A 52638-nucleotide genomic window follows, 5' to 3' on the forward strand; every position below is an offset into this window, starting at 1 on the left:
CCGCCGTCGGCGAAGAACACGCCCTGCACCAGCAGGACCACGGCCATGCACAGCACCCCTGTGTACGGCCCCACGAGTATCGCGGCCAGCGCGCCTCCGAGGAGGTGTCCGCTGGTGCCGGCGGCGACGGGGAAGTTGAGCATCTGCACGGCGAAGATGAACGCGGCCACGAGGCCGGCCATGGGCGCGGTCCTGTCGTCGAGCTCGCGCCGGGCGCCGCGCAGGCAGACCGCGACCCCCGCCGCCGCCACGGCCCCGGCCGACACGGACGTCGCTGCGTTGAAGAAGCCATCGGGAACGTGCACGGCACCCTCCTGAAGAGGACGGATCCAAAGCGGACAGACCAAACGGCCTCACTTTACGACATCATCTTGCACCTGCACATAATGGGCAATAGCGGAAGATTCCTCTGATCGGCCCTCGCTACCTGATGATTCTTCTGATCAGCATCTCGGCCGTGAGCCGGCGCACCACGGCGCTGAAGCGCCCCTTGCCCGACGTCGCGTACGGCCGCACGCTCCTCAGCAGCGGCGCTCCCCACCATCGGCGCGGCGCCGCGACCGTCTCGGCGTCGGTCTCGATCCTGAAGCGCGCGGGCGGCCCGCCCAGGTCGAGTTCGAGGTAGGCGTCCCAGGTGCCGGGGGCGAGCCGGCCCACGGCGGGCCTGGCCGCGAAGCCGCCCCCGGGCAGGGCCACCACCGCGTCGGTGCGCTCGCGCCCGGTGCGCCGCTCGCGCCAGACGATCCGCCTGATCGCCGAGGCCGCCGGCGCGGTGCCGACCACGGTGATCTCGCCGTCCACGATCAGCCGGTGCCCCAGCGCCCACCGGGCCCTGATCAGTCTGGCCAGGCCCGGCACCGCGACCGCGTGCCCGCCCATGTCGATGCTCAGGTTGCCGTTGTCCCTGGTGAAGTAGGGCACGGCCACCACGCCGCCGATCAGGCGGGGCTGAGGGCGGGCGATGTCGCTGTCACGGTCGGCGCCGAGCCGGCCGAGCCGGATCACGCCCTCGATCTCCACCGCCACCCGCAGGTCCCAGATGCCGGATGCGAGCGCGGCCACGTCCACCCGCGCGATGAACTCGCCGCCCTTGCGCTCAGCCGGCAGCACCAGCTCGACGTCCGGATCGTGGCGGGCGCGCAGCACCACCGACAGGCCGTCGTCCCTGGTGATGCCGTCGAGCCTGGCCGCGCCCGTCACCACCAGGCAGTCGCCGTCCCAGCGCAGCCCGGTCAGCCTCCTGCGCACGGTGGCGCTCTCGATGCGGGCCAGGCGCACCAGGCGGTCGATGTCGTCGAGCGCGCCCGCCCGCTGCCGGTCGATGGTGTTGAGCCGTTCGTGCACGCCGGGGGTGTACCAGTCGTCGCACAGGGCCGCGACCTCGCGCGCGATGTCCTTGCGCCGTACGTCGTCGCTCTCCAGGAACACGGTGCCGAGCTGGGTGAACACGTCGAGCCTGAAGTGCCTGCGGAGCAGGTGGTCGCGCAGTGGGCCCGGCTCGACGTGCCGGGCCATGACCTCGATCGGGCCCCTGATCATGGCCAGCCAGGCCAGCGGGTCCCTGCTGCCCGGCTGCTGCATGATGCTGCTGCCGTCGGACCTAGACACGAGGTGGTAGCAGTCGTAGTCGGCCACCACGGAGACCGCCTCGGCGTGGCAGTAGGCGTGGGCGGTGAACAGGAGGTCCTCCCCGACCAGCATGCCCTCGCCGAACCTGATGCGGTGGCGTTCGAGCAGCTCGCGCCGGAACAGCTTGAAGCAGCTCAGGCTGTTGTAGACGTTGCTGTCGCCGAGTCCCACCCGCTCCGCGCCCTGCTGGAACATCGACGCCGGTGCCCGCCTGCCGTGGCCCACGATCTTGCCCAGCACGATGTCGGTGCCGTTGCCGTCGGCGGCGGCGACCATCCGTTCCAGCGCCTCGGGGCCGAGGTGGTCGTCGGCGTCGCAGAAGAAGACGTACCGGCCGGTCGCGTGCTCGATCCCGACGTTGCGCGGCCGGCCCGCGCCGCCGCTGGCCTCGATGTGGATCACCCTGACGCTCTCGGGGTGATATTCGGCGTAGAGGTCGAGCAGCTCGCCGCTGCCGTCGGTGGAGCCGTCGTCGACGACGACGATCTCCTTGCGCACCCGCTGGACGAGCGCGGACGTGAGACACCGGTCGAGATAGGCCCGGCAGTTGTGTACGGGGATGACGACACTGACGTCCACCGCGTCGCCCTCGCTCCCTGTCGCCGCCATCGCCCACCACTCCAGAGTCACGTTGCGCTGTCGGTCCGTTTCAGTATGTGACCAACGCCGAGCCCGTGCGGGCAGATCGGACGTCTTCCTCCGGAGGCTTTTCCCCACACCGGCAAAACACGGCATTCTGCAGATAAGCGGAGCCATCGGCTGACAAATAGTTGAGACTTGCCGCACCGAACGAGTTTCAGGGGTGATGATTTTCTACCTGGGAGAAGAAACACAACCGCTGGGAGCGTTCAGTTCCTACTGCGAGCCGCCGGTGATCCGCGGGGCCGGGTTGCGCGTCTACAGTTAGGCAACCTTGACCAGGAGGTGGCGTGAAATGGGATCCGATCTCCGTGAGGAAACGGCCGACGGTCCGGCCGTGCGAAGCGCTGAGCTGATCATCGCGTCGGCGCGTCTGACGGAGTTGTGCGAGTGCGCCGCACTGCTACGCCGTACGAGAGCCAGGTCCGAAGAGATCGTGGACGAGGCTCGCGCCCTGCTGGAGGAGGCCAGGCGGGACGGCGACCTCGAACGGGTCGTCCTGCTGCGGGAGCAGTTTGAGCTGGCACGGGCGAAGTACGCCCAGGTGCTGGACGCGTACATGCGGATCCTGCAACGGATCACCGAGGAGCGGCAGGAGATCATCGAGGGCCAGATGGACCGCGGCCGGATCTCAGGCTTGTCAGGAGTGGCCTGACGAGGCTAGTGTCAGGGCATGCCTGACTGGAAGGACAACCTCCACTGCTCGTTCTGTCACAAGAACAGCGCGGATGTGAACAAACTCATCGCTGGGCCTGGTGTGCATATTTGTGACCAGTGCGTCGGCCTGTGTAGCGAAATCTTGGAACAGGAACGGCTCGCCGAATCGACCTCGCCGCGCCTTCCGGCCTGGGAGAGCATGACAGAAGAGCAAATTCTCGAACATCTACCGAAAATCGCCACCGTGCAAGCACAGGTGGACGACAATCTGCGCGACTGGGTGGCGCACCTTCGCACCCGTGATGTCAGCTGGGAGCGCATAGGAGCATCGCTGAACATGACGCGGCAGTCGGCGTGGGAGCGGTTCAGGAGCGAGGCGTGAACCTTTGTGACATGTGAGGCGTCTCCTCTTCAGGGAGGCCCCACATGCGCGTCCTGGAAGGTCTCGCGGCGCCCGAGCTCGACCGGCTCCACCTAGAGCTGGTCCTGATCCTGGCGCTGCACGAGGAGGCGGAACGGCTGGCCGCCGAATGAACGGGCTCCAGCTCCCCGAGCCTGCCCCGGGGAGCTGGAGCAGGGGGCCGGCCGGTAGATTGCGGCTCATGCTGCGCTGCGCCGTGCTCGACGACTACCAGGATGTGGCACTCGGACTCGCCGACTGGTCCCGGGTGCGGGCCAGAAGCCTGCGCGAGCACTTCGCCGGCGAGGACGACCTCGTCGCCGCCATCCACGACTGCGAGATCGTGGTCGCCATGCGCGAGCGCACGCCGTTCACCGCCGGGCTGTTCGCCCGCCTGCCCAACCTGCGCCTGCTCATCACCTCCGGCATGCGCAACGCCGCCATCGACCTGGCGGCCGCGCGCGAGCACGGCGTCACGGTCTGCGGCACGGGCGGCAGCGCGACGCCGACGGTCGAGCTGACCTGGGCGCTGATCCACGGCCTGACCCGCCACCTGCCGACCGAGGCCGGCGCCCTGCGCTCCGGCGGCCCGTGGCAGAGCACGCTCGGCGCCGACCTGCACGGCCGCACGCTCGGGCTGCTCGGCCTGGGCCGGATCGGGTCCCGCGTGGCGGCGGTCGGGCGGGCTTTCGGCATGGACGTCGTGGCCTGGAGCCAGAACCTGACCCGGGAACGGGCCGAGTCGGCCGGCGCCCGCCTGGCCCCCGGCCTCGACGCGGTGCTGTCCGCCGCCGACGTCGTCTCCATCCACCTCGTGCTCGGCGACCGGACGCGGGGGCTGGTCGGGGCGCGGGAGCTGGCGCTGATGAAGCCGGCGGCCTACCTGGTCAACACCTCGCGGGCGGCCATCGTCGATCAGGACGCGCTGGCGTCCGCACTGCGGGAGGGGCGGATCGCCGGTGCCGGGCTGGACGTGTTCGAGGTGGAGCCGCTGCCGGACGGGCACGAGTTCCGCCGGCTGCCGAACGTGCTGGCCACGCCGCATCTGGGCTATGTGACGGAGGCGAACTACACGACGTACTTCCGCGAGGCCGTCGAGGACATCGACGCCTTCGTCGCCGGCACCCCGATCCGGCTGCTCACCTGACCTCAGCCGGTTTTGGTCCTGGCGCGGAAGACGGCCGTCTTCACCCTGTCTTCGCCCCGGCCCTGAACGCGGCCGTCTTCACCCTGTCTTTGTCCTGGCCCTGAACGCGGCCGTCTTCACCCTGTCTTTGTCCTGGCCCTGAACGCGGCCGTCTTCACCCGGTTCTGGCAGGCGGTGGAGCAGAAGCGGCGGGTGCCGTTGCGTGAGACGTCCACGTAGACGCGGTCGCAGTGGGGCGCCGTGCAGACGCCGAGCCGGTCGCCGAACTCGCTGCCCAGCACGATCGCCAGACCCGTGGCGCAACTGGCCGCCCACTCGCCCGCCCTGGTACCGCCGCTGCCGTGGAAGTGCAGGTGCCACGGCTCGCCGTCGTGCCGGTCGAGCCTCGGCCTGGCGTGGAACTCCTCCAGCAACGCGTTCACCTGCCTGGCCGCACTGTCGACATCGTCGTTCGCGACCGCGGTGAAGACGGCGCGCAGCCGGGCGGCGACCGCGGCCAGCTCGTCGCCGTCCTCCGCGCCGAGCTCGCGGTATTCGGGATAGACGGTACGCAGGCCGGCGGTGGCCGCGACGCCGGTGTCGGCCGGCTCGGGGAAGGGCCGCCCGCGTCGCTCGCCCGGGGTCAGCGCGTTGACGAGCGCCACCGCGACCCGGACCACCGCATCCGTGTGACTGTTGTAATCCAATTGACCGGTTACACCTTCGTGTCGTAGCTTTGTAACTGCCCAAAGCTTAGACGACAGTTACAAGGAGACGTTCTCGTGCTCACTCACGATGCCGCAGTCGAGTGGATGGCGCGCTGGGACCGCCAGCAGGAGGGCTACCTGCCCGACCGCGAAGAGCGCTTCACCGCCCTGATCGACGCCGTGGAGGCGCTGGGCAGGCCCGACCCGCTGGTGCTCGACCTCGGCTGCGGCCCAGGATCGCTGGCGGCCAGGCTGGTCGAGCGACTGCCCGGGGCCGAGGTCGTCTGCGTGGACGCCGATCCGCTGCTGCTCGGGCTCGGGCGGGCCGCGTACCCGTACCTGAGGTTCGTCTCCGCCGACCTGCGTACCGGCGGATGGACGGGGTGCCTGGGGCTGGAACGGCCGGTGGACGCGGCGGTGAGCACGACGGCGCTGCACTGGATCTCCGAGCAGGACCTCAAGGCCGTGTACGCAGAGCTCGCGACGGTACTGCGGCCCGGCGGGCTGCTGCTCAACGGCGACCACATGGACACCGAGGAGATCACCCCCGTGCTCTCACGGCTGGAGCACGCGGTGCACGAGCGTCAGGCCGAGCGGCAGTTCGGCGCCGATCGGCCGGAGGACTGGCGGACCTGGTGGGACGCGGTCGAGGCCGACCCGGCCTTCGCCGACCTCAGCCGCGAGCGCACCACGGCCGGGGCCGACCACCACGGCTCCGAGTCCCACCTGCTGTCGCACCACGTGGGGGCGCTGCGGGAGGCGGGGTTCGCGGAGATCGGCACGCTGTGGCAGCGGGGAAACAACCGGCTGCTGTGCGGCGTGCGCTGACGGTCGTCCTGGAGGGCGCATTCGGGCTCTTCACGCCTTCGGCATGGGGAGCAGGGCTGAGAACGCGCTCTCTCGGAGATTGGACACGGCCTTCTCCATGACCGATGGGCCCCGTTTCGTCCGCACGGAGCCCATCGGCGATCACAGTGGGGGTGTCAGGAGCGAGCCCACCGCTGGTTGTCGCTGCCCGCGCAGTCCCAGATCTGCAGCCGGGTGCCGTTGGCCGAGCTCGGCCCGGTCGCGTCGAGGCATCTGCCGGACTGCGGGTTGACGATCTGGCCGGTGCCGGAGTTGAAGGTCCAGCGTTGCGCGCCGGTGCCGTTGCAGTCGTACAGCTGGATGGGGGTGCCGTTGGCGGTGCCGGCGGCGGTCACGTCCATGCACTTGCCCAGGGCCCGCACGGAGCCGTCGGAGTTCCAGGACCAGCTCTGCGCGCCGCTGCCGTTGCAGTCCCAGAGCTGGATGGGAGTGCCGTTGGCGGTGGCGGCGCCGGCGACGTCCACGCACTTGCCGCCGTACCCGCTGATCCGGCCTCCGCCGCCGGTGGTGGGCGGGGCGTAGACGCGGACGTAGTCGACGGTCAGGGTCTGCGGGAACGTGGTGCTGCCGTCGGGGTAGCCGGGCCAGTTGCCGCCGACGGCCAGGTTCATGATCATGAAGAACGAGTGGTCGAAGACCCAGCGGTTGCCGCCCAGGTCGGCCGGGGTGCGGCGCTGGTACTCGTTGCCGTCCACGTACCAGATGATCAGGTTGGGCGACCAGTCGACGGCGAACGTGTGGAAGGCGTCGGCGAACGGGGTGCCGATCGTGTAGCCGGCGCCGATGCCGCCGCCCCCGCTGTAGCCGGGGCCGTGAATGGTGCCGTGGACGGTGTTCGGCTCGCGGCCGATGTTCTCCATGATGTCGATCTCGCCGTTGTCGGGCCAGGTCGGGCCGCCCAGCATCCAGAAGGCCGGCCAGATGCCCTGCCCGCGCGGCAGCTTCATGCGCGCCTCGAACCGACCGTACGCGCGGGTGAAGGTGTCACGGGTGAGCAGGCGGGCGGAGGTGTACTGACAGGTGCCGTACCAGCACTGGAAATTGGCCGGGTTCTCACGGCGGGCGGTGATCACCAGGTTGCCGTTGCCGTCTTTGGCGGCGTTGCGGGTGGTGTCGGTGTAGTACTGGTGCTCGTTGTTGCCCCAGCCGCCACCGCCGGTGTCGAAGCGCCACTTCGACTGGTCGACCGCGCTGCCGGCGGCTCCGTCGAACTCGTCGGACCAGACCAGGGGGCCGGGGGCGGGTGCGGCGCTGGCGGTGCCGGTCATGGGCGCGACCAGCGCGACGACCGCGGCGAGAGCGGCGCCGATGGCTAACAACGTTCTGGAACGGGGGGTGCGTGCCATGGGGGGTTACCTCATCGGATCCACGGGTGTGAGTTTACGGAAACCTTGCGGCACGTCGAGTGGTGCTGTCAAGAGAGCGCTCTCTCGAATTTCGCGGGCATTTCTCCGATCCTGCTGCCCTGGTTGCCGCCCCGCCGGTTCAGCCCTGGCGCCTCTAGCTTCGACCCGTCAGCTCGATCCTGGTGCTCTGGCTTCGACCCACCGGCTCAGCCCTGCTCCGTCGGCCTCTGCCCCTCCGGCTCAGCCCTGCTTCTCGGCGGAAGCCCCCACGCCGGCTTTCACCTTCTCAGCTTCGGAAGCCTCGGCCGACTGGGACGGCTCGGCCGGTTTGGCGTCCACCGGCGGAACTTCGGCGACCTCACCGGCACCGGCGACCGGGCGAGCCCTGACCGCCCCGACCTCCACCGGTCGTGCACCCGTCACCTCGGCCTCCACCGGGACGGAACCGAACACCGTCCCGTCGCCCTCCCGCGGCCCCAGCTCCCGCCGCACCTGCCCCCGCAGTTGCTCGCCCAGAATGACCATGGTCGCGTAGTCGCCGTTCTCCGCCGCCACCCGCCAGCTCTCAGCCAGCTCGCGCAGGCCGGCGCTGCCGAAGACCTGCACCCCGACGACCGCCTCGACGCCCATCCGGGCGCGCTGCTTCTCGGGCCAGGTCTGCTCCAACTCGGCCAGCTTCCGATCCTCGCCGTCCCGCGCGTATCGCTGACGCCGCAGCTCCAGCTCGACGACCTTCAGGACCTCCAGGTACGCGTCCCGCCGCTCCTTGAGCCGCCAGACCCGCGCCTCCTCGTCCTTGGCCGCACCGACCATCCGCTCCGCGTGCGCCCGCCCCTGCGCACCCGCGAACCAGGTGAAGAACACGCCGACCGCACCGGCCCCGCCCACGATGACGGGTGCCACCCATTCCCAAGCCACGACAGCGATTGTCTCGCGCTCACGCCCTCCGGCGCCGGAAAACGATCACTATCGCCCCCGATGCCGCCGCAACACCGCCCTGGCCAGCTCAGCCGGGGTCCCCGTACTGGTGTCGACCGTCATGTCATAGCGGGCGCCGTGACCGTGCACCGTACGCAGGTGCCCCCGTCCGAGCCCCTTCACCCCGCGCGGCCGGGTCGCCTCCCGCTCCTCGACCACCGCCAGCGGGCACATCACGCCGACCCACAGCACGTCCAGCCCGTCCAACGCCTTCCTCCACACCGGCAGCAGGTCGGGGGTCAGCAACATCTCGTCGATGACCACGTCGTCACCTCCACGGGCGAAGGCGGCGGCCGCGACACACCCCGATTCCAGCATCCGCCGCCCGACCGGCCCATGACGCACCACCACGAACGGCGTGCCGTCCTCGTCCGTGCCGGTGCGGTCGTACCAGAACCCCACCCGGCTGAGCGGCCCGTCCATCCCACCACCCCACTTGGGCGGCACGAGCTGAAACAGGGTGTCGATGCCCCAATAGACGAACGGGGTGTCACTCTCCTCCTGAATCGCCTGAGCCAGCGAGGTCTTACCCGCACTCGACGTCCCGTTCAAGAAGACGACCCGCCCGTAACCGCCGCTCTTTTCCATCACGCCATTGAACATGCCCTCACCGATCCGCCGGGGAGGGCCCGTACGTCATCCCGGCGTCCTCGCCCAGGCGCCGTACAGGCACGGCCCGACCACCACCCCATGCTCGGCGTGGACCTCGGCGAGGAGGCGTTCGGTCAGGGTGTCCGGGTCGACCTCGGCCGCGGTGGCGATGCCGGCGCGTTCCATCAGGGGCAGGGCGACGCGTGCGATGTTGGCCCAGCCGAAGGCCGGTGCGTGCTCGCCCCCGCCGACCGCCGCCTCCATGCGCATCTCCGGGTCCGGCAGCCCGGCGGCGCGGAACGTGGCGAACAGCGACGGGCCCATCCGCGGGTCGGCGCCGATGCCCTGCAACACGCCGACGATCCAGGACCTGAGCTGCCGCCACGTGGGCCCGTCCACGGTCGACCACATGTAGGTCAGGTCGGCTTCGTGCATGCAGATCAGGCCGCCTGGGCGCAACAGCGACGCCGCGTTCCGCAGCGCGCCCGCCGGGTCGGCGAGGTACATGAGCACCAGGCGCCCGACCACCGCGTCGAACTCGCCGTCGAGGCCGGTCAGCGCCTCGATGTCGCCCACGCGGAACTCGACGGTGCCCTGCCCGCCGGCCGCGGCCAGCCGGGCCGCGCGGCGCACCGCGTCCGGATCACGGTCGACGCCGACGACACTGCCCTCCGGCCCGACGAACTCGGCGGCGAGGCGCGACACGTTCCCCACTCCGCTGCCGAGATCGAGCACCCGCATCCCCCGGGCCAGCCCCGCCGCGGCGAACACCCGCCGGGTCAGCGGATCGAACACCTCGCCCTGCGCCAGCAGCCGCTCCTCCTCGGCCTGCTGGTATTCCGTGAAGTATTCACGTCGTCCCATGCGACTCCCCCCGAGTTTCGCTGGACGAGCACGTCGTACGACGTCGACAGCGGTTTGCCATCGACACCGAACTCTCTGTCACTACCCATGCAACCCTGTTACAACGGCAGCAGGTGCTCCATCGTGACGTGGTGCCGTTCGACCAGCCGTTGGGCGATCAGCGAGCGGTGGCACGCCTCGGGGTCGCGTTCGACACAGAGCAGCGCCGCGCTCCCGCCGCCCGGCGGCGCCGCCACGATCGGCGTGAGGTCGGCGCGGTCGAGGATCTCCGCGGTGTAGCGGCGGGTGTACGCGACGGCCAGCTCGCGGCGCGAACGCTTGCCGACCCCTTGGCGGTCGTCCTCGGCGTACTGGAGCCGGCGTAACTCGGTGGTCGGGGCCAGCTCGAAATGGTGTTCGTACGCGATCCGCGCCTCGGCCAGGGCCGACTGCAGCCGGCGCGCGTTCGCCCAGGCGTACTCGGGCCCGCGAACGCCCCGCCGCTGCCGTACGTCGAGCAGCAGCCGCACGTCCGCGTGCCGCAGTCGTTCGAGGAAGGACTCGACGGCGAAGCCGTAGACGCCGATCGTCACCATCCTGAGCACCGTCGCATCACCTACCTTGTCATCATTGACGCTGCCGCAAGAGCGCGTCAGGCGACGGCGGTGCCCTCAAGCTCCACCATCAGGTCGGGGACCGCCAGCCGCCTCACCCCGAGCATCGTGGTGGCCGGCGCCACCCCGGCGGCCCCCAGCCGCGCCACCAGCACGCCGTAGTGCTGGATGAGCCGGTCGACGTCGGTGGCGTAGACCTTGAGCCGGACCAGGTTCGCGAGCGACATGCCCGCCTCCCCCAGCACGGCCTCCAGGTTGTCGAGACTCAGCGCCAGCTGCGCCGCCATGTCGCCGGCGTGCTCGGGCTTGCCGTCGCCGCTCATCGCGGTCTGCCCGGCGCAGTACAACGTCCGGGTATGCCCCGAGACGAGCTCCCCCTGGTTGTACCCCAGCTCCGTCGACCACGCCCACGGGTTGACCGCTGTCCGCTCCATCAGCTGCTCCATTCGATCATGGGTCCGGTACGTCTCCGGCCCGCGTTGATCAGCCTCCCGGAGAATCACGACATCCTTTGTCGTGTATGCGAATAGAGTTTCCGTATGCGCGCCGACCGGCTGGTCTCGCTGGTCCTGCTGCTGCGGCAGCACGGCCGACTGTCCGCGGCGACGCTGGCCCGCGAGCTCGAAGTGTCCACGCGCACGGTGCTGCGTGACATCGAGGCGTTGTCCGCGGCCGGCGTCCCGGTCTACGCCGAACGCGGACGGCACGGCGGGTTCGCGTTGCTGCCCGGCTTCCGTACCGAGCTCACCGGCCTGAACCACGACGAGGCCCTCGCCCTGCTGGTCGCCGGGTCGCGGCGCGGCGCGCAGGCGTTCGGCCTCGGCTCGGCGCTCGCGTCGGCGATGCTCAAGGTGGTCGACGCGCTGCCCGACAGCTACCGCGACACTGCGGCCGGCGCGGCCGAGCGGCTGCTCATCGACCCGGAGACCGACCTGCTGTCGCGCCGGCTGGTCTCCGAGGACGCGCCCGGCGCCATCGCGGCCGAAGTCCTGCGCGCGGTGCTGGCCGGACAGAAGCTGCGCATCCACTACGCGGCCGTGGACCAGGCTCCTCAGTGGCGCACGGTCGACCCGATCGGCCTGGTCACCGTACGCGATCGAAGTTATTTGCTGGCCATGAGGTCGGGCGCGGACCGTACCTACCGGCTGTCCCGGATCCTGGACGCCGAAGCACTCCCCGAGCCCGCGCAACGCCCGGACCGGGTCAACCTGGACCAGGCGTGGCAGGAACGCAGCACCCGCTTCCGCGCCGGCGGCGACCAGGTCACCGTAGGGGTGCGGCTGCATCCGGCGCGGCGGGAGGACCTGGTGGGCACCGCGCTGGCCGTACTCGCGGAAGAACCCGAACCGGACGGATGGCTGCGGCTGGAGGTCACCTTCCAGGATCCGAGGCACGCCGAGTGGGCGTTGTGGCAGCTCGGGATGAGTGCGGAAGCGCTGTCCCCGCAGTGGTTACGCGACTCCCTGCACAAACGAGCCACCGCCATCGCCACCCGCTACGGACCGCCGACGTGATCATCCACACCTGTGCATACTGAAATCCGGGAAGGGGCGTTCATGACCGCCAGACATATGAGGCGGCCGTACCGTGTCGCCGTCATCGGCGTGGGTGTCATCGGAGCCTGCGTGGGCCGGCACCTGTCCCGGCACGGCGCCCAGGTGATCCTCATCGATGCCGGCCACCCCGGCGAAGGCGTCACCGACTGGTCCTTCTCGTGGGTCAACGCCAGTAACAAGACCGCGCGCAGGTCGTACTTCGACCTGAACATCGCCGGCATGGCGGCCTACCGCGACCTCGCCACCACCATCGGCCCCGACTCGTGGTGGTACCCAAGCGGCCACCTGCGCTGGTCGGACGATGTCGCGGCGCAAGCGGAACTCCTGAGCACCGCCGAACGGCTGACCGACCTGGGCTACCGAGTCGAGATGTACCAGGGCTCCGAGGCCCGCCACCGCCTCGAACCCGCACTCACGATCCCCGACGAGGCCCCGGTCGTCTTCTACCCCGACGAGGCCTGGGTGCACGGCCGCCACCTCGTCAGCCGCCTGGTCAGCAACACCGACGCGGAACACCGCTTCGGCACCGCTGTCTCCGCCATCGGCACCGCATCGGACGGAAGCATCCGTACCATCACTCTCTCGGACGGAACCCGCCTCGACGTCGACATCATCGTGAACGCGGCCGGCCCCAGCGCCTCCCACATAGCCGGCCTCCTCGGACGCCACCTCCCCATGCGCCACGAACCCGGCCTCGTCCTCCGCATCAGCAGCTCCCGGACCCCGATCCACCGGGTCGTCCACGCCCCGCACCTCGCCCTCCGCCCCGACGGCGACACGACGATGGTCCTCCACAGCGTGGAGCTGGACGCCCTCCTCGACACCGGCGAAGACCCGGCGGCTCTCGCCCGGCAGCTCCACGAAGCGGCGCGGCACGTCGTACCCGACCTCGGCGACTCCCGCATCACGGGGTCACGCGTGGCCGAACGCCCCATCCCCGCCGACGGCTACCCCTCGGTCGGAGCGGTGCCGTCCGTGCCGGGCTACTACGAGGCCGTCTCCCACAGCGGCATCACCCTCGGCCCGATCATCGGCCGCCTGCTCGCCACGGAGATCCTCGACGGTGAGCGAGCCGAGTCACTCGCGGACTTCCGCCCAGAACGCTTCCCCCTGTAACCGCCTGGACCAGCTCATACTCCAAGGGTCACGCACAAGCGAGGCTGCCGACCGGCGTAACCGTCACGGCGACTGGATAATCTAAGCGGCCGACCACGAACAGGGAACGCGTACATGAGACTGGACGATCACAGTGTCGTCATCACCGCGGCCGGACGCGACTTCGGACGGGCCCTGGCCATCACCCTGGCCGGCCTCGGCGCCACCGTCTTCCTCTCCGCCCGGACGTTCGCCGCCGCCGAACGCACCCGCGACGACATCCGCGCCCGAGGCGACGGAAAGGCGTACGCGTTCGCCTGCGACCTGACCGACCCGGCCTCCATCCGCGACTTCGCCCACCAGGTCGCCGCGCATACCGACCACATCGACGTCCTGGTCAACAACGGGGCCCGTTACCTCGAAGGCGAAGATCTGCTGGCCGTCTCCGACGAGGACGTCGCCGACACCCTGGCCTCCGGCGCCACCGGCACCGTCCTGGTCACCAAGAACTTCCTGCCCCTGCTAAGCCACGAGGCTCCGAGAACCCGCTCACCAGCGAGTCTCTGATCAACTGCATCGTCTTCGCGATCAACCAACCGCGTGACTGCTTCATCAAGGCTTTCCACTTTGAAGAACCCAGCTGACACGGCCCGCGCTCTGCGCGCCGTCGCACCCGAACCCGTTCGCGACCAGCCGACACCGATGGTCGAACGATCGGAAAGACGGCGGACGCTCTCGTTCGCCGTCATCATCGCCGACGAACCCGACAGCGTTCAGCGGACATCCTGCGAGATTGCCTCCCCGCGATATTCAGTAGACAGCGTCACGTCCGCTGAGTAGCTTCTGCGGGTCCCGTTTCACGCCCGTCCCAGAAGCCTGAATCGTGGCAGCGACCCTGCCTCGCGCCTCAAGCCAGGAGCGGCACCCCTTTTCGAGGAAGATGGTCCGTGACCGGCATTGTCCCGCTGCGCAGGAACGCGCGATTTCAGCTGTTGTGGATCGGCGGCGCGGCGTCGAGGCTGGGGTCGGAATTCACCAGACTGGCCATGCCGCTGCTGGTGCTCGCGCTCACCGGCTCGCCCGGCCTGGCGGGCGTCGTCGCCGGGGCCCGCATGGTCGCTCTCCTGCTGGTCCAGATGCCGGCCGGCGTCTGGGTGGATCGGTGGGACCGCCGCCGTACGCTGATGATCTCCCAGAGCCTCCAAGCGGCCGTCTCAGCGCTGCTGGCGCTCCTGATCCTCACCGGCCAGGCGCAGATCTGGCACTTCGTCACGCTGGCGGTACTCGACGCGTTGTGCGCCGCGTTCATCGAGCCTGTCCGGGACACGGCCATCCGCGGCATCGTCCCCGCGAGTCAGTTGCACAGCGCCTACGCCCAGGAGGAGTCCCGTACGCATGCCGCCGGCCTGATCGGCCCTCCGCTCGGCGGCCTGCTGTACACCCTCGGGCATGCCGTGCCCTTCCTCGCCGAGGCCGTCACCTTGGTCGCCGCCGCGGTCTTCTACGCCCTGGCGAAGGTGCCGCGCCGTCCCGCGAACCAGCCACAAACATCGGGACGAGAGACACGAGAGGACAGCGAGGAGCGGCGCCCTATCCGGCGTGGTGTGCGCCGGGAGGCGGCTGAGGCCGTCACCTGGCTGTGGCGTCGCCGGGGCCTGCGGGAGGTCACCGCGGCGATGATGGTCCTCAACCTCCTGGGCGGAGCCTTCCTGATACCTCTCATCGTGCTGGTCGGCGAACGCGGCGGCGGCGCGCTCACCACCGGCACGGTCCTGGCCGCCCTCGGCATCGGCGGCCTGGCCGGAGCCCTGCTGTCGGGCCGCATCAGCAGGCTGCTGCCGCCCGGCCCCCTGCTGCTCGCCGTCTTGACGATCTTCGGCGCCGCGCTGGCGGCCACCGCGCTGCCGTGGGGGGCGTGGTGGCCGATGGTCCCCCTGGTGTTCATCACGCTGTCGACTCCCTCGCTCAATGTAGTGCTGAACGTGGTGATCGCACGGATGGTGCCGGACGAGATGCTCGGCCGGATGGGCGCGGTGCTGAGCATGGGCGGAATGGCGCTCAAGCCCTTCGGCCCGGTCCTCGGCGGGACACTGACGGCGGCCCTGGGCGGCGCGGCGGCGCTCGTCGTCCTGGGCGGGCTGCTCGGCGCGACCGCCGCCGCGGCAGCGGCCAGCCGGGAGTTGCGCCGCTTCACCGGGGAGATCGCCCCGGCCTGAGGCGACGCTGTACGACCCGATCGGTCGTTCGTGTTCAGGTCGTGAGTTGCCGTCGCATCTCGGCGGAGTCGTGCAGGTTCGTCATCTGAACGAAGCGCCCGTCCTTGACCTTGTAGATGGCGTACTCGACGATCTTGAACGAGGCGCCGGACGGCGGGACGCCGAGCCAGTCCTTGGCGGGTGTGCCGGTGTTGATCGCGCGGACCGCGATTCCGTCACGGTCGAGCAGCAGCTCCTCGATCTCCCAGTGGATGTCGGGAACGGCGCCGACGATCCCCTTCAGGGTGTCGACGACGTCGTCACGGGTCCCGGGCACGCCGCCTAGCAGAACCTCGTCGTTGATGAACTCGTCCATGCCGTCGAACTCGTGGGCGTTCAGCGCCGCTGCGTATCGCATGTACCAGTTGCGCAGGTCGTCGTCGGTCACAGGATCGTCCTCTCTGGTCGTACCACCGGCTTCGCGAAGGCCTTGCGCCCGTAGCGACGCAACTTCCGTACCGATCGGTCTACAAGTCGACTCTAGCACTTCCGTACCGATCGGTTGCAAACTATGCCGCCCCGGTCGAGGCGACCGGGTACGGATATTTCTGGCACCGCCCTCACCTGGGCTCTTTCCGACCGGCTGAGACAGGCAGGAAGAACAAGACTGTTGTCCGCGAATCTTCTCGTGCACGGTTGTCGGCGTCCGGACCCCACGCGTCCGGACCCCACCACCCACCGACAGGAGTCCCCACATGTCCGAAACGGTGCCGCTGCATCTCGCGGGCAACAACGCGCCGGTCGCCGACGAGGTGTCCCTGGAGCCGTCCAAGGTCGTCGGCGAGATCCCGGCCGAGCTGAACGGGCAGTTCTTCCGCAACGGACCCAACCCGCGTACCGGCTGGTCACCGCACTCCTTCGCGGGCGACGGCATGATCCACACCATCGCGCTCGACGGCGGCAGGGCTCGCTGGTACCGCAACCGCTACGTACGCACGCCCCTGTACGAGCACCCCGGCGAGTCCCGCTTCGCCCTCGCCTTCGACGCACAAAGCGGACGGATCGACTACCGGGTCACCACGGCCAACACCCACCTGATCGCGCACGCGGGCCGGCTCTTCGCCCTGGAGGAGGGCGGCTTCCCGTACGAGGTGACGCCGGACCTGGCCACGATCGGGCCGTACACCTTCGACGGAGCCCTGCGGACCCCGATGACCGCGCACCCGAAGACCTGCCCGAGCACGGGTGAGCTGCTGTTCTTCGGCTACCAGCTGCGCCCGCCGTACCTGACCTACTACCGCGCCTCGGCCACCGGCGAGGTGGTGCAGACGCGCACCGTGGACGTGCCGCGGGCGACGATGATGCATGACTTCGCCATCACCCGCCACCACGTGATCTTCATGGACCTCCCGGTCGTCTTCGACGCCGCCCAGGCCGCGGCGGGCGGGCCGCCGTGGCGCTGGGACGACGCGCACGGCGCCCGGTTCGGCGTGCTGACGCGCACGGCCGGCGACGACGCGCCCGTACACTGGTTCGACGTCGAACCGTGCTACGTGTGGCACACCATGAACGCGTTCGAGGACCCAGCCGCCGGCACGATCACCGTCACCGGCACCCGCGTCCCCACGCTGTGGCGCGGCGGCGCCGACGACCTGGAGGGCGGGCTCCCGGTCGCGTACCGCTGGACGCTGCACCTACGCTCGGGCACCGTCACCGAGGAGCCGCTCGACGACGCGCCCAGCGAATATCCCCGGGTGGCCGACGCGACGCTCGGCCTCCCGCACCGGTACGGCTACACGACGAGCTTCTCCCTGGACGCCGAGCCGGAGCGCTCGGAAATCTACGCCTACGACCTCACCGGCGGCGCCGAACGGGCGGTGCACCGCTTCCCGCCGGGCCACACCTGCGGCGAGGCCGTCTTCGTCCCCCGGGCCGCCGGGCCGGGTGAGAACACCGGCTATTTACTGACATTCGCCCACAACCGCACCACCGGCACGAGCTACCTGGCCATCCTGGACGCCACCGACCTCGCCGCACCACCACTCGCCGAAATACACGTCCCGGTACGCATCCCCGCCGGCTTCCACGGCAATTGGCTCCCGTCCTGAGCACCAGGGCGATGCCAGCCGAGTATGCCGCCTGAGGACAAGCAGGACATGGGCGATCAGGCCGACATTCTCGTACCCATCAGACACACGGCCTGACAAGCCCCAATTCCGAGGGCTACGGCACGGCTGTGATGCCGGCTCCCAGCGGTACGACCGCGTGACTGCTCCAGCGATATACCCACTCCGGCTCAAGAACCCGGTTCTGGACGATCAACGTGACGCGATCGACGTTCACCCGAACCGGCTCCGCATCGACGCCACTCAGCGCCTCCACGTAGGGCTCAGCCGGTCCTGACATGTTGATGTAGGTCAGACTCACGTGCGGATGCAGCCCTCCGGCCTGCTCGGCCGCCATCGGCGCTTCGCCTGCCACCTCGGCGATGCCGTTCCTGATCTCGCGCCAGATCTCGCGCAACGGCTCCGCCGGTGTGGCTTCCCATGCGACACTTTCGCTTCTGACAGCCGGCCGGTCGAAGGTGACTTCCACCGGCGCGAGCCTGCCCAGCCGTACGGCCACAGCCTGGGTGACCTGCTCAAGTCTCTCGTCGGAGACCTCGTCCACCCAGCCCACGCTCTGCACGGTGAGGTGCAGCCACTGGACCGGCACCGGGTCGTGTCCGCCGACCGCCGTCAGCGCCTGCTGATACCGCTCGGCGAGGCGATGCAGTTGCGGCGCGCCCTCGAAGGTCAGATGCCAGGTGTAGACCAGCCGCCCCGGCCACCACCCCTCCCGTGGCCACCAGTGGGAGCGAACCTCGTCACGTATGGTCATCGGCCTGCCTCAGCTCTGGGAGGGCGACGTTCGCCTCTCTGGTGGATCAAGCACTCATCAATGATCGTTACCCGCTCTGCGAACGTGCTGCCACTCGCCAGCTCCTGCCTCTCCTCCACCTGAAGTACGGCGCCTCAGCGATCACCTAAAGCAAGGCCTCTGCCCTCGCCGCTGAACCGGCCGAAAGTATTGTCCCGGGCGCTGCGGACCCTGCTTTCGACCGGTGCCGTCCACCAGAGTGACCTTGCAGGATAGGGCCCCATGCCACACGAAGAACTCCCCCAGGAATCACCTCCTGGGGAGCGGTCCGGCCAATCCCAGCCCGCCACACCCTCCCCCGGTCGGCCTCGAATCATCGCGCTCGACGTACTGCGTGGATTCGCGCTGTGCGAGATCCTGCTAGCCAACATCCAGCTCATGGCCACCGGCACCTCCGCCGTCGCCGTACAACCCATGGGCGACTGGGACCCCTGGCTCGGATTGCCGATCTTCTCCCTGCTGTTCGGCATCGGCTTCGCACTGCTGCTGGACTCCGCCACGCGCCGCGTCCCCCGGCCCCGGCTGGTCCTGCTACGCCGACTCGGGGCACTGCTCGCGATCGGCCTCGTCCACATGCTGCTCTGGCCGGGCGAGATCCTGACCCACTACGCCGTCGTCGGCATGCTGGTACTGCTGCCCTCGACCTGGCTACCACGGTGGGCCATGGCCGCCCTCTCCGCCGCACTCATCCCGACAGCGCTGATCTTCGGCCTGGGCGGCCCCCTACTGATCGCCGGACTGTTCCTGCTGGGCTCCGCACTGGTCCGTTACGGGGTGATCGAGCGGATCGAACGATCCACCCGAGTCCCGATCCTGCTGGGCCTGCTCTTCGCGACGGGACTGGCCGCTGCCCTGTGGGCCAAGGCCGGCATGCGAGCCGTCGGTGCCACGACATACCTGCCTTCCATGTCCAGCCTCGCCGACCTGCTGCTCGCCGGCGTGTACGTGTGCGTCGTGCTTGTCCTGCTCAGAACGCCGCTTCGACCGGCACTGCGCTTCCTCTTCGCGCCACTGGGCCGGATGGCGCTGACCAACTACCTGACCTCCACACTCCTGGTGCTGGCGGCCGGTCACCTCCTCGGCGTGCCGATCGGACAGTCCTTGACGACGGCGTACTGGACCGCGGCAACCATCCTCACGGCCCAGTGGCTGTTCTGCACCCTTTGGCTGCGCCATTACCGCCAGGGCCCGATCGAGTGGCTCTGGCGCTGGGCCACCTGGACCCACCGCCCACCCCTCAGCCGAGCCAAGCCGTCCTGAGCGCCGCCGTTCCGACAACTCTCGGCACCCCCCGCGACATAAGGCCTCTCCTGCTCAAGCCACTCCAAACTCAACCTGGCCCCCGTGGTGAGCTCCGATTCGGTGACCGCGCTGAACTGTCCCACCATCACAGCCCAGGTCCTCTCATCGGAGTAATCGTCCTCGAAACGGGCCGCCTCATAAACTTCGTGGCTCGCGCCCCACTCACCCGCTCGGCGACCTCGGTAAGCGTGAGCGCCTTTCCGTCGTCAGAAACGACAACGGTCCAGCAAATGCCCGCTGCCAGCCCGTGATCCTGAGTAAGCGCTGGTAGTAGCGATACACATCGATCAACAGGCCCGCTGAACCACAGGTACAAACCCGCCCCGGGCCTTCTCATCAGCGGCCAGCTCCGCCCAGTCACCCACCGGCCCATGCGAGTCGACAACCAGCACCGGAACGGCACCACCGAGATAACCGATCTCAGCGCGAGAAATGTAGAGCGGCACCCGGCGAGTATCCCACCGCCCTGCCCTTCACGATCATCACACCGCTGCATGCGGACCGTTCGTACATGGGCCGGCTGGGCAGACAAAAGCAACCGATTCCCGCGGCTGCACCGCGCCCCGAACCGGCAGACCTGCCGATCCGCAGCGGCAGGTGACGCGGAGATGGGACGCTTCCTCAATGGATGTTGCGGAATTCGCCGCAACGAAGCGGCGGGTCATGGGCAAGCGTCGCAACGTGCCGAACGGTGCCGGGGTGTTCGATGGCGGAACTCGCAACGGAGCTCGAACGGATCTGGTTGCGGGATCTCAGATACTCATACTTCGAAGCTCACGTGATCACTGTCGGCGAGCAGCGCGTTCACCTGGATGCAGTGACCCAGATCGCCCCGGACGACTTCTACGTAACGGCCTCCATCATCGCTGAGCCGCCCCAGTCGGCTAACACTACAGCCGCACTTCCCCGGAGTTGGCGTGCCTGGGCAGATCCCGAGTGAGCAAGGAATGGCCACCGGTAGCGATCGCCGCCGAAGCGGAAGCAGGCGCGCCCACCCATTGGCCGACGTGCTCGGTGAATATCCAGGCGCCCTCGTTGTAGGTGAGCCCCCGGGCGAACTTGTCACGGAGACCCTGGCTCAGGCTGGGAACGGCGGGCGGCAGATCGACGCTTGCCAGCGGTCGAAGCGCGGATGCCGCCGCCTCGTTCATCCGGATAGTGAGCACCCGGGCACGGTACCGACCGCGATGTCAGGCCACCAAAATGAAAGATGGGAAGATCATCCGCATATACCGAGCCTCCTGCCAGCCACCCAGACCAGACTTCCACCGGCAGGCGACGACGAGCTTCCGAACTACAAGATCCACCGATACGTCACGGCGTCCCCTCCTGCTCTGCCGGGTGCACGAGAAATTCTCAGTCGCCGCCGGCAACATCGAGAAGCGTTAGCCTGCGAGAGTGATCGATGGCGTTGGCGGGCAAGTCCTTGACGGACGCTTCGAGCTGGTGGAGCGGCTGGGCAGCGGCGGGATGGGCACCGTGTGGCGGGCGCGTGACCTGGCGCTGCATCGCGAGGTCGCGGTCAAGCAGGTCAGCCCCCTGGCTCCTGAGTCCGTCCAGGACCCGGAGGCTTCCCGGGTGCTGCGGGAGCGGGTGCTGCGGGAGGCCCGCGCGCTGGCGCGCATCAGCGACCCGCACGTGGTGACCATTCATCACATCGTCGAGGAGGGTACGGGTTCCTACCCCTGGCTGGTGATGGAACTGGTGCCCGGCGGCAGCCTGGCGGACCGGCTGGAGGAAAGGACGCGGCTGGAGCCCCAGGAGGCCGCCCGCATCGGCCGCCAGGTCCTTTCCGCGCTGCGTACCGCACACGCCGCCGGCATCTGCCATCGTGACGTGAAGCCCGCCAACGTGCTGTTGCGCCCTGACGGCAGCGCGGTTCTCACCGACTTCGGCATCGCCGCCCTCCAGCGAACCGGCTCCGCCGACACCGCGGCCCGGTCCGTGCCGCTGACCGCGACCGGCGAGCTCATCGGCACGCCCGAGTATCTCGCCCCAGAACGCATCCGAGGCAGCGACGACGCCCCCGCCTCGGATCTGTGGTCCCTGGGCATCATGCTGTACGTCTGCGTAGAGGGCCACAGCCCGATGCGCCGGCCGACCGCACTGGCCACCATGGCGGCGGTCATCGACGGCGTGGTGCCACCGCCGGTCCGGGCCGGCGCTCTGGCCCCCGTACTGCGGGAACTCCTCGTAGCCGATCCGGCGGCGCGGCCCACGGCCGAGCGGCTCGACGCGATGCTGGCCGCCATCACAGACGGCAGCACGGCCCGGACTCGCTTACTACCTGAACCGGACCGGCCCACGCCACCCGCCATCACGAAACCGGAAGCTCACCCCCCGTCCGCACCTCCCCCCTCGCCCCGCCGCAAGCGCGCCTGGCTCGCCGCCGGAGCCGCAGCCCTGACCACGGCGCTGGTCGCGACCACGATCTACGTCGTGAACAATGCGCAGCAAGCATCGACCGGCGATCACAAACCCGCCGCTCAGAACAAGCTCGGCCTCTTGGAACCCGGCACCCTCAAAGTCGCTGTATACGATGGCACCGCCGTGGACCAGCCGGGAATCTATTCCTCTGACGACGGTTCCAACGGCGCCAACCCACGCGGCCTCGACCCGGACCTGGCCCTCGCCATCGGTGACCGGCTCGGCCTGAAGGTGGAGATCGAAAGCGTCTCGACGCCAAGCCAGATGATCGACGGGGTGCTGGAGACCGAGCAGTTCGATGTGGCCCTGCCGAGCACGAGCACATTTTCCGCCGGGCAAGACGAGAAACTCGCCCTCATCCACTACTTCGACATCGGATTCGCGGTCTACGCCACGTGGAAGACTGCTCGGCGCATCCGCTCCAAAGCCGACCTCTGCGGCATGAGCCTCTCGATGGGCAGCTATGAGGACCTGGTGGAGAAGACGAGTTACGAAAAGTGCGGCCCGAATCCCATCAAGCCGGCCATGAGAAACGGCAGGTTGGACGCATATGTCACCAGCCTTCCCTGGGCCGTCGACCGCGCGCGAGACTCCAAGGGCGAGCTCCATCTCTCGAAAGCCGATCTGACCGAGGACGACCCCCTCGTCATGGCCGTCGACAGCGCCAAACCCGCGCTACGCGACGCGATCGTGAAAGCGCTCAACACACTGATCAAGAACGGCGAGTACGGCGAGATGCTCGCCGATCGAGGTCTACAGGACGGCGCCGTCACCGCGGCCCGAATCATCCGCAGCACTCCCTAGGGCGCGGATCGAGTCGTGATCAAGGAGTGATTGTCGTGAGGTCTCGTTGATCCAGATCACCAAGGCGCGCAGGTGGAGCCCGCGAGGTAGCCATCCGGGGTCTTGTCAGCCCGGGGAATCGAACCCCTGACCTTCTGTTCGTAAAGGCAGGGCAGAAGGCCCATCTATGCGCTGCCGGCCGCTCAGAGAAGGTCGCCGCCCCAACTCTCTGCGGCCGCAGTCCCCGAATCGAACACGAACTCAGCTCCCACCCGCTCGGTGCCGTCCACTCCGCCGCCGCACCGCTCGACAACACGGATGAGTCGTTCACCGATGTGCCGTACGAAGGGAACGTCATCCGGGGCGGAGACCACATCGACGCGGCTGCCCAGCTCTTCCATCACGTAGCTCTGCCTTGGCTCGCCTGGCTCGATCTGAAACGACCAATCGGCGGCGACTTCGACGCCAATGATCACCGACTCCAAGCGAAGCCACACCTCGATGACTTCAGGGACGTTGGTTCCATGCACGAACTGGGCGACCACCACTTCGATCAGACGCTTGGTCGCCAGACTCGCAAGATCCATGAAATCGGCTACCCTGCTCTGATCTCATTCCCGGGAGCGGTCTCCGCCAGGATACGCGCACCCGAACGAGGCACCCGGCGACCGGTGGACTGGTCACGGTTCGCGATTTACTCCGTCGCGTGCGGGCGACCGAAGGGAGCTCGCAGGCCCGAATCTTCGTCGCTCTTATCGCCGTCCCAGCCCAGGGCTTCGTCCCCATTCCTCATCTCTCCCAACTACGGCCGCCCCCGCGCTACGACGCAACCGCCGTCATCTGCGACGGGTTGGACTCGTCCGGCTTATGGCTGTCGCGCCGGCTTTCTGAGCACCTCGGTTAGGGCCGAGATGCTCTGATCGCCGTAGCCTGCCTCAGCTGCCCGCCTCACCAGGTCATGAAGCGGGGCGAGCCAGGCCGTGTCGACGTTCGTCTCCTTGGCCAGGTCCTCGTCGTGGGCCGTCCCCGCCGAGAAAAGGTTCACGGAGGAGGCGGCGTCGGTATAGTCGCCGCTGTCGATCTCCTTGGCGTAGATCGGCATCAGGGACTTGATCATGTCCAGCCACTTGCCGGCGAAGCGCACCATCGTGTTCACCTCCAATCCACGCGCCTGGATGGCGGCGGCACCCTGGAAGAAGCCGACGAGCGCCGGCAGCAGCATGGCACCCACCGCCATCTCGTACAGGGCGGCGAGGTCGCTTTCGTCGCCGAGGTGGACGGTGTCGCCGCCCAGCACCTTCAGGACCGTCTCGAACTCCTCAAAGACCGTCTTGTCGCCGCTGTAGTACAGCAGAGTGTCCGGCGCTCCCACGGCCGAGGGCACGTTCTTGACCGCTCCGGCCAGGAACCGGGCGCCGTGCTCGATGGCCCAGACCGCCGTCTCGCGGGCGCCGGCCGGGGAACCGCTGTTGAGGGTGACCAGGGCCCGCCCACGCAGCGGCGCGCCGACCGGCTGCAGTGCCAGCCGGGTGTCATCAAAGGTGGTCAGACAGGTGATGACCAGGGGACTTATCGCCACCGCGTCCTCGATGGCCTCCGCATGCCTGGCTCCCTTGGCGATGAGAGGCGCGGCTTTGGCGGGGGTCCTGTTCCAGACAGTGGTCGGGTGTCCGGCCTTGATGAAGGCCCCGGCCAGTGCCGTGCCCATCGAGCCCAGTCCGATGACGGTCACCGGTGTCATGTTCTTTGCAGTCATATGCATACTCCAGCCACAGAGGTATGGAGGCGAGCGCGCTGCCTTGGAGACCGTCGTGGTCTTGGCGCGGGCCTGATTCATGCTGGCTGGAGCACCTACATTCTCTCAAGTACCTACTTTTTTGCCGGGTACTGACATAAGTGTGAGTATGGGTCGGTGAAGGAGACGAAGAAGCGGACGTTCACCTGCGGTCTCGACGCAGCCATCGCCGTCATGGGAGGCAAATGGAAGGGACTGATCCTGTTCGCGCTCCAGGATGGTCCCCTGCGTTTCGGGGAGTTGCGGCGCGCGGTCCCCGGCATCAGCGAGCGGGTGCTGATCTTGCAGTTGCGGGAGATGGAGACCACCGGGCTGCTGCATCGTGAGGTCTATCATCAGGTTCCGCCGAAAGTGGAGTACTCGCTCACCGAGTTCGGCCATTCACTCAACACCGCGATGGCGCCGCTCGGAGAGTGGGGCGAGGAACACATCGAGCGCATCGAGGCCATCCCGTTTGACGTGGATCGCAAGATGACGTGATTTCGGGATGTCATTTGTCGTGGTCGAACCGGGCAGGCCGGCCGCCGGGCGCCACGAACGGGGCTGATCATCCGGACGTGTCCAGGGCACCGAACTCGGCGCGGGCGGCCTCGACGACCTCGGGGTATGCCTGGCGTTTGTCGTGTTCGGCGAGGGCGCGGTAGATGCTGGCCAGGCTGGGGTTGTGGCCCTTGCGCTTGCCGGTGGGGATGATCAGATCGGGCTGAATCGACTCCAGGGACTCGCCGACGGAGCGGCGGCGGAGCGCGGTGTACAGCATGTCGTCGGTGATGACGGGTGGGCGGCCGCCGTGCCTGCCTGCCATTGCGGGCGACCGCATCGAGGCCTTCGAGGGTGTCTTCGCGGACGTTTTCGTGTTCGGTTTCGGCCACCATGGCAGTCGAGCTGCGGCCGAACACCTACGGCCAGTGGGCGGACTTGGAGGACGACGCCAAGACAGCCACTTTGACGGCGCGGCTGAAGGAGTACAGGGTCAAGACGGACGACACCTGGGGGCACACGCAGAGCGGTAAGGGAGCCAACCGCAAGGGCTTCACCCGCGCCCACGTGGTCGACGCCTGGCGGAAGAGGAAGGGTTCGAACTAGGACCAAGTGCAACCTGGACCGCGTTCGCCTGCGGGCCATGCTGGAGGGCGTGAGTAGTCCACCGGCGAACTCGAGTACCTCGCCCGCCCCGGGAAGGCCGGCATACCGGCGCTATACCGGACGACGCTAGCTTCGAGGCTCATGAAGTTGACTTCCAAGCGCATCGCCGCGATTGCCGCCGGCGTGGTCGCGGCCGCCACGACCATCGCCCTCAATGCGGCGCCTGCCGCAGCCACCACCGTCACGGGCTGCAAGTCCACGCAGACCTTCTCCAAGAGCATCACCGGCGCCTCCGCCGAGGGGTATGTCAAGAGGGGATGCACCGTCAAGGGCAGTGGATGGCAGCGCTACAACCAGGACTACATCTGGTTCAGGACGAGGGACACCAAGTGCGACAAGTACGGCCCCAAGATCTGGATCGGTAACTGGGTGCAGAAGAACGACAACGGTTGCGGCGGCTCGAAGACCGGCTATAACTGGACTGCTTCCACCGGCACCGTCTACAAGTACATGTTGCGCACCTGTAACAGCGGCGGCTGCCTGAACAGCTCCGGCTGGATCACGATCAAGTAGGCAGTAGTGGAAGGGGCTTCTACGCCGCCGCCCTGCATGACTTCGGCCCGGTCCAGACGGCGAGAGCCGGCTCCGCGACCGATCTGAGCTCGGTGACATCGGCCCCGTCCCTGGCCCACTCGGACATGCCGCGCAGCACAGCCGCGAACTAGGCGGCCAACGCGTGCGGGTCGAAGCCGCGTGGAAGCTCCCCGTTCTTCCGTGCGGCTTCGAGCCGCTGCACGAACGTCCGGATTCCCGTCTCGCGGATTGAAGCGGCCCGGAGGTAGGCGGCGACGTCGGCGTGTCCTGGACCGTCACGTTGGCCGTCGCGCACATCACCAGGCAGCCCGCCGGATGGGCCGAACGCGGTGCTCGTAGACAGCCTGCTCCCCAACTCTCCGGTCCAAGGGTACGAAGGGGCGCCAGCGGGCTTTAGCTGGGGGTTTGGGGGCCGCGCCCCCGATGTCACAGCCCGAGCCCAATGCGCGAAGCGCCCCATGGGAGGACCACGCTTTGGGGCTGGGGGCTCGGGGGGCCGTGCCCCCGATGTCACGGCCTGAGCCCCCTTGCGCGTAGCGCTCCCCTGCGATGACCATGCGTTTCCCCGCCGAAAGCCGAAAGGCCCCTGAGCGCGGTTCAGGGGCCTTCTGGTGCAGAGCCGACGAGGGGAATCGAACCCCTGACCTTCTGTTTACAAGACAGATGCTCTGCCGATTGAGCTACGTCGGCACGGCCTACCAGTGTAGACGCTAGAGACGCCTGTGACGAGCGACTTCGTACAGCGCCACCCCCGCCGCCACCCCCGCGTTCAGTGACTCCGTGGCGGCATGGATCGGGATGCGGGTCACCACGTCGCAGTGTTCGCGGACCAGGCGGGACAAGCCCTTGCCTTCCGAGCCTACGACGACCACCAGGGGCTCGGTCAGGAGGTCGGCGTCGCCGATGTCGGTCTGGCCGGCGCCGTCGAGGCCGATGACGAAGAGGCCGGCTTCGCGGTATTCGCGCAGGGCCGCGGTCAAGTTGGCGGCGCGGGCGACGCGGAGGTTGGCCAGGGTGCCTGCGGAGGTCTTCCAGGCGCCGCCCGTGACCCCGGCCGAGCGGCGGGACGGGATGAGCAGGCCGTGGGCGCCGAAGGCGGTGGCGGAGCGGGCGATGGCGCCCAGGTTGCGGGGGTCGGTGACCGAGTCGAGGGCGACGATCAGGGGCACCTCGCCGGCGTCGTGGGCGAGCTCCACCAGCTCCGACGGGTGCGCGTAGTCGTAGGCCGGGATCTGCAGGGCCACGCCCTGGTGGACGGCGCCCTCGGTCAGGCGGTCGAGCTTGTCGCGAGTGATTTCGAGCAGGGCGATGCCGCGTTCGGCCGCGATCTTGATGGAGCCGCGTACGCGATCGTCGTTGTCGATGCGCTGCGCGACGTAGAGGGCGTTGCACGGCACCCCCGCCTGCAGCGCCTCCAGCACCGGGTTGCGGCCGCCGATGTATTCGGGGGCGTCGTCCGAGCGGCGCTGCTGCCTGGCGGGTGCGGGGCGGCGCGCGTCGCCGCCCCGGTCTTCGCGGGCGATGCGCTCGCCGCGGGCCTTGTCTTTGTACCAGTGACGCATCTCGGCAGGCGGAGTCGCGCCGCGGCCCTCAAGCGACCGGCGCTTCTGCCCACCGGTGCCCTTGGCCGGGCCCTTCTTCTTCGCGGGCCTGCCCGACGATCTACCCCCAGCTGCCATGGAACAAGGGTACTCGGGCCGCCGCCCACCTCGGCCCAGATGATCTAGCGGCTGAGCTCCCAGCGGGCGCCGTGGGGGGTGTCCTCGACGGTGATGCCCGCGGCCGACAGCTGGTCTCTGATCGCGTCGGCGGCGGCGTAGTCTTTGCGCTCCCTGGCCGCCTTGCGCTGCTCCAGCGCCACCGCCACCAGCGCGTCGACCACCGGCGTCAGGTCGGTGCCGGCGGCGCGCCACTGCGGCGAGCGCGGGTCGAGGCCGAGGACGTCGAGCATGTTCTGGGTCTCGGCCAGCAGTCGCGCCACGGCCTCCTTGTCGCCTCGCGCCAGCGCCACGTTGCCCTCGCGCACCACCTCGTGCACGACGGCGAGCGCCTGGGGCGTGCCCAGGTCGTCGTCGAGCGCGTCGGCGAACGCCTGCGGCAGCGGCGCGTCGGCGTCGACGTCGTGGATGACCTCGGCGGCGCGCGTCACGAAGCCCTCGATCCGCTGGTATGCGGCCGCGGCCTCCTGCAGCGCCTCCTCCGAGTAGTCGATCGAGGAACGGTAGTGGGGCGCCGCCAGGTAGTAGCGCAGCTCGACCGGGCGCACCTTCTGCACCATGTCGGGGATCAGCAGCGAGTTGCCGAGCGACTTGCTCATCTTCTCGGCGCCGATCTTCAGCATGCCGTTGTGCATCCAGTAGTGGGCGAAGCCGTCGCCGGCCGCCTGGGACTGGGCGATCTCGTTCTCGTGGTGCGGGAAGATCAGGTCGATCCCGCCGCCGTGGATGTCGAACGCCGGGCCGAGGTATTTCGTGGCCATCGCCGAGCATTCGAGGTGCCAGCCGGGACGCCCGGGGCCCCACGGGGTCGGCCAGGTCGGCTCGCCCGGCTTCTCGCCCTTCCACAGGGCGAAGTCGCGCGGGTCGCGCTTGCACGACTCGTCGTCGGTGTCGGCCGCGGCCCGCATGTTCTCCAGCTTCTGGTTCGACAGCGAGCCGTAGCGGTCGGCGTAGGAGCGTACGTCGAAGTAGACGTCGCCGCCCGAGGCGTAGGCGTGGCCGTGCTCGATCAGCCGCTCCATGAGCGTGATCATCTCGGGCACGTGGCCGGTGGCGCGCGGCTCGACGGTCGGCGGCAGGCAGCCCAGCGTGTCGTACGCCCACGTGAAGGCCCGCTGGTTGCGCTCGGCCACGACGAACCAGGGCACGCCCTCCTCGGCCGCCACCCTGATGATCTTGTCGTCGATGTCGGTGACGTTGCGGCAGAACGTCACCTCGTAGCCGGAACGCGCCATCCAGCGCCTGAGCACGTCGAAGTTGACGCCTGACCGGATATGTCCGATATGCGGAGGAGCCTGCACGGTCGCCCCACACAGGTAAATCGACGCCCGGCCGGCTTCGACCGGAACGAATTCACGGATGGCGCGTGTACTGGTGTCGTAGATGTGCAGGCTCACGAACGCAAGGCTAACGCCTCAGAGCTGTCATCACGCCGATAAATCAGCCTCGCAAGTAGACCCTGTCCGGCGAGATCCGTACGATGAGCCGCTCCGTGCCCGGCTTGTCCTCCCATGAGCTACCTCGGTACTTCTGCGACAGCTCCTCGATGAGCGCCCCCTCGGGGTCGGGCGTCACCGTCACCCGGCCGCGCACCTCCACGTAGCGGAGCGGGTTGTCCGGATCGATCACCAGCAGGCTCACCCGCGGGTCGCGCTCGAAGTTACGCGGCTTCTGGCGGCCCTTCACGGTCGAGAACAGCACGTCGTCGCCGTCCGTACGCACCCACACGACCGACGACTGCGGGCCGCCGTCGGGGTTGAGAGTCGTCACGGTCGCGTAATTCGGCGCGTCCAGGAGTTTGCGGACATCGGCTGACAGTGCGGCCATGTAATGCCTCCCATGAGTGATGCATTTGGTTGTTGATTGGTTGGGCGGGTGGGTGGTTGGTCGGTCCGTCCGTCGTGGAATCTCATCGAAGATACTCAGGGCCGCCCGGGTCTCGTCATTCGGTGGGGCGGCGCAGGGGTTCGCCGCTGCGGCAGGGCGGTGCGGGAGTCCTCTTCGGGCGCGGCCGACTCTCTCTCGCGCGGATGGGTCCCGATGGACCTCCCGATGAACGCGGTACGCCTCGCCGGGCGCGCCGGAAGGCCGGAATCCCGTGACTGGCCGAGGAATCGCCCGCCGCCATGAGCGGGGAAGAAGTCAATCTTCTGTAGGCTCGAACCGCCATGGACGTGACTCCCCCCTCTGTGCTCCGCCGACTCGGCCTCGCTCTGGCCGGTCTCGCGGTCGCCGCCCTCGCCGGGGCCGCCTGCGCGCTGTCCTTCGACGACCTGCGCGCGCTGGCCCTCACCGGTGAGGCCCGGCAGGACCTCGCCTTCCTCTATCCGGCCGCCTTCGACGCGCTGCTCCTGGTGGCGCTCATCGGCGTGCTGCTGCTGCGCCCGGCCAAGACGCTGGTACGCGTGCAGGCGGCGTTCGTGCTGGTGCTGCTCATCGTGGCGGCCTCGGCGGTGAACGTGGCCTCGGCGGTGCGGTTCGAGTTCGGCGTGCGGGAGGCGGCCGTCGGCGTGGCGCTGGCGCCGTGGGTGATGCTGGCCCTGGCGCTGTGGCTGTGGTTATTGCTGATCAAGCACATGCAGGGCCGTCGCGGGCAGGCCGCCGAGCAGGATCCGGAACGTACGGCGGAGCAGGACCTCGTGCCCTTCCATCGGCCTCATCCCCAGGCCGAGACCCCGCCCTCGCTCGCCACTGCGTCGACCGCGCCCGTTCTGGAGTCCACTCCGGTGGTCGGCCCCACCGCCGCTCCCGAGACGCCGCCGGTGTCGGCGCGGGTGAGCGAGTGGCCCGTGCAGGAGGAGGAGTCGCCTCAGCCCGCCACCGATGCTCCCGCCGTGCCCGCGCCACGTCCCGCCCCTGAGCCCGCGCCCGACAGCCCCGTTCATGAGGCCCCTCCCGCACCTCGGCCGGCCCCAGCGGACGAGACCCCGGCAGACGATGTACCAGACGCTGTACCAGCGGATGCAGCCCCCGCGGATGAGGCCGCCGACGAGCCGCGGCCGGCTCAGGCGTACGAAGCCGCTGACGAGCCCCAGGCCGCGCCCGAAGCGGAGCCCGCCCCTGAGCCCGAACCGGAGCCCGAGCCGGTGACGCGGCCCGTGCGCTGGGGGGATCGGGTCAAGCCTGCCGACGTCCTCGTCCACCCCCGTCCCAGCGCGGACGACAAGGACGCCGACACCCAGCCGCACCCCATCGTCGCGGACGACACGCCCGACCCGAAGCACGGCCCAGAGCTGGCCGACATGGAGGAGCGGAGGCAGGTCGCCCGCAGGACGGAGAACGCGGGCGAGATGGAGGACACCGCGCCCCATCCGGTGATCCACGACGACACCCCGGCCCCGGCCGAACGTCTGCGCAGCACCCCGCGCCCGCCCGAGGACTGAACACGCGGGACGGGCAGTCAACAGCATGAGGGGACCCGCCCGGGATCGCCTCCCGGGCGGGTCCATGTATCCCGCCTCGCCGGCGCGTCCGACGCTCCATCGCGTCGGACGCCGCGGCCTGAGCCCTGCGCCACGTCAGACGCTCCGTCGCGTCGCACGCCGCGTAAGCCGTCGCGTCGCCTCAGACGGGCGCGTCAGACGTTGCGACCGCGTCTGAGGCCCGCGACCAGGCCCACACCGACGATGGCGAGCACCACCTGCATCACCAGCTCGATCCAGTCGATGCCGGGGGTCGTCTCCACACCGAGTACCTGCGCGAGCAGCGTCCCCAGCAGCGCGGCCACGATGCCGACGACGATGGTGAGGATCCACCCGATGGCCTGCTTGCCGGGCAGCAGCAGACGACCGATTGCGCCGATCACGGCGCCGATCACGATGGCGCCAAGGATGGATTCGATGGTCATGACATGAAACCTCCCCGTGAGGGTGAGCGGTTCACTCTCACGGGAAGTGGGCTACCCGATCTACGGCATTTATGCGCCGAATTTACGAATGGGCAGGTCAGGTCGTTGTTCGGCCGCCTCGGCCGCCGCGTCCCATGCCCATCTTGGTCACGAGGAGCACGCCGGCGACGGCCAGAACGAGCTGCAGGATGTGTTCGATCCAGTCGATCCCTCGCGTGTCGGCCCATCCGAACGCCTGGGCGATCAGGGTACCGATCAGGGCCGCCACGATGCCGACGATCAGGGTCAGGCCGATGGACATGTTCTGCCGGCCGGGCACCAGCAGCCGGGCCAGCGCACCGACGATGGCGCCGATGACTACCGCGGATACGATCGCGCCGATCATGTGTAGCTCCCCCCGAGACGTTCACATGTCTTGGGACACATACCCTCTGATCAGACAAACTACGCATAGATGGGAAGGCGGCGGCCCGTACCGCGCCAGTGACGAACCGCCGCCTCCGCATTCAGCGGATCGGCCGGCGACCCGCCGGGACACCCTCACGTATCCCTACGTAAAGACGCCCGGCACTCAGGAAAGGTTGACCACGAGGGCCGTCGCGATGGCCGCGATGCCCTCACCGCGGCCGGTCAGACCCAAGCCGTCGGTGGTGGTGGCGGAGACGCTCACCGGCGCCCCCAGGGCCGCGCTGAGCGCCTTCTCGGCCTCCTCGCGGCGTGGCGCCAGCTTGGGCCGGTTGCCGATCACCTGGATCGCCACGTTGCCGATCTCGTAACCGGCGGCGCGCACCTGGCGCGCGGTCTCCTCCAGCAGGGCCGCGCCCGTGGCGCCGGCCCAGCGTGGGTCGGCCGTGCCGAACAGCCGCCCGAGGTCGCCCAGGCCGGCCGCCGACAGCAGCGCGTCGCACGCCGCGTGGGCGGCGGCGTCGCCGTCGGAGTGGCCGTCTAGGCCGATCTGGTCAGGCCAGGACAGCCCGGCGAGGTTGAGCTCGCGTCCTGAGTCATCCGATGCGAACGGGTGGACGTCGACTCCGACGCCCACCCGTGGAAGATGTGTGTTCAGGAGTTGAGAACCTCGTCGAGCAGGGCCTCAGCCTTGTCCTCATTGGTCTTCTCGGCAAGAGCCAGCTCGCTGACGAGAATCTGGCGAGCCTTGGCGAGCATGCGCTTCTCACCCGCCGACAGGCCACGCTCACGATCCCGGCGCCACAGGTCCCGAACCACCTCGGCGACCTTGTTCACATCGCCAGAGGCGAGCTTCTCCAGATTGGCCTTGTAACGACGAGACCAGTTGGTCGGCTCTTCCGTGTGCGGCATGCGAAGGACGTCGAAAACCCGCTCAAGGCCTTCCTGGCCGACAACATCGCGCACACCGACGAGTTCCGCGTTTTCAGCTGGCACCTGGACGGTAAGGTCGCCCTTGTCGACCTTGAGCACCAGGTAGGTCTTTTCCTCACCCTTGATGGATCGCTTCGTGATTGCTTCGATCCGAGCAGCCCCATGGTGGGGGTAGACGACAGTGTCGCCGACCTGGAAAGTCATGTGACAAGTACCCCTTCCGCTGTACTCCAGGGTACCACGCATCCACAGCCTCCCGGAACAGTGAAATCCTCATAACTGCAGGTCAACGCCGCATATTGGGGCTTGACAAGCGCTCAACAGTATGAATCGCATTTCCGGACATAGCGAATGACCTGCGGGGGTGCGGATATGACCTTGCATTGGGGTGGATATGGTGGGCGCTGCACATCACGCACGCGCGACACCTGCGCAAGACCAAGGAGAACCCGCCCGTGACCAGCCGTCGCTGGATTGTCGTAGCCGCCGCGTTCTTGGCCGCCCCCGTGCTGGCGGGCTGCGGGGCAGGATTCGACGCCACCACCAACAAGCCGTACGCGCCGAACGAGGCGCAAGTGTTGCTCGATAACGGCCAGTACGGCAGCAAGAGCGGCATTCACATCCCGCAGGCGTTCATCCTCGGCCCCGACTCAGGAGCGCAGCTCCCCTGGCGCGGCTCGGCCCCGATCTACCTGAACATCCTCAACACGGCCGGCGCCCCCGACACGCTGCAGTCCGTCTCGGCCGGGAACATGGGCACCGTCAAGGTCACCGCCCCGATCCAGCTCCCGGTCAACCAGCTCGTCAACACCGGCAAGCCCACCCCTCAGCTCATGCTGGAGGCGATCCCCAAGAGCCTCAGGGGCGGCGAGAGCATCAAGCTGGACCTCCAGTTCGCCCAGGCCGGTGTCGTGTCCATGAACGTGCCTGTGGTCACGCGCAGCCGTGAGTTCGCGCAGTATCCCCCGGCTCCCGGCGCCACCCCGGCGCCCACGCCCACCCCGACGGCCTCCGCCCCCGCGGAGGAGGCCCACTGACAGCGGGTGAGAGGGCCCCGGACACGGCCGTGCCGGGGTCCTTCACTCCTCGGTGGCGTCGAACTTGTAGCCCAGACCGCGCACGGTCAGGATGCACCGCGGGTTGGACGGATCCGCCTCGATCTTGGCGCGCAGCCGCTTGACGTGGACGTCGAGCGTCTTGGTGTCGCCCACGTAGTCGGCGCCCCAGACGCGGTCGATGAGCTGACCCCTGGTGAGCACCCGCCCGGCGTTGCGCAGCAGCACCTCCAGCAGCTCGAACTCCTTCAGCGGCAGCTGCACCTGCTGGCCGCGCACGGCGACGACGTGGCGGTCGACGTCCATCCGCACCGGGCCGACGGCCAGCACGGCCGTCTCCAGCTCCTCGACGAGGTCGCCCTGGCGGCGCAGGACCGCGCGGATGCGGGCGACCAGCTCGCGCGAGGAGAACGGCTTGGTGACGTAGTCGTCGGCGCCCAGTTCGAGGCCCACGACCTTGTCGATCTCGCTGTCCTTGGCCGTCAGCATGATGACCGGCACCTTGGAGCGCTGCCGCAGCGAGCGGCACACCTCCGTGCCGGGCAGCCCTGGCAGCATCAGGTCGAGCAGCACCAGGTCGGCGCCGTTGCGGTCGAACGTGTCGAGCGCTTCGGGCCCGGTCGCCGCGACCGACACCTCGAAGCCCTCCTTGCGCAGCATGTAGGACAGGGCGTCGGAAAAGGACTCCTCGTCCTCGACGACGAGAACACGGGTCATGGGGCTGCCTCCAGGGGAATCGAGGGTGGTACTGCCACCGCCGTGCCGCCGAAGGCGGGCAGGCGGAGCGTGAAGGTGGAGCCGGACCCTTCCTTGCTCCAGACGGACACCTCGCCCGCGTGCGCGGCGGCGACGTGTTTGACGATGGCCAGGCCGAGCCCGGTGCCGCCGGTGGCGCGCGACCGGGCCGCGTCGACGCGGAAGAAGCGCTCGAAGATGCGTTCCAGCGCCTCCTCGGGGATGCCGATCCCCTGGTCGCTGACGCTGATCTCGACCGAATCGCCCGCGGGCCGCACGCTGACGACGACCCTCGTGTGCTCGGGACTGTAGGCGACGGCGTTGTCGATCAGGTTGCGCAGGGCGGTGACGAGCAGTTCGACGTCGCCCCAGATGCGCAGGCCCTCGGTGCCGCCGGTGACGAGCGTGATGTCCTTGGCGGAGGCCCTGGTGTTGCAGTGGTCTATGGCATCGGACACGGCCTCGTCGATCACGACCTGGCCGGGGGTGGGGATCGGCTCGGCGCCCTGGATCCGGCTGAGCGTGATCAGGTCCTGGATCAGGTAGTTGAGCCGGGCCGCCTCCAGCTGCATGCGCCCGGCGAAGCGGCTGACCGCCTCGGGGTCGTCGGCGGCGTCCTGGATGGTCTCGGCCAGCAGGCTCATGGCGCCCACCGGGGTCTTCAGCTCGTGGCTGACGTTGGCGACGAAGTCGCGGCGTACGGCCTCGACCCTGCGCCGCTCGGTCTGGTCCTCCGCCAGCACCAGAACCTGGCCGTAGGAGCCGAGGGGGGCGACGCGGACGGCGAAGTTCGTGGTCTCCTGGCCGAACTTGTGGCCGGCGACGTCGATCTCGCTCTCGCGGATCTCGCCGTCGCGGCGTACCTGTCTCGCCAGGGCGAGCAGCTCCGCGGCCATCAGCCGGTCGCCCTTGACCAGCCCGAACGCCCGCGCCGCCGAGCTGGCGCGCAGCACGCGGTCGTGGGCGTCGAGGACCACGGCGGACGAGGGCAGCACGGCCAGCACGGACGCGACGCCCTGTGGCAGTGCGGCGCCTGTCTCGGCGCTGTCGGCGGCGGCGGTGCGGCTGGGGGCCTCGATCTGATTGCGGTAGAAAAGGACCGCCAGGGCGCCCACCACGAACCCGGCCAGGGCCGCGAAGCTCATGGCCATCTCACTCATGTCTCCGATGGTAGGCGGCGTTTTCGCAGGGACAGACCCCCTCATCAGGGGATGAACGCCCCTTTCCTGGAAAGTTCATCTGGCCGTAGGGGTTCGTTCATCGAGCGAGTCGTACGGTGACGGCATGCGTGACGCGTACCACGAAGAACTCGACGCACTGACCGACAAGCTGGTCGAGATGACCCGCCTTGTCCGCTCGGCGATCTCCCGTGCCACCACCTCCCTCCTCGACGCCGACCTCACCCTCGCGGAGAGCGTCATATCCCGCGACGAGGAGGTGAACGCGACCTTCGCCGACATCGAGACCTCGATCTTCGAGCTGATGGCCAGGCAGCAGCCGGTCGCGGTGGATCTGCGGATGGTCATCACGGCGCTGCGCATGGGCACGGACCTCGAACGGATGGGTGACCTCGCCGTCCACGTCGCCAAGGTCGCCCGGCTGCGGCACCCCGACTCGGCCATCCCGCCCGAGCTGCGCTCCACCATCCTGGAGATGGGTCAGATCGCCGAGACGCTGGTCACGAAGGCCGGCAGCTGCGTGGCCTCGCGCGACGTCGAGTCCGCGCTCGAACTGGAGCAGGACGACGACGCGATGGACCGGCTGCATCGGCGGCTGTTCAGGAAGATCCTGTCCAAGGAGTGGGAGCACGGGGTCGAGCCGGCGATCGACATCACGCTGGTGGGACGCTATTACGAGCGGTACGCCGACCATGCGGTACGGGTGGCGCAGGACGTCGTCTACCTCGTCACCGGGACCCGCCCGAGCTGACGACCGGGGCCGGGCTTGACGCCGGGACGGGATGGTCCATGCTGGGCCGGGTACGGGTGCCGTTCTGGAGGTCTGGCCGATGGCGGAGGAAGAGGCGCGCGCGAGCGGGCGGTGTTTCGCGTGCAAGCGCACGTTCAGCGCCGCCCCGGAGATGGTGGAGACGGTGCTGATCGACCCTGAGACCGGCCTGCCACCGGGTTTCACCGTGCTCGGCACCTTCCGCCCGGCCGGCCCGGACGCCGTGGCCCGCTCCGCCGACCAGCCGATCTGCCCCGACTGTCTGGAGAAGGCGGCGGAGTTCTGGAAGTCCTACAACGCGCCGCCACCCACCTGGCCGAGCTGGCCCCCGCCCACGGACTGACCCCGTCCCCGCGGGTCGATGACGCGGTTCTTCACAACTCCTGGATCTCGGCATACCGTACGTAAAGTACGTACTTGACGATAATTGCGGAGTTGATGCCGGTGGAGCCTCCGGTGAGAGAGTTCGTCGACCGGATGGGGCTGGTCATGGAGCGGGTGGGCGGCACGCGGACGATGGGCCGCCTGCACGCCTGGCTCATGGTCTGCGACCCCCCCGACCAGTCGCTCACCGACCTGGCGGCCGAGCTCGGCGTGAGCAAGACCGCGGTCAGCACCGTCGCCAGGCAGATGGAGCTGATCGGCATGGCCGAGCGGGTGCCCACGGCCGGTCGCGAGCACCGCTACCGGATGGCCGACGGCGGCTGGACGCACGCGATACGGGTTCAGCTCGCCGGCCTGCAGGTCGGTCTCGACGCGCTGGACTTCGGGCTGTCGGTGCTCCCCGAGGACCGGTCAGAGCCGCGCGCCCAGCTGACGGAGGCGCGCGAGTTCTTCGCCTTCCTCATGCAGGACACCGACCGGCTGGTCGAGCGCTGGGAGGAATACCGCGAGAAGTCGTCATGACGTACGCCACAGCAGAGGGATCCTCAACCAAGGAGTGACGATGGCGCACATCGTCGAACGGTACGACGTCCCCAAGCAACTGTTCTGGCTGCACGGGCCCCGGACGGGCCCGGCCGTCGAGTTCGACGCACGGACCGGGATGTGGTCCGTGTACGGATACCCGGAGCTGCAGGAGGTGCTCGGCGACCCCGCGACCTTCTCCTCCGACACGATGCGGGTGGTGCCGAAGGACCTGGTGCCGAAGGACGGCTTCTCGCTGGAGGGCTTCATCACCCAGATCGACCCGCCGGAGCACGGGAAGCTGCGCAAGCTGGTGAGCAGCGCGTTCACCCGCAAGGTGGTCGCGGACCTGGAGCCGCGGATTGCCGCGATCACCCACGAGCTGCTCGACGCGGCGCGGGAGGGCGAGCGGTTCGAGCTGGTGCGCGACCTGGCCTATCCGCTGCCGGTCATCGTCATCGCCGAGCTGCTCGGGGTGCCCAGCGGTGATCGCGCGCTGTTCAAGCGATGGGCGGACGCGCTGTTCCAGCGGGACGCCGACATCTCGGTCAACCCGTCTCCCGAGGAACGCGGCGCGGCGCTGGAGGCCACGATGAAGCCGTGGCGGGAGATGAGCGACTACCTGGCCGGCCACGCGGCCGAGCGCCGCAGGGAGCCGCGCGCCGACCTGCTCACCAGGCTGGTCGAGGCCGAGGTGGACGGCGAGCGCCTGCCGGACGAGCAGGTGGTCAACTTCGCCATCCTGCTCCTGCTGGCCGGGCACATCACCACGACGATGCTGCTCGGCAACACCGTGCTGTGCCTGGACGCCTTCCCCGATCAGCAGGACAGGGTGCGCGCCGACCGCGCCTCGGTCCCGGCCGTGATCGAGGAGTCGCTGCGGCTGTTCACGCCGTTCGCGCTGCTCGGCCGGGCCACCACGCGTGAGGCCGAGCTCGGCGGGGTGACCATCCCGGCCGATCAGCTGGTGATGTGCTGGATGGCCGCGGCGAACAGGGATCCGCGGCAGTTCGGGGACCCCGAGGCGTTCGATCCCGATCGCGATCCCAACCCGCACCTGGCGTTCGGCCGGGGCATCCACTTCTGCCTGGGCGCGCCCCTGGCCAGGCTGGAGGGGCGGATCGCGCTGAACATCCTGCTCGACCGCTTCGCCGTCCTGCGTACCGATCCGGAGGACTCCGTGGAGTTCATCCAGGCGCCGTCGCTGACCGGGCTGCGCCGCCTTCCGCTGCTCGGGAAGCCGTCGGTGTGAGGTCGCGGGGCGGGGGCGCGTGCCCCCGCCCCCGCGGCGACCTGAGGGTCAGCGGCCCTGGTTGGCGACGGCTTCGATGGCGGCCTTGGCGGCCTCGGGGTCGAGGTATTCGCCGCCCCGCCGCACCGGACGGTAGTCGGCGTCGAGCTCGTAGACCAGCGGGATGCCCGTCGGGATGTTGAGCCCGGCGATGGTCTCGTCGTCGATGCCGTCGAGGTGCTTGACCAGGGCCCGCAGGGAGTTGCCGTGGGCGGTCACCAGGACGGTGCGGCCGGCCGCCAGGTCGGGGACGATCTCGTCGTACCAGTACGGCAGCATCCGGTCGACCACGTCCTTCAGGCACTCCGTGCGGGGCATCAGCTCGGAGGGCAGCAGGGCGTAGCGGGCGTCTCCCGCCTGGGAGTATTCGTCGTCGTCGGCGATCGGAGGCGGGGGCGTGTCGTACGAGCGGCGCCAGAGCATGAACTGCTCGTCGCCGAACTCCTCGCGGGTCTGGGCCTTGTTCTTGCCCTGGAGGGCGCCGTAGTGGCGTTCGTTGAGCCGCCAGCTGCGCTTGACCGGAAGCCAGAGCAGGTCGGCCTGCGCCAGCGCCAGCTGGGCCGTCTGGATGGCCCGGGTCAGCAGGCTGGTGTGCAGGACGTCGGGACGCACCCCGGCGTCCTGGAGGAGTCTGCCGCCGCGCCGCGCCTCGTCCTCGCCCTTGGCCGACAGGCTCACGTCCACCCAGCCGGTGAACAGGCCCTTCGCGTTCCAGTCACTCTCGCCGTGCCTAAGCAGCACCAAAGTCGCCATGCGGCCAATCCTATGGTTCCCAGGAGGAGTCACCGGTCCGGGTCGGCGAAGCGGGCGAAGGCCTGGAGGTTGGCCAGCGACTCCCCCCGCTTGGCCCGCCATTCCCACTCCCGCCTGATCGACGAGGCGAACCCGAGCTCCAGCGCCCGGTCGAACCACTCGTCCGAGTACGTCAGCACGCACCCCAGCAGCCGGTCGATCTCCTCCTCCGTGACGGCGGTCAGCGGCAGGCGGCCGACCAGGTAGACGTCACCGACGGGGTCGAGGGAGAAGTGCACCCCGTACATCGAGCCGTTCTTGCCCAGCAGCCAGCGGTAGAACTCCGTGTGGTTCTCGTCGGGCTGCCGGCAGAAGAACGCCTCGACGTGCAGCATCCGCTCCCCCACGATCAGCCAGGTCATGGTGGCGAGCTTGTGCTGCCCGGGCAGTTTGACGAGGAACGCCCCCGGCCGCGGCTCGTCATAGGAGACGTCCGCGGCCTTGAGCGCGGCTTCGACGACTTCGCGCATGCCGCCCAGGCTAGAACAAAGTACGGTCGGAAAGCGCGGTCAGACAGTACGGTCAGACAGCGGCCACGGGGACGGGGTGCAGGTTCGCGACGGCGGCGGCGTAGACCTCCCTGAGGTGGGAGGCCGTGGACTGCCAGCCGAACGCGGCGGCGTGCGTGCGCGCCCCCGCCGAGAGCTGGTCGCGCCAGCGCGGCTCGGTGAGGAAGCGGCGCAGCGCCCGCGCCCACTGGGAGGGGTCGTGGCCGTCCACGAGCAGGCCGGAGATCTCATCCAGTACGGCCGTGCGCAGCCCTCCGACGGCCGCCGCGGCCACCGGCGTGCCGCACGCCTGCGACTCCAGCGCCACGAGCCCGAACGACTCGCTGTAGGAGGGCACGACCGTGACGGAGGCGGCGCGGTACCAGTCGGCCAGCTCCTCCTGGGGAGCGGGAGGCACGAGGCGGACGACGTCCGAGATGCCCAGCTCGGTGGCCAGCTCCGCGAGGAACGAGGGCCGGGCCAGGCCGTTGCCCGACGGGCCTCCGACGCAGGCCACCACCAGGCGCCCGCGCAGGGAGGGGTCGTCGATGAGCATCCTGGAGGCGGCTCGCAGCAGCACGTCCGGCGCCTTGAGCGGCTGGATGCGGCCGACGAACAGCAGCACGTGGGCGTCCTGCGGCAGGCCGAGCCGGTGCCGGGCGGCGCCCTGTGAAGCGGGCTGGAAGAGGGTGAGGTTGACGCCGGGGTTCACGACCACGACGCGGCCGGGGGCGGCGCCGTACAGGTCGATCAGCTCGGACGCCTCCTCCGAGGTGTTGGCCACGAGGCGGTCGGCGATGCTCACGACCTGTTCCTCGCCGACCACGCGCGCCTGGGGCTCGGGACGGTCGCCCTGGGCGAGCAGCCGGTTCTTGACCTTGGCCATGGTGTGCATGGTGTGCACGAGCGGAACGCCCCAGCGCTCCTTGGCCAGCCAGCCGACCTGGCCGGACAGCCAGTAGTGGGAGTGGATGACGTCGTAGCGGCCCGGGTCGTAGACGGCCTCGGTGCGCAGCACCTCCGACAGGAACGCGCAGAGCTGGCCGGGCAGGTCGGCGCGGTCCATCTCCTCGTAAGGACCGGCCGTCAGGTGACGGACGAGGACGCCGGGGACGAGTTCGGCCACGGGCGGGAGGTCACGGGCGGTGGCCCGGGTGAAGATCTCCACCTCCACGCCGAGCTCGGCCAGCCGTTTGGCGGACTCGACGATGTACACGTTCATGCCGCCGGCGTCGCCCGTCCCGGGCTGGTCCAGCGGTGACGTGTGCATGCTGATGGTCGCGACCCGGCTCACCCGTCGTCGCCTCACTCGACATCACCTCCAAGCGATGTACAACAAAGCCGAATTTTTCGACATTCCCGACAGACAGTCACAACCGGGGGTGCACAACCGCCGTCCGCGAGCCCGCCTGGCAGGATGTGACACATGCGGAAGACGGCTGTGGTGACCGGTGCGAGCAGCGGGATCGGAGAGGCGACCGCGCGGCGGCTGGCCGCCGAGGGGTATGACGTGGTGGCGGGGGCGCGCCGTCGCGAAAGGCTGGAGAAACTGGCCGCGGAGACACCCTCGATCAGGCCGGTGACGCTCGACGTGACCTCGCAGGAGTCGGTGGACGCGCTGGCCGCCTCGCTGGAGCGCTGCGACGTGCTGGTCAACAACGCCGGCGGCGCCTACGGCCTCGAACCGGTGGCCGAGGGCCGGCTGGACGACTGGCAGCGCATGTACGACGTCAACGTGCTCGGCTCCCTGCGCGTGACCCAGGCGCTGCTGCCCCGGCTGGTGGAGTCGGGTGACGGGGTGCTGGTCATGCTCACCTCCACGGCGGCGTTCGACGCGTACGAGGGCGGCGGCGGTTATGTGGCGGCCAAGCACGCCCAGCGCACGATGGCCGAGACCCTCCGGCTCGAACTCGTCGGCAAGCCCGTGCGGATCGTCGAGATCGCCCCGGGCATGGTGCGGACGGAGGGCTTCGCGGTCACCCGGTTCAGGGGCGACGAGGCCGCCGCCGCCCGCGTGTACGCCGGCGTGCCCGACCCGCTGACCGCGGGCGACGTGGCCGACGCCATCGCCTGGGCGGTGACCAGGCCCGCCCACGTGAACATCGACCGCATGGTCATCCGCCCGCGGGCGCAGGCCGCCCAGCACAAGGTGCACCGGGTCGGTGGCTAAGCCCGTCGGGGCGATCACCCGGGGGACGACCGGGCACAACCGGCTGCGGCGCGGCGACCGCTGGATCGCCGCCGTGCACGGCCCGCTGCTGCGCTCGGCCGGGCGGCCGCTCGTGGTCGATCTCGGGTACGGCGCGTCGCACACGACCACGCTGGAGCTGTTCACCCGGTTGCGCCGGGTGGTGCCGGGGGTGGAGGTCGTGGGGATCGAGATCGACCCGGCCCGGGTGGCGGTGGCGAAGCCGTACGAGCGGGAGGGGCTGAGCTTCCGGCTGGGCGGCTTCGAGCTGCCGGTCCCGCGCCCGCCGACGCTGGTGCGCGCCTTCAACGTGCTGCGGCAGTACGGCGAGGAGGACGCCTGGCGGTACTGGGACGTGCTGACCGGGCGGCTGGCCCCCGGCGGCGTCCTGGTCGAGGGCACCTCGTCGGAGAACGGGCGGCGGGCGGTCTGGGCGGGGCTGGCGGCCGGCGGGCCGCGGACGATCACGTTCTCCGCCAGGCTGGACGCCTTCGAGCGGCCGTCCGATCTGGCCGACCGGCTGCCCAAGACGCTCATCCACCGGAACGTGCCGGGTGAGCGGATTCATGCGTTCCTGAGCGACTTCGATCGGGCCTGGGCGGTCAGCGCCCCCTACGGCGCGCACGGGCGGCGGCAGCGGTGGCTGGCCGCGATCCAGGCCCTGTCGGGCTCCTGGCCGGTGCCGATGCGGCCGCCGCTGGGCGGCGTGGCGCGGTGGCGGCTCGGCGAGCTGACCCTTCCGTGGTCGGCCGTCGACCCTCGCGTCTGAAAAATCGCAAGAATTGGTCTATTTCGCACAGGTGATCTTCGGTATATGGTCACGGTGCGATCTAACTCGTTCAAGTTCGGTCGCAACCTGTCGGGGGGAGTCAGCACCGGTCCTCGTCAAGGAGCCGAGATGAGCAGATTCTCAGGCTGGGCCCGCCGCCTCACCGCGGTGCTGGTCCTCTCAGGAACAGTCGTCGCCTTACCCGTGCAGGAGGCGCTGGCGGCGCCCCCGCTGACCACCCCATGGACCGCCGAGGTGAGCCCGGACAACGCGTTGCCGGAGTATCCGCGGCCCCAGCTCGTCCGCCCCGAGTGGCAGAACCTCAACGGCCTGTGGCAGTTCGCCGCGACCGGCTCCATCACCACCCCGCCGACCGGGCAGAACCTCGCCGAGCAGGTGCTGGTGCCGTACCCGATCGAGTCGGGGCTGTCGCGCGTCCAGCGGCACGAGGACCGCATGTGGTACCGCAGGACCTTCACCGTGCCCGCCGCCTGGTCGGGCCGCCGCGTGCGGCTCAACTTCGGCGCGGTGAGCTGGGAGACCCGCGTGTGGGTGAACGGCACCTCGGTCGGCACCCACACCGGCGGCTACGACCCGTTCGGCTTCGACATCACCCCGGCCCTGCGCGCCGGCGCCAACGAGCTCATCGTCGGCGTGTACGCCCCGGTCGACGGCACGGGCGCCCCGATCGGCAAGCAGCGCCGCTCACCCGGCGGCATCTTCTACACCGCCCACTCCGGCATCTGGCAGACGGTGTGGATGGAGCCGGTCAACGCCGCGAGCATCACCCAGCTCGACACCGTGCCCGACGTGGCCGCCGGGCAGCTCGACCTGGTGGTGCAGGCGGCCGGGGCCTCCGGTCAGCAGGTGCGGGCCGAGGTCATGACCGGTGGCACCGTTGTGGGCACCGCGACCGGCGCGATCGGGGCGCACCTGCGGGTGCCGGTGCCGAGCGCCCGGCTGTGGACGCCCGACGACCCCTTCCTGTACGACCTCAGGGTCACGCTGACGGGCACCGGCGGCGGCGACGTCGTGTCCGGATATTTCGGGATGAGGTCGGTGGGGAAGGCCGTCATCGGCGGCGTGCTGCGCCCCACGCTCAACGGCAGGTTCCTCTACCAGCTCGGCACCCTCGACCAGGGCTACTGGCCCGACGGCATCTCCACCGCCCCCACCGACGCGGCCCTGCGCTTCGACCTGGAACAGCAGAAGGCGCTCGGCTTCAACACCGTGCGCAAGCACGTCAAGGTCGAGCCCGCCCGCTGGTACTACTGGGCCGACCGGCTCGGCCTGCTGGTCTGGCAGGACATGCCCTCGATGCGCACCGGCGTCACCCCCTCCACCGCCGACCGCGCCAATTTCGAGAGCGAGCTGCGCCGCATGATCGACCACCTGCGCGGGATCACCTCGATCGTGCAGTGGGTGCCGTTCAACGAGGGCTGGGGCGAGTACGACCCCGCCCGCATCGCCGACCTGGTCAAGAGCTGGGACCCGACCCGCCTGGTGAACAACAACTCCGGCTCCAACTGCTGCGGCTTCGACGGCGGCAACGGCGACGTGGTGGACGACCACATCTACGTCGGCCCGGGGACGCCGCAGCGGCCCAGCGCGAGCCGGGTGGCCGTGCTCGGCGAGTTCGGCGGCCTCGGCCTGCTCAGCCCCGGCAACCAGTGGCCTGGCACCGGCTTCGCGTACGAGATGACCGCGAACCAGACGGCGCTGACCGACCGCTACGTCTCGATCAACGAGCAGCTCAAGCCGCTGATCACGGACAACGGGCTGTCGGCCTCGATCTACACCCAGCCCACGGACGTCGAGAACGAGGTCAACGGCCTGTGGACGTACGACCGCCGGGTGCTGAAGATGAACGGCGACCGCGTCCGCGCCGTCAACCGCTCGGTCATCCAGTCCGCCACCGGCCTGGTGACGGGCGGGCTCACCTCGCTGCGCGTCACCACCTCCGGCCACACCGACCGCTTCCTGCGCCACCAGAACGACCTGGCCCGCACGGACGTGGTCAACGCCGCGAGCGCGGACGGTCTCAAGCTGGACGCCACTTTCCGGGTGCGGGTCGGGCTGGCCGACGGCGCGTGCGTGTCGTTCGAGTCGCGCAACCTGCCCGGTCGTTTCCTGCGGCACTCCGGCTACCGGGTGCGCGCGGACGCCCGTGACGGGACGGCGCTGTTCGACCAGGACGCCACGTTCTGCGTCCGGCCCGCACAGGCGGGAACCGGCGTGTCGCTGGAGTCGCGCAACCTGCCAGGACACTTCCTGCGCCACTTCTCCGACGCCGTCTACGTGGCGCGCAGCGGCGGCCCGAACGCGTGGGACAGCCCCGCGTCGTTCGCCGCCGACGTCACCTGGCTGCCCGCGACGCCCTGGTGGCGCAGCGGGGCCGACCTGACCGTCGGGGCGGCGCAGTCGCTGCGGGTGACGACGCCGGGGTTCACCGACCGGTATCTGCGCCACCAGAGCTCGCTGGCGCGCACCGACGTGGTCAACGCGGGCAGCGCGCAGGTGCTCAAGGAGGACGCCACGTTCTACGTCCGCCGGGGGCTGGCCGACGGGAGCTGCTACTCCTTCGAGTCGCGCAACTTCGCCGGGCACTACCTGCGGCACGCGGACTTCCGGGTGCGCAAGGACGCCCGTGACGGGACGGCGCTGTTCGACCAGGACGCCACCTTCTGCGCCCAGCCGCCCAGGGCCGGGGGCACGGGGGTGACGCTGGCGTCGTACAACATCGCCGGGCACGCCGTGCGGCACTACGCCGAGGCCGTGCACATCGCGGTGCCGGGCGGCTCGCACGCCTTCGACAACGCCGTGAGCTACGACCAGGACGTGACCTGGGCGGTCGCGCCGCCGTGGGCGCCCTGATGTGAGTTCGGGGCGCGCTCAGAGGCGCGCCCCGAACGCGGCGTACGCGGCACTGTCGAACAGCACGAACCTGACCTCCTCCACCGACGTCTCCGCCCGCCGGACCGTCTCCACGGCGATCCCGGCGGCGTCGTCCATCGGCCAGCCGAAAATGCCGGTCGAGATCGCGGGAAAGGCCACCGAGGCGGCCTCCAGGGAGTCGGCCACCCGCAACGACTCCCGGTAGCAGGAGGCGAGCAGCTCCGAGCGGTCCTCCGAGACGGAGTGGACGGGCCCGACCGTGTGGATCACCCAGCGGGCGGGCAGCCGGCCGGCCGTGGTCGCCACGGCCTGGCCGGTCGGCAGGCCGCGGCCGTAGTGGCTCGCGCGCAGCCTCCTGCACTCGGCCAGGATCTCCGGCCCGCCCCGGCGGTGGATGGCGCCGTCCACGCCTCCGCCGCCGAGGAGGGAGGAGTTGGCGGCGTTGACCACCGCGTCCACGGCCTGCTCGGTGATGTCGCCTTGGACGAGCGTGAGCTTCATGATGCCGACACTCTCACGACACCTCATTTCAGGAAGGCACGCCACCCGGATGCCAGCTCGACACGTTGTAGAGCTACCCTGAATGGTGTGAAGGGTCTTGGCGAGCTTGAACGCAGCATCATGGACATCCTCTGGGCGGAGAGCAGCGCGCTGACCGCCCGCGAGGTCGGCAAACTGATCGCCGACCGCGACCTGGCCCCCACCACGGTCATGACCGTTCTCGACCGGCTCACCCGCAAGGGCTTCCTCGAACGCACCCGCGACGGGCGCGCGTGGAGATATCAGCCGGCCGAAAGCCGCGACGCCTACATCGCCGAGCTTATGCTTGAAGCCCTGGACCTGACGGGCGACCGCTCGGCCGCCCTGACCCGCTTCGCCCAGGCAGTGTCGGACCCAGAGGCGGAGATCCTGCGCAGAGCCCTTACGGAGCTGGAGGACGAGTGATCACGGCAGCGGTGCTGGCAGCGCTCGCCACGGCGTGCGCGGTCGGCTCCTGGCGTTTCACCACGGCCCGGTGGACCTCGCGCGCCCCGCGCCTGGCCATCATCCTCTGGCAGTCACTCGGCGTCTCGTGGGGCCTGGCCACCACCGGGGCCATGCTCGCCTACGCCGTCCAGCCCTACGACGTCGGCGCCCTGCCGGGGCTCATCGCGTTCGCGCACGGGCAGGCGCCCGCGCAGGCGTGGGACCCGCTGCACGTGCTGGCCCTGATCGCAGGGCTCACCGCGCTCGCGGTGCTGATCGTGGTGCTGCTCACCGCGGGCGTGCAGGCGCTGCGGGCCCGCCGCAGGCACCGCATGCTGCTCACGCTGATCTCCCACGACGACCCGGGCGTGCCGGGCGTGCGGGTGCTGGCCCATCCCAGCGCCGCCGCCTACTGCGTGCCGGGGCTGCGCTCGCAGGTCGTGGTCAGCGAGGGCGCGCTCAAGCTGCTGTCGGAGGACGAGCTGGCGGCTGTCCTCGCGCACGAGGCGGCGCACGTACGCGAGCGCCACGACCTGGTGCTGCTGCCCTTCGCCGCGCTGCGCCGGGCGATGCCCTGGTCGAAGGTGGTGGCCGAGGCCCAGGCGCAGGTGGAGCTGCTCATCGAGATGGCCGCCGACGACCGGGCCCGCCGCTACTGCTCGCCGCGCCGGCTGGCGACGGCGCTGCTCAGGTTCGGCACGGCGGGCGCCATGCCGACCCCGCACGGCATGCTGGGCGTCCAGGCGCAAAATGTCATGGCCAGGGTGAATCGCCTGGTCAAACCCCTTCCCGAGCTGTCCACGTCGGTGCGCTACGGCTTCATCGCGCTGTCTGTGAGTTTGGTCACCAGCACCCCGCTCCTGTGGATTTTCCAGCTGTAATGCTTGCTGGAGTTAATCACCGCGTTTGCATTTGCAAGCAGCGCGAGGCAGACTACAGGCATGGCACTACCCAAGGTCGGCTCGATCGGTGAATACATCCGTGATCAGCGGCAGCAGGCGAAGATCTCGCTGCGCCAGCTGGCCGCGGCTGCCGGGGTCTCCAACCCCTACCTGAGCCAGATCGAGCGTGGGCTGCGCAAACCGAGCGCGGAGATTCTCAACCAGATCGCCAAAGGACTGCGCATCTCCTCACAGGCGCTCTACGTGCAGGCGGGCCTCATCGAGGACCGCGAGCCGCCGAGCGATGTGATCACCGCGATCCGGGCCGACGCGAATCTCAGCGAACGGCAACGCCAGGTGCTGATCGACATCTACGAGTCGTTCCTCAAGGAGAGACGCGCCGAAGACGAGCAGACCTCCCAGAATGCCCGTCCCCGGCACGACTCCGATACGGACGACGAGCCGCTGCCCGAGGAGTTTCTCGCCGCACTTGAGCCCTTTGCGGCAACTTCACGCAACGGCAACGTCACCCAGGAAACCAAGGAAGGTTAACCCATGACGCTCGCCACCGAGGTCAAGAAGCTCACCGAGTCCAAGCCGTTCTACGCGGTCGCCGGCGCCGGCGACTACGCGGTCGAGAAGCTGCGCGAGCTGCCCGAGCAGCTGCTGAAGCTGCAGTCGCGCCGCACGGAGCTGGCCAAGGACCTGCCGGTCAAGGCCCGCGAGTACGCCGACAAGGCCGAGGGCATCGCCAGGGAATTCCCTGAGAAGGCGCGCGAGTACGCCGACCAGCTCTCCCACAAGGCCACCGAGGTCTACGAGGACTTCGCCACGCGCGGCCGCAAGGTCGTCAGCAAGACCACCGGCGAGGCCGCGCTGGAGCTGGAAGAGGTGTCGGTGGCCGCCGAGCCGCCCGTCGCCGAGCCGATCGAGCCGGCCAAGAAGACCCGCACCACCAAGACCACGAAGACCACTCAGGCCTGACCAGGCTCGCTGGGCCCGTCTCCCGATCCGGAGACGGGCCTTTCCGTTCAGGGGTGCCCGCATGACGGGGACGCCTATTAGGCTGAATCCGATTCATCGGCGTTGGGCGGAGACGAACACATGACTATGATCTACGGGGTCTTCAACCTCCTCTTCCTGGTGCTCGCCGTGGCCATCCTGGGCATGTCGGTCTACGCGTTCATGCACGCGGTACGAGTGCCGACCAACGCCTTCGTCTCGGCGGGCAAGCTCAAGAAGAACCTGTGGCTGCTGATCCTGGGTCTGGCCACGCTGTTCTCGGCCGCCGGGGCGCTGTCCTACTTCGACGCCTTCATGCAGGTCGGCGGGACCACGTTCCTCGGCATCGGCCTCGGCATCTTCTCGATCGCGGCGGTCATCGCGGCCACGATCTACATCGTCGACGTCAAGCCCGCCGTCAAGGGCATGGGCGGGCGCGGCGGCAACAACGGCCCGTACGGGCCCTGGTAACCGGGCCCACCCCATTCAGGCCAGTTCGGCCGCCAGCCAGGCGGCCAGGCTCTCGTGCCCGGCGAGCGTGGGATGCACGCCGTCGGGCAGGATCGCCTCCGGCGGCCAGCGCCTGTCCAGCGGATCGAGGAATGGAACGTTCCACGCCCTGGCCGCCTCCGCCAGCGCGTCGCGCACCCCGTACGCCTTCCTGGGCGGGGCGCTCAGCCAGATCGGGCCGATCATGACGATCTCGGTCCGCGGCCACTTCGCCCGCACCGCCCCCAGCAGCCGCCCGGCGGCCTGGCGCACCTCCTCGGTGCCGCAGCGCCGGTCGTTGTGGCCGCCGGAGACGACTAGCAGGTCGGGAGCCGGGCGCCAGGACAGCTCCTCCTCGAACGAGCGCTGGAACGTGCGGCCCACCCTGCCCGCGTTGCAGTAGCCGGTGCCGCTCGCGCCCGCGATGATCGACTGCCTGCCCATCAGGCGGGCGGTCGCGGACGCGTACGTGCGCCAGGTCGGCACCGGACCCGAGCCGACCGTGAAGCTGTCGCCCACGAACATCATCACCCGAGCCGCCGGGGGGCGGGGCTCGGCGTGCTGGACCGCCGCGCAGGACGGCGCCGCCAGCACCGCGATGACCGCCAGGGAGAGTCGGTTCGTCAGGCCACGCATGACCACCTCAGGGCACTAGGCTGCCGAATATGAGCACCGATCTCCACGGACGTACGCGACGATTGGAACTGTCCGACCAGAATCTGCGTGACTTCGAAGCCGTCGTCCTGGACGCGACGCCCGAAGGGATCGTGCTGAGCAGGTCGGCATTCTATCCGGGCGGGGGCGGCCAGCCGGCGGATCACGGAGTTCTGATCTGGCAGGGTGTCGAGACCCGGATCGTGGGGGTGCGCAAGGGCGACGACCTCTACCTGATCCCGGCGGAGGGCGACCCGATCCCGCCGGCCGGCACCGTGGTCGAGGGCGCGGTGGCCGACGCGCGGCGCTCGGCCCTCATGCGCACCCACTCGGGCCTGCACGTGCTGTGCGGGGTCGTCTTCAGGGACTACGGCTGCCTGGTCACCGGCGGCAACATGGACGAGCTGAGCGCCCGGATGGACTTCAACCTGCCCGAGGTGCCTCCGGGCTTCAAGGAGGCCGTGGAGGACGCCTGCAACGCCGAGATCGTGGCCGATCGCCGCATCGACGTGAAGGTGCTGCCCAGGCCCGAGGCGTTCGCGATCCCCGACATCATCCGCACGGCGACCAACCTGGTGCCGGAGAGCGTCCAGGACGTGCGCATCGTCGACATCGTGGGCCTCGACACCCAGGCCGACGGCGGCACCCACGTGGCCTCGACCAAGCAGATCGGGCACATCAAGGTCGCCAAGATCGAGAGCAAGGGCCGCGGCTTCCGCCGCCTGCGCATCCAGATCTCCGACTGACCGCCGCCCGTGTCCGGGGCGCGCGTGATCGGCCGCCCGCGCGTCCGGGGCGCGGGTCAGTAGCGGGTCAGTAGACGAGGGCCTGGGCGCCGTCGGCGACCGCTTCCTCCACGAACGCCGGCGCGCCCGCGATGCGGACGCCCTCGATGACGTCGTCCACGGTGATGTTCCTGCGCGCCGCGCACTGGGTGCACAGCGTCACCCGGCCGGCCGCGAGGACGGCGTCGAGCAGGTCGGGCAGCGGCGCGGCGTGCGGCAGGACGAACTCCTTGGCCCGCCCGGGCAGCGCGAACCACGCCGACTCCCCCGTCAGCCACAGCGACACGGGTACGCCGCTCGCCAGCGCCGCCGCCGCGACCGTGAACGCCTGGTTGCAGCGCTCGGGAGCGTCGGCGCCGGCGGTAACCTTGATCACCAGTGATCGTGCCATGCCCGCCACCCTAACGCGCCGCCCCCCACTACTCTTGGGGGCCATGGAAGAACCTGAGGTGCACCCGGCCTTGGAGCCGATCTCGTTCCTGCTGGGCCGGTGGGAGGGCGCCGGAGTGGGCGGCTACCCGACGATCGAGAGCTTCAACTTCGGGCAGGAGATCGAGTTCGGGCACAACGGGAAGCCGTTCCTGACCTACGTCAGCCGCACCTGGCTGCTCGACGAGGAGGGCAACCGGGTCAAACCGCTGGCGACCGAGTCGGGCTACTGGCGGGCCCTGCCCGAGCGGCAGATCGAGGTCGTGCTCTCGCACCCGACCGGGATCGTCGAGGTCTACATCGGCGAGGTCGTCTTTCACAAGATCGAGCTGCGCACCGACGTGGTCGCGCGCACCGCCACGGCCAAGGAGTACAGCGCGGGTCACCGGCTCTACGGCCTGGTCAACGGCAATCTGATGTGGGCGTACGAGATGGCGGCGGTCGGCCACCCGCTCACGGACCACATGTCGGCCGAGCTCAAGAAGGTGGCCTGAGCGACCGTGAGCACCCCCTTCACCGCTGACGCCGTCGAGGCGATCAAGCGCCACATGAACGACGACCACGCCGGTGACTCACTGATCATCGTGCGCGGGATGGGCGGGCGGCCCGAGGCGACGAGCGCCGTGACGAGTGACGTGGACGCCGAGGCGATCACGTTCACGATCGACGGCGGGGAGGTCGTGCGGGTGCCCTGGGGCGAGACGCTCACCGAGCGGGCGCAGGTGCGCAAGGCCGTGGTGATGCTCTATCGGGAGGCGTGCGGCCGGCTCGGGCTGCCGGCCCGCGGCGAGCACTGACAGCCCCTATCGACGGGACCTACCGAGGGGGCTACTGACGGAGGATATGAGAAGGGCCCCGGGCATCGCTCCGCCCGCGGTGCGGACGGGCCGGATGGACCATGGTCGGGACGGCGTCCCGCCCTCCGGCTGCCAGGGGCCCCGGTGGTTGCCTCGTAGTCGCTTCACCGTCACGAGACAACAGTCCGCGAGGTCAGCGGACAACCACCTCGCTGATCCGTCTATGACTAACCATTATTCGGACCACCTCCTTTCCGCGTACCAACGAAGCTATGCGGTATGCCGCGAAAGGGGCAAGTGAATATCTTCCGGTGGCATGCGGCCGGACTTCGCGGCCTCCGGATCTCTGCGCCTACACTCGGGACATGACCGAGACGCAGTGGCATGAGGAACTCCGCGCCAAGGGCTACCGGGTCACCCCACAGCGCCAGCTCGTCCTCGAAGCGGTCAAGGACCTGGAGCACGCCACGCCCGAGGAGATCTGCGCCAAGGTCCGCGAGACGGCCCGCGGGGTCAA

62 protein-coding genes and 1 tRNA gene (1 of these 63 only partly in view) are annotated in these 52638 nt (G+C 69.4%); 32 read left to right on the top strand and 31 right to left on the bottom strand.

The features are described from left to right. Positions 1–305 (bottom strand): energy-coupling factor ABC transporter permease (locus tag AB0C28_RS20905; protein WP_358076501.1); only part of this gene is annotated, 305 nt, incomplete at its 3' end. A 118-nt stretch (positions 306–423) separates the two neighbouring features. Continuing rightward, positions 424–2238 (bottom strand): glycosyltransferase family 2 protein, encoded by a 1815-nt coding sequence (locus tag AB0C28_RS20910; RefSeq protein ID WP_358076504.1) that lies wholly within the window; start codon positions 2236–2238, stop codon positions 424–426. Between the two features lie 367 nt (positions 2239–2605). Here AB0C28_RS20910 and AB0C28_RS20915 point away from each other — a divergent pair, with 367 nt between their 5' ends. From AB0C28_RS20915 to AB0C28_RS20925, 3 genes are all read left to right on the top strand, one after another. Beyond that, positions 2606–2923 (top strand): hypothetical protein, encoded by a 318-nt coding sequence (locus AB0C28_RS20915; RefSeq protein WP_357845445.1) that lies wholly within the window; start codon positions 2606–2608, stop codon positions 2921–2923. Between the two features lie 18 nt (positions 2924–2941). Next, the gene (locus AB0C28_RS20920; protein WP_357845448.1) at positions 2942–3307 is read left to right on the top strand and encodes a ClpX C4-type zinc finger protein; all 366 of its coding nucleotides are present in this window, start codon (positions 2942–2944) and stop codon (positions 3305–3307) included. Between the two features lie 220 nt (positions 3308–3527). Continuing rightward, the gene (locus AB0C28_RS20925; protein ID WP_357845451.1) at positions 3528–4472 is read left to right on the top strand and encodes a D-2-hydroxyacid dehydrogenase family protein; all 945 of its coding nucleotides are present in this window, start codon (positions 3528–3530) and stop codon (positions 4470–4472) included. Between the two features lie 116 nt (positions 4473–4588). Here AB0C28_RS20925 and AB0C28_RS20930 read toward each other — a convergent pair whose 3' ends face one another. After that, on the bottom strand, positions 4589–5158 hold the full coding sequence (locus tag AB0C28_RS20930; protein WP_358076507.1) for a CGNR zinc finger domain-containing protein: 570 nt from the start codon (positions 5156–5158) through the stop codon (positions 4589–4591). Positions 5159–5233: 75 nt separating this feature from the next. On the opposite strand from AB0C28_RS20930, the gene AB0C28_RS20935 reads away from it, so the two are divergent. Next, positions 5234–5986: a class I SAM-dependent methyltransferase gene (locus AB0C28_RS20935; RefSeq protein ID WP_357845457.1), complete on the top strand. Its 753-nt coding sequence runs from the start codon at positions 5234–5236 to the stop codon at positions 5984–5986. Positions 5987–6141: 155 nt separating this feature from the next. Here the strand turns inward: AB0C28_RS20935 and AB0C28_RS20940 are convergent, their stop codons facing one another. From AB0C28_RS20940 to AB0C28_RS20965, 6 genes are all read right to left on the bottom strand, one after another. Continuing rightward, a complete protein-coding gene (locus AB0C28_RS20940) occupies positions 6142–7371 on the bottom strand; it encodes an RICIN domain-containing protein (protein WP_358076509.1) in 1230 nt (409 codons plus the stop codon). A gap of 240 nt (positions 7372–7611) precedes the next feature. Continuing rightward, positions 7612–8289 (bottom strand): hypothetical protein, encoded by a 678-nt coding sequence (locus AB0C28_RS20945; protein ID WP_358076512.1) that lies wholly within the window; start codon positions 8287–8289, stop codon positions 7612–7614. A gap of 48 nt (positions 8290–8337) precedes the next feature. Next, positions 8338–8937, bottom strand: a complete 600-nt coding sequence (locus AB0C28_RS20950) for a hypothetical protein (protein ID WP_358077369.1) — start codon at positions 8935–8937, stop codon at positions 8338–8340. A 48-nt stretch (positions 8938–8985) separates the two neighbouring features. After that, positions 8986–9804 carry a methyltransferase domain-containing protein gene (locus tag AB0C28_RS20955; protein ID WP_358076515.1) on the bottom strand — a complete coding sequence of 273 codons (819 nt, stop codon included), beginning with the start codon at positions 9802–9804 and terminating at the stop codon, positions 8986–8988. A gap of 98 nt (positions 9805–9902) precedes the next feature. Continuing rightward, complete coding sequence (locus AB0C28_RS20960; protein ID WP_358077372.1) at positions 9903–10379, bottom strand: DUF488 domain-containing protein; 477 nt, start codon at positions 10377–10379, stop codon at positions 9903–9905. 56 nt (positions 10380–10435) lie between these two features. Further along, a complete protein-coding gene (locus tag AB0C28_RS20965; protein ID WP_357845469.1) occupies positions 10436–10831 on the bottom strand; it encodes a RidA family protein in 396 nt (131 codons plus the stop codon). 105 nt (positions 10832–10936) lie between these two features. Between AB0C28_RS20965 and AB0C28_RS20970 the strand changes: the two genes are divergently transcribed. From AB0C28_RS20970 to AB0C28_RS20985, 4 genes are all read left to right on the top strand, one after another. Beyond that, positions 10937–11911 carry a WYL domain-containing protein gene (locus AB0C28_RS20970; protein ID WP_358076517.1) on the top strand — a complete coding sequence of 325 codons (975 nt, stop codon included), beginning with the start codon at positions 10937–10939 and terminating at the stop codon, positions 11909–11911. A gap of 42 nt (positions 11912–11953) precedes the next feature. After that, complete coding sequence (locus AB0C28_RS20975) at positions 11954–13069, top strand: FAD-binding oxidoreductase (RefSeq protein ID WP_358076520.1); 1116 nt, start codon at positions 11954–11956, stop codon at positions 13067–13069. A gap of 114 nt (positions 13070–13183) precedes the next feature. Further along, positions 13184–13615, top strand: coding sequence for an SDR family oxidoreductase (locus AB0C28_RS20980; RefSeq protein ID WP_358076523.1), 432 nt, complete (start codon positions 13184–13186; stop codon positions 13613–13615). A 380-nt stretch (positions 13616–13995) separates the two neighbouring features. Next, entirely contained in the window at positions 13996–15264 is a 1269-nt protein-coding gene (locus tag AB0C28_RS20985; protein ID WP_358076526.1) for an MFS transporter, read from the top strand. 34 nt (positions 15265–15298) lie between these two features. On the opposite strand, the gene AB0C28_RS20990 is transcribed toward AB0C28_RS20985, so the two are convergent. Then, on the bottom strand, positions 15299–15691 hold the full coding sequence (locus AB0C28_RS20990) for an ester cyclase (protein WP_357845485.1): 393 nt from the start codon (positions 15689–15691) through the stop codon (positions 15299–15301). 307 nt (positions 15692–15998) lie between these two features. Between AB0C28_RS20990 and AB0C28_RS20995 the strand changes: the two genes are divergently transcribed. Further along, positions 15999–17351 (top strand): carotenoid oxygenase family protein, encoded by a 1353-nt coding sequence (locus AB0C28_RS20995; RefSeq protein ID WP_358076529.1) that lies wholly within the window; start codon positions 15999–16001, stop codon positions 17349–17351. A 115-nt stretch (positions 17352–17466) separates the two neighbouring features. On the opposite strand, the gene AB0C28_RS21000 is transcribed toward AB0C28_RS20995, so the two are convergent. Beyond that, the gene (locus tag AB0C28_RS21000) at positions 17467–18123 is read right to left on the bottom strand and encodes a 2'-5' RNA ligase family protein (protein WP_357845490.1); all 657 of its coding nucleotides are present in this window, start codon (positions 18121–18123) and stop codon (positions 17467–17469) included. 261 nt (positions 18124–18384) lie between these two features. On the opposite strand from AB0C28_RS21000, the gene AB0C28_RS21005 reads away from it, so the two are divergent. Then, on the top strand, positions 18385–19422 hold the full coding sequence (locus tag AB0C28_RS21005; RefSeq protein ID WP_358076532.1) for a DUF418 domain-containing protein: 1038 nt from the start codon (positions 18385–18387) through the stop codon (positions 19420–19422). A 932-nt stretch (positions 19423–20354) separates the two neighbouring features. Here AB0C28_RS21005 and AB0C28_RS21010 read toward each other — a convergent pair. Next, entirely contained in the window at positions 20355–20630 is a 276-nt protein-coding gene (locus AB0C28_RS21010; RefSeq protein ID WP_358076535.1) for a hypothetical protein, read from the bottom strand. Positions 20631–20862: 232 nt separating this feature from the next. On the opposite strand from AB0C28_RS21010, the gene AB0C28_RS21015 reads away from it, so the two are divergent. Then, positions 20863–22695, top strand: a complete 1833-nt coding sequence (locus AB0C28_RS21015; protein ID WP_358076537.1) for a serine/threonine-protein kinase — start codon at positions 20863–20865, stop codon at positions 22693–22695. A gap of 182 nt (positions 22696–22877) precedes the next feature. Here the strand turns inward: AB0C28_RS21015 and AB0C28_RS21020 are convergent, their stop codons facing one another. Together AB0C28_RS21020 and AB0C28_RS21025 are read right to left on the bottom strand one after the other, a co-directional pair. Further along, positions 22878–23261 (bottom strand): hypothetical protein, encoded by a 384-nt coding sequence (locus tag AB0C28_RS21020; RefSeq protein WP_358076540.1) that lies wholly within the window; start codon positions 23259–23261, stop codon positions 22878–22880. 278 nt (positions 23262–23539) lie between these two features. Then, positions 23540–24511 carry an NAD(P)-binding domain-containing protein gene (locus AB0C28_RS21025; protein WP_358076543.1) on the bottom strand — a complete coding sequence of 324 codons (972 nt, stop codon included), beginning with the start codon at positions 24509–24511 and terminating at the stop codon, positions 23540–23542. A gap of 75 nt (positions 24512–24586) precedes the next feature. Here AB0C28_RS21025 and AB0C28_RS21030 point away from each other — a divergent pair, with 75 nt between their 5' ends. Further along, the gene (locus AB0C28_RS21030; protein WP_357845512.1) at positions 24587–24949 is read left to right on the top strand and encodes a helix-turn-helix domain-containing protein; all 363 of its coding nucleotides are present in this window, start codon (positions 24587–24589) and stop codon (positions 24947–24949) included. A 67-nt stretch (positions 24950–25016) separates the two neighbouring features. On the opposite strand, the gene AB0C28_RS21035 is transcribed toward AB0C28_RS21030, so the two are convergent. After that, the gene (locus tag AB0C28_RS21035; protein WP_357845515.1) at positions 25017–25274 is read right to left on the bottom strand and encodes a hypothetical protein; all 258 of its coding nucleotides are present in this window, start codon (positions 25272–25274) and stop codon (positions 25017–25019) included. Between the two features lie 68 nt (positions 25275–25342). Between AB0C28_RS21035 and AB0C28_RS21040 the strand changes: the two genes are divergently transcribed. Beyond that, positions 25343–25555, top strand: a complete 213-nt coding sequence (locus AB0C28_RS21040; RefSeq protein ID WP_357845517.1) for a hypothetical protein — start codon at positions 25343–25345, stop codon at positions 25553–25555. A gap of 141 nt (positions 25556–25696) precedes the next feature. Further along, on the top strand, positions 25697–26128 hold the full coding sequence (locus AB0C28_RS21045) for a hypothetical protein (protein WP_357845520.1): 432 nt from the start codon (positions 25697–25699) through the stop codon (positions 26126–26128). Between the two features lie 638 nt (positions 26129–26766). On the opposite strand, the gene AB0C28_RS21050 is transcribed toward AB0C28_RS21045, so the two are convergent. From AB0C28_RS21050 to AB0C28_RS21065, 4 genes are all read right to left on the bottom strand, one after another. After that, positions 26767–26839, bottom strand: a tRNA-Thr gene (locus AB0C28_RS21050). Positions 26840–26859: 20 nt separating this feature from the next. Next, a complete protein-coding gene (rlmB, locus tag AB0C28_RS21055) occupies positions 26860–27828 on the bottom strand; it encodes a 23S rRNA (guanosine(2251)-2'-O)-methyltransferase RlmB (protein ID WP_357845524.1) in 969 nt (322 codons plus the stop codon). Positions 27829–27872: 44 nt separating this feature from the next. After that, the gene (cysS, locus tag AB0C28_RS21060) at positions 27873–29264 is read right to left on the bottom strand and encodes a cysteine--tRNA ligase (RefSeq protein WP_358076546.1); all 1392 of its coding nucleotides are present in this window, start codon (positions 29262–29264) and stop codon (positions 27873–27875) included. 43 nt (positions 29265–29307) lie between these two features. Further along, positions 29308–29694, bottom strand: a complete 387-nt coding sequence (locus tag AB0C28_RS21065) for a PPOX class F420-dependent oxidoreductase (RefSeq protein WP_357845530.1) — start codon at positions 29692–29694, stop codon at positions 29308–29310. A gap of 341 nt (positions 29695–30035) precedes the next feature. Between AB0C28_RS21065 and AB0C28_RS21070 the strand changes: the two genes are divergently transcribed. Then, positions 30036–31250 carry a DUF2637 domain-containing protein gene (locus AB0C28_RS21070; RefSeq protein ID WP_358076549.1) on the top strand — a complete coding sequence of 405 codons (1215 nt, stop codon included), beginning with the start codon at positions 30036–30038 and terminating at the stop codon, positions 31248–31250. A gap of 194 nt (positions 31251–31444) precedes the next feature. On the opposite strand, the gene AB0C28_RS21075 is transcribed toward AB0C28_RS21070, so the two are convergent. The 4 genes from AB0C28_RS21075 to AB0C28_RS21090 all read right to left on the bottom strand — a co-directional run bounded on the left by AB0C28_RS21075 (position 31445) and on the right by AB0C28_RS21090 (position 33256). Then, complete coding sequence (locus AB0C28_RS21075) at positions 31445–31714, bottom strand: GlsB/YeaQ/YmgE family stress response membrane protein (RefSeq protein WP_357845537.1); 270 nt, start codon at positions 31712–31714, stop codon at positions 31445–31447. A gap of 97 nt (positions 31715–31811) precedes the next feature. Next, a complete protein-coding gene (locus AB0C28_RS21080) occupies positions 31812–32099 on the bottom strand; it encodes a GlsB/YeaQ/YmgE family stress response membrane protein (protein ID WP_357845540.1) in 288 nt (95 codons plus the stop codon). Between the two features lie 186 nt (positions 32100–32285). Further along, positions 32286–32756 carry a 2-C-methyl-D-erythritol 2,4-cyclodiphosphate synthase gene (ispF, locus tag AB0C28_RS21085; protein WP_346103199.1) on the bottom strand — a complete coding sequence of 157 codons (471 nt, stop codon included), beginning with the start codon at positions 32754–32756 and terminating at the stop codon, positions 32286–32288. Between the two features lie 17 nt (positions 32757–32773). Then, positions 32774–33256 carry a CarD family transcriptional regulator gene (locus AB0C28_RS21090; protein ID WP_043624891.1) on the bottom strand — a complete coding sequence of 161 codons (483 nt, stop codon included), beginning with the start codon at positions 33254–33256 and terminating at the stop codon, positions 32774–32776. Positions 33257–33435: 179 nt separating this feature from the next. Between AB0C28_RS21090 and AB0C28_RS21095 the strand changes: the two genes are divergently transcribed. Beyond that, positions 33436–34089: a copper chaperone PCu(A)C gene (locus AB0C28_RS21095; RefSeq protein ID WP_357845543.1), complete on the top strand. Its 654-nt coding sequence runs from the start codon at positions 33436–33438 to the stop codon at positions 34087–34089. Between the two features lie 42 nt (positions 34090–34131). Here AB0C28_RS21095 and AB0C28_RS21100 read toward each other — a convergent pair whose 3' ends face one another. Continuing rightward, positions 34132–34824 (bottom strand): response regulator transcription factor, encoded by a 693-nt coding sequence (locus AB0C28_RS21100; protein WP_357845546.1) that lies wholly within the window; start codon positions 34822–34824, stop codon positions 34132–34134. Further along, complete coding sequence (locus AB0C28_RS21105; protein WP_357846633.1) at positions 34821–35993, bottom strand: ATP-binding protein; 1173 nt, start codon at positions 35991–35993, stop codon at positions 34821–34823. Before AB0C28_RS21105 ends, AB0C28_RS21100 begins: the two co-directional genes overlap by 4 nt. Before the next feature lie 133 nt (positions 35994–36126). Between AB0C28_RS21105 and phoU the strand changes: the two genes are divergently transcribed. The 4 genes from phoU to AB0C28_RS21125 all read left to right on the top strand — a co-directional run bounded on the left by phoU (position 36127) and on the right by AB0C28_RS21125 (position 38947). Continuing rightward, positions 36127–36771 (top strand): phosphate signaling complex protein PhoU, encoded by a 645-nt coding sequence (gene phoU, locus AB0C28_RS21110; RefSeq protein ID WP_346103193.1) that lies wholly within the window; start codon positions 36127–36129, stop codon positions 36769–36771. 79 nt (positions 36772–36850) lie between these two features. Beyond that, positions 36851–37132: a hypothetical protein gene (locus AB0C28_RS21115; protein ID WP_358076552.1), complete on the top strand. Its 282-nt coding sequence runs from the start codon at positions 36851–36853 to the stop codon at positions 37130–37132. Positions 37133–37245: 113 nt separating this feature from the next. Further along, the gene (locus AB0C28_RS21120; protein WP_357845552.1) at positions 37246–37695 is read left to right on the top strand and encodes a hypothetical protein; all 450 of its coding nucleotides are present in this window, start codon (positions 37246–37248) and stop codon (positions 37693–37695) included. A gap of 40 nt (positions 37696–37735) precedes the next feature. Next, positions 37736–38947: a cytochrome P450 gene (locus AB0C28_RS21125; RefSeq protein ID WP_357845555.1), complete on the top strand. Its 1212-nt coding sequence runs from the start codon at positions 37736–37738 to the stop codon at positions 38945–38947. Between the two features lie 48 nt (positions 38948–38995). Here the strand turns inward: AB0C28_RS21125 and AB0C28_RS21130 are convergent, their stop codons facing one another. The 3 genes from AB0C28_RS21130 to mshA are packed head-to-tail and all read right to left on the bottom strand — an operon-like array spanning position 38996 to position 41575. Beyond that, positions 38996–39739, bottom strand: a complete 744-nt coding sequence (locus tag AB0C28_RS21130) for a phosphoglyceromutase (RefSeq protein ID WP_357845558.1) — start codon at positions 39737–39739, stop codon at positions 38996–38998. A gap of 29 nt (positions 39740–39768) precedes the next feature. Then, positions 39769–40248, bottom strand: coding sequence for a YbjN domain-containing protein (locus AB0C28_RS21135; RefSeq protein ID WP_358076554.1), 480 nt, complete (start codon positions 40246–40248; stop codon positions 39769–39771). A 52-nt stretch (positions 40249–40300) separates the two neighbouring features. Next, positions 40301–41575: a D-inositol-3-phosphate glycosyltransferase gene (mshA, locus tag AB0C28_RS21140; protein WP_357845564.1), complete on the bottom strand. Its 1275-nt coding sequence runs from the start codon at positions 41573–41575 to the stop codon at positions 40301–40303. A gap of 117 nt (positions 41576–41692) precedes the next feature. Between mshA and AB0C28_RS21145 the strand changes: the two genes are divergently transcribed. The 3 genes from AB0C28_RS21145 (at position 41693) to AB0C28_RS21155 (ending at position 46097) form a co-directional block, all read left to right on the top strand. Then, the gene (locus AB0C28_RS21145; protein WP_358076557.1) at positions 41693–42436 is read left to right on the top strand and encodes an SDR family NAD(P)-dependent oxidoreductase; all 744 of its coding nucleotides are present in this window, start codon (positions 41693–41695) and stop codon (positions 42434–42436) included. Next, positions 42429–43223, top strand: a complete 795-nt coding sequence (locus AB0C28_RS21150; RefSeq protein WP_357845569.1) for a class I SAM-dependent methyltransferase — start codon at positions 42429–42431, stop codon at positions 43221–43223. The genes AB0C28_RS21145 and AB0C28_RS21150 overlap by 8 nt, the downstream gene beginning before the upstream one ends. A gap of 129 nt (positions 43224–43352) precedes the next feature. Next, the gene (locus AB0C28_RS21155; RefSeq protein ID WP_358076560.1) at positions 43353–46097 is read left to right on the top strand and encodes an AbfB domain-containing protein; all 2745 of its coding nucleotides are present in this window, start codon (positions 43353–43355) and stop codon (positions 46095–46097) included. Positions 46098–46115: 18 nt separating this feature from the next. On the opposite strand, the gene AB0C28_RS21160 is transcribed toward AB0C28_RS21155, so the two are convergent. Beyond that, entirely contained in the window at positions 46116–46619 is a 504-nt protein-coding gene (locus AB0C28_RS21160; RefSeq protein WP_357845576.1) for an O-acetyl-ADP-ribose deacetylase, read from the bottom strand. Between the two features lie 87 nt (positions 46620–46706). On the opposite strand from AB0C28_RS21160, the gene AB0C28_RS21165 reads away from it, so the two are divergent. From AB0C28_RS21165 to AB0C28_RS21185, 5 genes are all read left to right on the top strand, one after another. After that, positions 46707–47063, top strand: a complete 357-nt coding sequence (locus tag AB0C28_RS21165; protein WP_358076562.1) for a BlaI/MecI/CopY family transcriptional regulator — start codon at positions 46707–46709, stop codon at positions 47061–47063. Then, entirely contained in the window at positions 47060–47965 is a 906-nt protein-coding gene (locus tag AB0C28_RS21170) for a M56 family metallopeptidase (RefSeq protein ID WP_357845582.1), read from the top strand. The genes AB0C28_RS21165 and AB0C28_RS21170 overlap by 4 nt, the downstream gene beginning before the upstream one ends. A 60-nt stretch (positions 47966–48025) precedes the next feature. Then, positions 48026–48517, top strand: coding sequence for a helix-turn-helix transcriptional regulator (locus AB0C28_RS21175; RefSeq protein WP_357845585.1), 492 nt, complete (start codon positions 48026–48028; stop codon positions 48515–48517). A gap of 3 nt (positions 48518–48520) precedes the next feature. Beyond that, positions 48521–48949 carry a hypothetical protein gene (locus AB0C28_RS21180; RefSeq protein WP_357845587.1) on the top strand — a complete coding sequence of 143 codons (429 nt, stop codon included), beginning with the start codon at positions 48521–48523 and terminating at the stop codon, positions 48947–48949. Between the two features lie 120 nt (positions 48950–49069). After that, a complete protein-coding gene (locus AB0C28_RS21185) occupies positions 49070–49438 on the top strand; it encodes a DUF2516 family protein (protein WP_357845590.1) in 369 nt (122 codons plus the stop codon). A gap of 15 nt (positions 49439–49453) precedes the next feature. On the opposite strand, the gene AB0C28_RS21190 is transcribed toward AB0C28_RS21185, so the two are convergent. Further along, the gene (locus AB0C28_RS21190) at positions 49454–50092 is read right to left on the bottom strand and encodes an SGNH/GDSL hydrolase family protein (RefSeq protein WP_357845593.1); all 639 of its coding nucleotides are present in this window, start codon (positions 50090–50092) and stop codon (positions 49454–49456) included. Positions 50093–50121: 29 nt separating this feature from the next. On the opposite strand from AB0C28_RS21190, the gene AB0C28_RS21195 reads away from it, so the two are divergent. Further along, complete coding sequence (locus tag AB0C28_RS21195) at positions 50122–50856, top strand: alanyl-tRNA editing protein (RefSeq protein WP_357845596.1); 735 nt, start codon at positions 50122–50124, stop codon at positions 50854–50856. A 67-nt stretch (positions 50857–50923) separates the two neighbouring features. Here the strand turns inward: AB0C28_RS21195 and AB0C28_RS21200 are convergent, their stop codons facing one another. Next, positions 50924–51286 (bottom strand): DsrE family protein, encoded by a 363-nt coding sequence (locus AB0C28_RS21200; protein WP_357845599.1) that lies wholly within the window; start codon positions 51284–51286, stop codon positions 50924–50926. 43 nt (positions 51287–51329) lie between these two features. Here AB0C28_RS21200 and AB0C28_RS21205 point away from each other — a divergent pair, with 43 nt between their 5' ends. From AB0C28_RS21205 to AB0C28_RS21215, 3 genes are all read left to right on the top strand, one after another. After that, complete coding sequence (locus tag AB0C28_RS21205; RefSeq protein ID WP_346103163.1) at positions 51330–51818, top strand: FABP family protein; 489 nt, start codon at positions 51330–51332, stop codon at positions 51816–51818. Positions 51819–51824: 6 nt separating this feature from the next. Next, entirely contained in the window at positions 51825–52121 is a 297-nt protein-coding gene (locus AB0C28_RS21210) for a DUF2470 domain-containing protein (RefSeq protein ID WP_357845602.1), read from the top strand. 365 nt (positions 52122–52486) lie between these two features. Next, on the top strand, positions 52487–52638 hold the 5' end (the start) of the coding sequence (locus tag AB0C28_RS21215; protein ID WP_346103160.1) for a Fur family transcriptional regulator. It continues 262 nt past the right edge of the window; the window shows 152 of its 414 coding nt (coding positions 1–152); its start codon is at positions 52487–52489; its stop codon lies off the right edge, out of view.

It is taken from the genome of Nonomuraea sp. NPDC048892, assembly GCF_040649735.1.
Taxonomy (GTDB): Bacteria; Actinomycetota; Actinomycetes; order Streptosporangiales; family Streptosporangiaceae; genus Nonomuraea; species Nonomuraea maheshkhaliensis.

What these genes read in the sequence shown, in the direction of transcription:
- AB0C28_RS21115 (WP_358076552.1), top strand. Translation starts at nt 36,851, where the DNA reads ATGGCGGAGGAAGAGGCGCGCGCGAGCGGGCGGTGTTTCGCGTGCAAG.
- AB0C28_RS20940 (WP_358076509.1), bottom strand. Translation starts at nt 7,371, where the DNA reads ATGGCACGCACCCCCCGTTCCAGAACGTTGTTAGCCATCGGCGCCGCT.
- AB0C28_RS21045 (WP_357845520.1), top strand. Translation starts at nt 25,697, where the DNA reads ATGAAGTTGACTTCCAAGCGCATCGCCGCGATTGCCGCCGGCGTGGTC.
- AB0C28_RS20980 (WP_358076523.1), top strand. Translation starts at nt 13,184, where the DNA reads ATGAGACTGGACGATCACAGTGTCGTCATCACCGCGGCCGGACGCGAC.
- AB0C28_RS20965 (WP_357845469.1), bottom strand. Translation starts at nt 10,831, where the DNA reads ATGGAGCGGACAGCGGTCAACCCGTGGGCGTGGTCGACGGAGCTGGGG.
- AB0C28_RS20975 (WP_358076520.1), top strand. Translation starts at nt 11,954, where the DNA reads ATGACCGCCAGACATATGAGGCGGCCGTACCGTGTCGCCGTCATCGGC.
- AB0C28_RS21185 (WP_357845590.1), top strand. Translation starts at nt 49,070, where the DNA reads ATGACTATGATCTACGGGGTCTTCAACCTCCTCTTCCTGGTGCTCGCC.
- AB0C28_RS21160 (WP_357845576.1), bottom strand. Translation starts at nt 46,619, where the DNA reads ATGAAGCTCACGCTCGTCCAAGGCGACATCACCGAGCAGGCCGTGGAC.
- AB0C28_RS21100 (WP_357845546.1), bottom strand. Translation starts at nt 34,824, where the DNA reads ATGACCCGTGTTCTCGTCGTCGAGGACGAGGAGTCCTTTTCCGACGCC.
- AB0C28_RS21000 (WP_357845490.1), bottom strand. Translation starts at nt 18,123, where the DNA reads ATGACCATACGTGACGAGGTTCGCTCCCACTGGTGGCCACGGGAGGGG.
- AB0C28_RS20950 (WP_358077369.1), bottom strand. Translation starts at nt 8,937, where the DNA reads ATGGAAAAGAGCGGCGGTTACGGGCGGGTCGTCTTCTTGAACGGGACG.
- AB0C28_RS21080 (WP_357845540.1), bottom strand. Translation starts at nt 32,099, where the DNA reads ATGATCGGCGCGATCGTATCCGCGGTAGTCATCGGCGCCATCGTCGGT.
- AB0C28_RS21155 (WP_358076560.1), top strand. Translation starts at nt 43,353, where the DNA reads ATGAGCAGATTCTCAGGCTGGGCCCGCCGCCTCACCGCGGTGCTGGTC.
- AB0C28_RS20920 (WP_357845448.1), top strand. Translation starts at nt 2,942, where the DNA reads ATGCCTGACTGGAAGGACAACCTCCACTGCTCGTTCTGTCACAAGAAC.
- AB0C28_RS21125 (WP_357845555.1), top strand. Translation starts at nt 37,736, where the DNA reads ATGGCGCACATCGTCGAACGGTACGACGTCCCCAAGCAACTGTTCTGG.
- AB0C28_RS20925 (WP_357845451.1), top strand. Translation starts at nt 3,528, where the DNA reads ATGCTGCGCTGCGCCGTGCTCGACGACTACCAGGATGTGGCACTCGGA.
- AB0C28_RS21180 (WP_357845587.1), top strand. Translation starts at nt 48,521, where the DNA reads ATGACGCTCGCCACCGAGGTCAAGAAGCTCACCGAGTCCAAGCCGTTC.
- AB0C28_RS21090 (WP_043624891.1), bottom strand. Translation starts at nt 33,256, where the DNA reads ATGACTTTCCAGGTCGGCGACACTGTCGTCTACCCCCACCATGGGGCT.
- AB0C28_RS21035 (WP_357845515.1), bottom strand. Translation starts at nt 25,274, where the DNA reads ATGGCAGGCAGGCACGGCGGCCGCCCACCCGTCATCACCGACGACATG.
- phoU (WP_346103193.1), top strand. Translation starts at nt 36,127, where the DNA reads ATGCGTGACGCGTACCACGAAGAACTCGACGCACTGACCGACAAGCTG.
- AB0C28_RS21130 (WP_357845558.1), bottom strand. Translation starts at nt 39,739, where the DNA reads ATGGCGACTTTGGTGCTGCTTAGGCACGGCGAGAGTGACTGGAACGCG.
- rlmB (WP_357845524.1), bottom strand. Translation starts at nt 27,828, where the DNA reads ATGGCAGCTGGGGGTAGATCGTCGGGCAGGCCCGCGAAGAAGAAGGGC.
- AB0C28_RS20970 (WP_358076517.1), top strand. Translation starts at nt 10,937, where the DNA reads ATGCGCGCCGACCGGCTGGTCTCGCTGGTCCTGCTGCTGCGGCAGCAC.
- AB0C28_RS21065 (WP_357845530.1), bottom strand. Translation starts at nt 29,694, where the DNA reads ATGGCCGCACTGTCAGCCGATGTCCGCAAACTCCTGGACGCGCCGAAT.
- AB0C28_RS21105 (WP_357846633.1), bottom strand. Translation starts at nt 35,993, where the DNA reads ATGGCCATGAGCTTCGCGGCCCTGGCCGGGTTCGTGGTGGGCGCCCTG.
- AB0C28_RS21205 (WP_346103163.1), top strand. Translation starts at nt 51,330, where the DNA reads ATGGAAGAACCTGAGGTGCACCCGGCCTTGGAGCCGATCTCGTTCCTG.
- AB0C28_RS21195 (WP_357845596.1), top strand. Translation starts at nt 50,122, where the DNA reads ATGAGCACCGATCTCCACGGACGTACGCGACGATTGGAACTGTCCGAC.
- AB0C28_RS21040 (WP_357845517.1), top strand. Translation starts at nt 25,343, where the DNA reads ATGGCAGTCGAGCTGCGGCCGAACACCTACGGCCAGTGGGCGGACTTG.
- AB0C28_RS20995 (WP_358076529.1), top strand. Translation starts at nt 15,999, where the DNA reads ATGTCCGAAACGGTGCCGCTGCATCTCGCGGGCAACAACGCGCCGGTC.
- AB0C28_RS21175 (WP_357845585.1), top strand. Translation starts at nt 48,026, where the DNA reads ATGGCACTACCCAAGGTCGGCTCGATCGGTGAATACATCCGTGATCAG.
- AB0C28_RS21075 (WP_357845537.1), bottom strand. Translation starts at nt 31,714, where the DNA reads ATGACCATCGAATCCATCCTTGGCGCCATCGTGATCGGCGCCGTGATC.
- AB0C28_RS21005 (WP_358076532.1), top strand. Translation starts at nt 18,385, where the DNA reads ATGCCACACGAAGAACTCCCCCAGGAATCACCTCCTGGGGAGCGGTCC.
- AB0C28_RS21020 (WP_358076540.1), bottom strand. Translation starts at nt 23,261, where the DNA reads ATGGATCTTGCGAGTCTGGCGACCAAGCGTCTGATCGAAGTGGTGGTC.
- AB0C28_RS21025 (WP_358076543.1), bottom strand. Translation starts at nt 24,511, where the DNA reads ATGAATCAGGCCCGCGCCAAGACCACGACGGTCTCCAAGGCAGCGCGC.
- AB0C28_RS21145 (WP_358076557.1), top strand. Translation starts at nt 41,693, where the DNA reads ATGCGGAAGACGGCTGTGGTGACCGGTGCGAGCAGCGGGATCGGAGAG.
- AB0C28_RS21070 (WP_358076549.1), top strand. Translation starts at nt 30,036, where the DNA reads ATGGACGTGACTCCCCCCTCTGTGCTCCGCCGACTCGGCCTCGCTCTG.
- AB0C28_RS20960 (WP_358077372.1), bottom strand. Translation starts at nt 10,379, where the DNA reads ATGGTGACGATCGGCGTCTACGGCTTCGCCGTCGAGTCCTTCCTCGAA.
- AB0C28_RS20955 (WP_358076515.1), bottom strand. Translation starts at nt 9,804, where the DNA reads ATGGGACGACGTGAATACTTCACGGAATACCAGCAGGCCGAGGAGGAG.
- AB0C28_RS21190 (WP_357845593.1), bottom strand. Translation starts at nt 50,092, where the DNA reads ATGCGTGGCCTGACGAACCGACTCTCCCTGGCGGTCATCGCGGTGCTG.
- AB0C28_RS21135 (WP_358076554.1), bottom strand. Translation starts at nt 40,248, where the DNA reads ATGCGCGAAGTCGTCGAAGCCGCGCTCAAGGCCGCGGACGTCTCCTAT.
- AB0C28_RS21200 (WP_357845599.1), bottom strand. Translation starts at nt 51,286, where the DNA reads ATGGCACGATCACTGGTGATCAAGGTTACCGCCGGCGCCGACGCTCCC.
- AB0C28_RS20910 (WP_358076504.1), bottom strand. Translation starts at nt 2,238, where the DNA reads ATGGCGGCGACAGGGAGCGAGGGCGACGCGGTGGACGTCAGTGTCGTC.